Genomic DNA, 50,658 nt, shown 5'->3' with positions numbered 1-50,658 from the left:
GAGCGGTAGTTCAGTCGGTTAGAATACCTGCCTGTCACGCAGGGGGTCGCGGGTTCGAGTCCCGTCCGTTCCGCCACCCTAATTAGGGGCGTAGTTCAATTGGTAGAGCACCGGTCTCCAAAACCGGGTGTTGGGAGTTCGAGTCTCTCCGCCCCTGCCAGAAATCATCCTTAGCGAAAGCTAAGGATTTTTTTTATCTGAAATAACCTCTCCGAAGTAAATCCTTCCACCGGCATCCTTGCCAGCCATTCAGATTAATACACTTCATCCAGCACGTTAATTTTCAATAGATCACGAATCAACGCATTTTTATCGCTATTTTGCAGCCATATAGCATAAAGCGGCCGTGAAAGTGTTGTGCTATCGACAACGGTATGCAGACCGCCTTTTTTACGCGCCCAGCTGACTGGTAGCCAGGTGCAACCATTAAGCATCGCAATCTGTTGCTGTGCCAGTTCAGCTGAACTCGTTGTCAGAATGGGAACTTCGTCAGCACCGATCAAACCTGCCTCATGCTGTTGAAAATCTGGCCCCCACTCTAATCGCAGATAGTTTAGATCTCCCTTTAGTTTAGAAGGGGCACTGGTATAAAGCGCTAAAGTGAAATACCCCAACAACTGACTGCTAAATTCGTCCATTTTGGGTGCTTCAGTAGTAATAAGAAGATCAAGCTGGCGTTCATGCAGCTGTTTTACCAGAGACTGCCGTTGGGCAATTCGCGCTTCGAACTGTAAACCTGTATGGGCATCCTGATTTTGATACAAGCGTCCCAGCCACTGATTAAGCATACATTCCCACAGCGAGGCGCTGGCACCGATAGAAAACTCGTTATGTCGTGAGGTATGCGCCACCTCCTTACGGGCGGCCTGCCAGGTGCTCATGAGCGTTTCTGCGTAAGGCAGTAGTTTTTCACCGGCAGCGGTTAAACGGATATTGTTTCTGTGGCGGGTGAAAAGGTTCACACCCAGTTGATTTTCCAGTTGTCTGATTCGAAAGCTCACTGCTGACTGGGTCAGATAGAGCGATTCAGCTGCTCGACCAAAGTGACGCGTTCGGCTAACTTCCAGGAAAGTTTTTAACAATTCCGTATCCACAGTGCTCTCCGCAAAATTATTTGTCGTTATGATTTAAATGTTTTGTTTTACACTCTGTCAAGCGTAACTAATACTCCGCGCCATAACTAGCTCGGTCAAAGAATTAGGAGCGTGCAGGATGGCGGAAAGCTTTACGACGACTAATCGATATTTCGACAATAAACATTATCCACGTGGATTCTCTCGTCATGGTGATTTCACCATCAAAGAGGCACAACTGCTTGAACGTCATGGTTATGCCTTCAATGAGCTGGATCTCGGCAAACGCGAGCCGGTTACCGAGGAAGAGAAACTCTTCGTAGCAGTATGCCGTGGCGAACGTGAGCCAGTGACAGAAGCAGAACGCGTGTGGTCCAAGTATATGACGCGTATCAAGCGTCCAAAACGTTTTCACACTCTTTCCGGTGGTAAACCGCAGGTTGAAGGTGCTGAAGACTACACCGATTCCGACGATTAATAAAAAGGGCGAAATGCCCTTTTTTTATGTCAGTAGTTTTTGTAAATGAATAAGCAAGCGATCGATAGCTCGATAGCTAACTGCCTCCTGTAAATGCTGGCGTGTGATGACGTCAGACTGATCAATATCAGCAATAGTTCTCGATACCTTCAGTAATCGTTGCCAGGCACGAATCGATAACCCCAGATGGATCAGCGTTTCTTCCAGCCACAACGCATCTTCGCTCTCAAGCTTGCAGAATTGCCGTATTTCCGGACTATCCAGCCAGGCATTCAGTTTATTCTGCCGCTTTAATTGGCGCTCTCTGGCGGCCATTACGCGTTGTTTAACGGTGGCGCTGCTTTCTCCCTGCACTACCGCTTTACTCAAAATTCCGGGGGGCGGTAATGGGATCTCCAGTGAGAGGTCGAATCGGTCAAGAAAGGGACCAGAGAGTCGGTTGAGATAACGCAGAGTTTGTTCTGGTGTGCAGCGGTTATGGTTTCCCTGATAATGTCCGGTAGGGCTAGGATTCATCGCCCCAACAAGCTGGAAACGGGCCGGGTAGGTTATTTTGGCCCGCGTGCGTGAAAGATGGATCTGCCCGGATTCAATCGGCTCTCGCAAGGCATCCAGTGTACGCCGTTCAAATTCAGGTAGCTCATCAAGAAAAAGCACGCCGTTATGCGCCAGCGAAATTTCACCTGGCCCTGGAATTGCACCACCGCCCACCATCGCAGTTAACGACGCACTGTGATGAGGTGAGCGGAACGGGCGCTGCCGCCATTGTTTTTGTACTGATTCAGCATTTACCAGACTTAATATCGCAGCGCTCTCCAGTGCCTCTTCATTGCTTAAATCTGGCAAAAGGCCATTAATACGGCTGGCGAGCATTGTTTTACCTGTTCCCGGCGGTCCAATCAGTAAAAGGTTGTGCCCGCCAGCGGCGGTAATTTCCAGTCCTCGCTTTCCTTGCTCCTGACCGACAACATCACTGAGATCATGTTGTAGCGCCCGGGATACTGCATTAGTTGGTTTCGGGCGTTCGAGAGCGTGCTTACCTTCCAGAAACGCGCAGACAGCCTGCAGATGATCGGCTATCAGGCATCCTTCACCGTTAATTAGCCCCACTTCATCTTCGTTATCTTTCGCGACGATAATTTTTCTGCCCGACTTAATAGCTTCAGTTGCACTGGAGATTGCGCCGGGAACGCCACGCAGAGCGCCTGTAAGCGCCAGTTCTCCGACTAATTCATATTCATCTAACTTATTGGCTGTAAGCTGTTCTGAGGCCGTCAGTAACGCAATAGCGATAGGCAAATCATATCGTCCCCCTTCTTTTGGCAGATCGGCTGGAGCAAGGTTGATGGTGATTTTTTTCGCCGGATATTCATATCCGCTATTGATAATGGCGCTGCGCACGCGATCGCGAGCTTCTTTTACCGTTGTTTCTGGTAAGCCCACCATCGTTAAGCCGGGTAGACCTTTACTGATATGTACCTCAACAGTGATTGGGGGCGCATTTACTCCCAGGGCTGCGCGGGTATGAACAATTGACAGTGACATAAGCCCTCCTTGAGTCGCCATTATGTGCATAAGATATCGCTGCTGTAGCCCGCTAATTCGTGAATTTTAGTGGCTGATTCCTGTTTATTTGTGCAAGTGAAGTTGAGTTGTTCTGGCGGTGGAACGATGCTCGCAAAAATGCAGTGGACAAAGGATTAACTACGAGGAAGGGAACAACATTCATACTGAAATTGAATTTTTTTCACTCACTGTTTTCTTTTTAAAAAACAACAATTTCTATTGAAATTATTAAAGGCATCATAAAAATCGGCCAAAAAATATCTTGTGCTATTCGCAAAATCTATGGTAACTCTTTAGGCATTCCTTCGAACAAGATGCAAGAAAAGACAAAATGACAGCCCTTCTACGAGTGATTAGCCTGGTCGTGATTAGCGTGGTGGTGATTATTATCCCACCGTGCGGGGCTGCACTTGGACGAGGAAAGGCTTAGAGATCAAGCCTTAACGAACTAAGACCCCCGCACCGAAAGGTCCGGGGGTTTTTTTTGACCTTAAAAACATAACCGAGGAGCAGACAATGAATAACAGCACAAAATTCTGTTTCTCAAGATTCAGGACGGGGAACTAACTATGAATGGCGCACAGTGGGTGGTACATGCGTTGCGGGCACAAGGTGTGAATACCGTTTTCGGTTATCCGGGTGGCGCAATTATGCCGGTTTACGATGCATTGTATGACGGCGGCGTGGAGCACTTGCTGTGCCGACATGAGCAGGGCGCGGCAATGGCGGCTATCGGTTATGCCCGTGCTACCGGCAAAACTGGCGTATGTATCGCCACGTCTGGTCCGGGCGCAACCAACCTGATAACCGGGCTTGCGGACGCGCTGTTAGATTCCATCCCTGTTGTTGCCATCACCGGTCAGGTGTCCGCTCCCTTCATCGGCACCGATGCATTTCAGGAAGTTGATGTCCTGGGATTGTCATTAGCCTGTACCAAACACAGTTTCCTCGTACAGTCTCTGGAAGAGTTGCCGCGCATCATGGCTGAAGCATTCGAAGTTGCCAGCTCAGGTCGTCCCGGTCCGGTTTTGGTCGATATCCCAAAAGATATCCAGTTAGCCAGCGGCGATCTGGAACCCTGGTTCACCACCGTTGAAAACGAAGTGACTTTCCCACATGCCGAAGTCGAGCAAGCGCGCCAGATGTTGGCAAAAGCGCAAAAACCGATGCTGTACGTTGGCGGTGGCGTGGGTATGGCGCAGGCAGTTCCTGCATTACGAGAATTTCTCTCTGCCACAAAAATGCCTGCCACCTGCACGCTGAAAGGACTTGGCGCAGTTGATGCGGATTATCCGTACTATCTGGGCATGCTGGGGATGCACGGCACCAAAGCGGCGAACTTTGCGGTGCAGGAATGTGACTTGTTGATCGCCGTGGGTGCACGTTTTGATGACCGGGTAACTGGCAAACTGAACACCTTCGCACCACACGCCAGTGTTATCCATATGGATATCGACCCGGCAGAAATGAACAAGCTGCGTCAGGCGCATGTGGCATTGCAGGGTGATTTAAATGCTCTGTTACCGGCATTACGACAGCCGTTGAATATCAATGACTGGCAGCAACACTGCGCGCAGCTGCGTGATGAACATGCATGGCGTTACAACCATCCCGGTGATGCTATCTACGCGCCGTTGTTGTTAAAACAACTGTCGGATCGTAAACCTGAAGATTGTGTAGTAACCACAGATGTAGGGCAGCACCAGATGTGGGCCGCGCAGCACATCGTCCACACTCGCCCGGAAAATTTCATCACTTCAAGCGGATTAGGCACCATGGGGTTTGGTTTACCGGCAGCGGTTGGTGCGCAAGTTGCGCGACCGAACGATACCGTCGTCTGTATCTCCGGTGACGGCTCTTTCATGATGAATGTGCAAGAGCTGGGCACCGTAAAACGCAAGCAGTTACCGTTGAAAATCGTCTTACTCGATAACCAACGGTTAGGGATGGTTCGACAATGGCAGCAACTGTTTTTCCAGGAACGATATAGCGAAACCACCCTTACCGATAATCCCGATTTCCTCATGTTAGCCAGCGCCTTCGGCATCCCTGGCCAACACATCACCCGTAAAGACCAGGTTGAAGCGGCACTCGACACCATGCTGAACAGTGATGGGCCATACCTGCTTCATGTCTCAATCGACGAACTTGAGAACGTCTGGCCGCTGGTGCCGCCTGGCGCCAGTAATTCAGAAATGTTGGAGAAATTATCATGATGCAACATCAGGTCAATGTATCGGCTCGCTTCAATCCGGAAACCTTAGAACGTGTTTTACGCGTGGTGCGTCATCGTGGTTTCCACGTCTGCTCAATGAATATGGCCGCCGCCAGCGATGCACAAAATATAAATATCGAATTGACCGTTGCCAGCCCACGGTCGGTCGACTTACTGTTTAGTCAGTTAAATAAACTGGTGGACGTCGCACACGTTGCCATCTGCCAGAGCACAACCACATCACAACAAATCCGCGCCTGAGCGCAAAAGGAATATAAAAATGACCACGAAGAAAGCTGATTACATTTGGTTCAATGGGGAAATGGTTCGCTGGGAAGACGCGAAGGTGCATGTGATGTCGCACGCGCTGCACTATGGTACCTCAGTTTTTGAAGGTATCCGTTGCTATGATTCGCACAAAGGACCAGTTGTATTCCGCCATCGTGAGCATATGCAGCGTCTGCATGACTCCGCCAAAATCTATCGCTTCCCGGTTTCGCAGAGCATTGATGAGCTGATGGAAGCGTGTCGTGACGTGATCCGCAAAAACAATCTCACCAGCGCCTATATCCGTCCGCTGATCTTCGTCGGTGATGTTGGCATGGGCGTAAACCCGCCAGCGGGATACTCAACCGACGTGATTATCGCCGCTTTCCCGTGGGGAGCGTATCTGGGTGCAGAAGCGCTGGAGCAGGGGATCGATGCAATGGTTTCCTCCTGGAACCGCGCAGCGCCAAACACCATCCCAACCGCGGCAAAAGCCGGTGGTAACTACCTCTCTTCTCTGCTGGTGGGTAGCGAAGCGCGCCGCCACGGTTATCAGGAAGGTATCGCGCTGGACGTGAATGGTTATATCTCTGAAGGTGCGGGCGAAAACCTGTTTGAAGTGAAAGACGGTGTGCTGTTTACCCCACCGTTCACCTCATCCGCGCTGCCGGGGATTACCCGTGACGCCATCATCAAACTGGCGAAAGAACTGGGAATTGAAGTGCGTGAGCAGGTGCTGTCGCGCGAATCACTGTACCTGGCGGATGAAGTGTTTATGTCTGGTACAGCGGCTGAAATCACGCCAGTGCGCAGTGTAGATGGTATCCAGGTAGGCGAAGGCCGTTGTGGCCCGGTTACCAAACGCATCCAGCAAGCCTTCTTCGGCCTCTTCACCGGCGAAACCGAAGATAAATGGGGCTGGTTAGATCAAGTTAATCAATAAATACAAAAAATGGGACGGCACGCACCGTCCCATTTACGAGACAGACACTGGGAGTAAATAAAGTATGCCTAAGTACCGTTCCGCCACCACCACTCATGGTCGTAATATGGCGGGTGCTCGTGCGCTGTGGCGCGCCACCGGAATGACCGACGCCGATTTCGGTAAGCCGATTATCGCGGTTGTGAACTCGTTCACCCAATTTGTACCGGGTCACGTTCATCTGCGCGATCTCGGTAAACTGGTCGCCGAACAAATTGAAGCGGCTGGCGGCGTTGCCAAAGAGTTCAATACCATTGCGGTGGATGATGGGATCGCTATGGGCCACGGGGGGATGCTTTATTCACTGCCATCTCGCGAACTGATCGCTGATTCCGTTGAGTATATGGTCAATGCCCACTGCGCCGACGCCATGGTCTGCATCTCTAACTGCGACAAAATCACCCCGGGGATGCTGATGGCTTCCCTGCGCCTGAATATTCCGGTGATCTTTGTTTCCGGCGGCCCGATGGAGGCCGGGAAAACCAAACTGTCCGATCAGATCATCAAGCTCGATCTGGTTGATGCGATGATCCAGGGCGCAGACCCGAAAGTCTCTGACTCCCAGAGCGATCAGGTTGAACGTTCCGCCTGTCCAACCTGCGGATCGTGTTCCGGGATGTTCACCGCTAACTCGATGAACTGCCTGACCGAAGCTCTGGGCCTGTCGCAGCCGGGCAACGGCTCGCTGCTGGCAACCCACGCTGACCGTAAGCAGTTGTTCCTCAATGCCGGTAAACGCATTGTTGAATTGACCAAACGTTACTACGAACAGGATGATGAAAGCGCACTGCCGCGTAACATCGCCAGTAAGGCGGCGTTTGAAAACGCCATGACGCTGGATATCGCGATGGGCGGATCGACTAACACCGTACTTCACCTGCTGGCGGCGGCACAGGAAGCGGAAATCGACTTCACCATGAGTGATATCGATAAGCTCTCCCGCAAAGTACCGCAGCTGTGTAAAGTCGCGCCGAGCACCCAGAAATACCATATGGAAGATGTTCACCGTGCTGGTGGTGTTATCGGTATTCTCGGCGAACTGGATCGCGCGGGGTTACTGAACCGTGATGTGAAAAACGTACTTGGCCTGACGTTGCCGCAAACACTGGAACAATACGACATCGTCGTGACCCAGGATGATGCGGTAAAAAATATGTTCCGCGCTGGCCCGGCGGGCATTCGTACTACACAGGCATTCTCGCAGGATTGCCGCTGGGATACGCTGGACGACGATCGCTCCAATGGCTGTATCCGCTCGCTGGAAAACGCCTACAGCAAAGACGGCGGTCTGGCGGTGCTCTACGGTAATTTCGCAGAAAACGGCTGCATCGTTAAAACCGCAGGCGTCGATGACAGCATCCTCAAATTCACCGGCCCGGCGAAAGTATACGAAAGCCAGGACGACGCGGTAGAAGCGATTCTCGGCGGTAAAGTTGTCGCCGGAGATGTGGTAGTAATTCGCTATGAAGGCCCGAAAGGCGGTCCGGGGATGCAGGAAATGCTCTACCCAACCAGTTTCCTGAAATCAATGGGTCTCGGCAAAGCCTGTGCGCTGATCACCGATGGACGCTTCTCCGGCGGCACCTCTGGTCTTTCCATCGGCCACGTCTCGCCGGAAGCGGCAAGCGGCGGCAGCATTGGCCTGATTGAAGACGGCGACCTGATCGCCATCGACATACCGAACCGTGGCATTCAGTTACAGGTAAGCGATGCCGAACTGGCGGCCCGTCGTGAAGCGCAGGAAGCCCGTGGCGACAAAGCCTGGACGCCGAAAAACCGTGAACGTCAGGTTTCCTTTGCCCTGCGCGCCTACGCCAGCCTGGCAACCAGCGCCGACAAAGGCGCGGTGCGCGATAAATCGAAACTGGGGGGTTAATGATGGCAGACTCACAACCCCTGTCTGGTGCTCCGGAAGGCGCCGAATATTTAAGAGCGGTGCTACGTGCACCGGTTTACGAGGCGGCGCAGGTCACGCCGCTACAAAAAATGGAAAAGCTCTCGTCGCGTCTTGATAACGTGATTCTGGTGAAGCGCGAAGATCGCCAGCCGGTACACAGCTTTAAGCTGCGCGGTGCATACGCCATGATGGCGAGCCTGACGGAAGAACAAAAAGCGCATGGCGTGATCACTGCCTCGGCGGGTAATCACGCGCAGGGCGTCGCGTTTTCTTCCGCACGGTTAGGCGTGAAGGCGCTGATCGTCATGCCAACCGCCACCGCCGATATCAAAGTTGATGCGGTACGCGGCTTTGGCGGCGAAGTGTTGCTTCATGGCGCGAACTTTGACGAAGCAAAAGCGAAAGCGATCGAACTGTCACAGCAGCAGGGCTTCACCTGGGTGCCGCCGTTCGACCACCCGATGGTGATCGCCGGGCAAGGCACGCTGGCGCTGGAACTGCTCCAGCAGGATGCCCATCTTGACCGCGTGTTTGTGCCGGTCGGCGGCGGCGGTCTGGCGGCGGGTGTGGCGGTGCTGATCAAACAACTGATGCCGCAAATCAAAGTGATCGCCGTTGAAGCGGAAGACTCCGCCTGCCTGAAAGCGGCGCTGGATGCGGGTCATCCGGTTGATCTGCCGCGCGTGGGGCTATTTGCTGAAGGCGTAGCGGTAAAACGCATTGGCGACGAAACATTCCGTTTATGCCAGGAGTATCTCGACGACATCATCACCGTCGATAGTGATGCGATCTGTGCGGCGATGAAGGATTTATTCGAAGATGTGCGCGCAGTGGCGGAACCTTCCGGCGCGCTGGCGCTGGCGGGAATGAAAAAATACATCGCCCAGAACAATATTCGCGGCGAACGACTGGCGCATGTGCTTTCGGGGGCGAATGTCAATTTCCACGGCCTGCGCTACGTCTCGGAACGCTGCGAACTGGGCGAACAACGTGAAGCATTGCTGGCGGTGACCATTCCGGAAGAAAAAGGCAGCTTCCTGAAGTTCTGCCAGTTGCTTGGCGGGCGTTCGGTCACCGAGTTCAACTACCGCTTTGCCGATGCGAAAAACGCCTGCATTTTTGTCGGCGTGCGCTTAAGTCGAGGGCTCGAAGAGCGTAAAGAAATTTTGCAGATGCTCAACGATGGCGGCTACAGCGTGGTTGATCTCTCCGACGACGAAATGGCGAAACTACACGTGCGCTATATGGTCGGCGGGCGTCCATCGCATCCGTTGCAGGAACGTCTCTACAGCTTCGAATTCCCGGAATCACCGGGTGCGCTGCTGCGCTTCCTCAACACGCTGGGCACGCACTGGAACATTTCGTTGTTCCATTATCGCAGTCATGGTACTGACTACGGACGCGTGTTGGCGGCCTTTGAGCTTGGCGACCACGAACCGGATTTCGAAACCCGGCTGAATGAGCTGGGCTACGATTGCCACGATGAAACCCATAACCCGGCGTTCAGGTTCTTTTTGGCAGGTTAATGGTTCGGTAAAATCTTCCAGAAAGCCTCAATCAGCGGCTCATGCAGCCGCTTTTTTTGTGCACAAACGCCCAGCTCAAACGGCGTTTTCTCATCGCTACGCTCCAGAATCATCACGCGGTTACGCACCGGTTCCGGGCTGTTTTCCAGCACCACTTCCGGCAACAATGCCACGCCGCAGCCGAGCGCCACCATCGAAACCATCGCTTCATGCCCGCCAACCGTGGCGTAAATCATCGGGTTACTGATTTTATTGCGTCGGAACCACAACTCAATGCGGCGGCGCACCGGCCCCTGATCGGCCATGATAAACGGCACTGTAGACCAGTCCGGCTTCTCTACCGAAACCTGATTACGCACCGGGCAAGGCAGCGCGGGCGCGATCAGCACCACCGCAAGGTTCTCCAGCATTGAAAACGCCACCGCACCGGGCAGCGTCTCCGGCTTCCCGGCAATCGCCAGATCCGCTTCCCCCGTTACCACTTTTTCCATTGCGTCCGCCGCATCACCAGTAGTGAGTTTAATCTCCACCGACGGGTGTTCCGCGCGGAACCGATCCAGAATCGGCGGCAGATGGCTGTAGGCAGCGGTTACCGAGCAGAAGATATGTAATTCGCCAGAGAGCGACGGTCCTTGCTGGTCGATGGTGTGGCGCAATTGCTGATACTGCAACAGTGTTTGCTGGGCGAAAACGCGCAGTTCTTCGCCCGCTTCGGTCAGCGTCACCGTACGGTTATCGCGCACAAACAGCGGCTGACCGAGATCTTCTTCCAGGCGCTGAATCTGTCGGGAAAGCGTGGATGGACTAACGTGCATCGCCCGCGCGCTGCGGCCAAAATGGCGGCTTTCCGCCAGATGCAGGAAGGTTTTCAGATCGCGTAAATCCAATGGCGCAGCCCTCAATGTTGACGTTGCAAAAATTGCAATGTGACGTTGTGAATATATCAATTTCCGCAATAAATTTCCTGTCATATAGTGAATTCAATCTCGCAAACGCGAACCGAACAATAAGAAGCACAACATCACGAGGAATCACCATGGCTAACTACTTTAATACACTGAACCTGCGCCAGCAGCTGGCACAGCTGGGCAAATGTCGCTTTATGGGCCGCGACGAATTCGCCGATGGCGCGAGCTACCTTCAGGGTAAAAAAGTGGTCATCGTCGGTTGTGGTGCGCAGGGTCTGAACCAGGGCCTGAACATGCGTGATTCTGGTTTGGATATCTCTTATGCCCTGCGTAAAGAAGCGATCGCTGAGAAGCGCGCATCCTGGCGTAAAGCGACCGAAAACGGTTTTAAAGTGGGTACTTACGAAGAGCTGATCCCGCAGGCAGATCTGGTGGTTAACCTGACGCCAGACAAACAGCACTCCGACGTGGTGCGCACCGTACAGCCACTGATGAAAGACGGCGCGGCGCTGGGTTACTCACATGGTTTCAACATCGTCGAAGTGGGCGAGCAGATCCGTAAAGACATCACCGTAGTAATGGTTGCGCCGAAATGCCCTGGCACTGAAGTGCGTGAAGAGTACAAACGTGGGTTTGGCGTACCGACGCTGATTGCCGTTCACCCGGAAAACGATCCGAAAGGCGAAGGCATGGCGATCGCTAAAGCATGGGCGGCAGCCACCGGTGGTCACCGTGCGGGCGTGCTGGAGTCGTCCTTTGTTGCGGAAGTGAAATCTGACCTGATGGGCGAGCAAACCATTCTGTGCGGTATGTTGCAGGCTGGCTCTCTGCTGTGCTTCGACAAGCTGGTGGAAGAAGGCACCGACCCGGCATATGCAGAAAAACTGATTCAGTTCGGTTGGGAAACCATCACCGAAGCCCTGAAGCAGGGCGGCATCACCCTGATGATGGACCGTCTCTCTAACCCGGCGAAACTGCGTGCTTATGCGCTGTCAGAACAGCTGAAAGAGATTATGGCACCGCTGTTCCAGAAACATATGGATGACATCATCTCCGGCGAATTCTCTTCCGGCATGATGGCTGACTGGGCCAACGACGATAAGAAACTGCTGACCTGGCGTGAAGAGACCGGCAAAACCGCGTTCGAAACTGCGCCGCAGTATGAAGGCAAAATCGGCGAGCAGGAGTACTTCGATAAAGGCGTACTGATGATCGCGATGGTAAAAGCAGGCGTTGAGCTGGCGTTTGAAACCATGGTTGATTCCGGCATCATCGAAGAATCTGCTTACTATGAATCACTGCACGAACTGCCGCTGATTGCCAACACCATCGCCCGTAAGCGTCTGTACGAAATGAACGTGGTTATCTCTGATACCGCCGAGTACGGTAACTATCTGTTCTCTTACGCTTGTGTGCCGTTGCTGAAACCGTTTATGGCAGAGCTGCAACCGGGCGACTTAGGTAAAGCTATTCCGGAAGGTGCGGTAGATAACGCGCAGCTGCGTGATGTAAATGAAGCAATTCGCAGCCATGCAATTGAGCAGGTTGGTAAGAAACTGCGCGGCTATATGACAGATATGAAACGTATTGCAGTTGCGGGTTAAGTGCGATTCAGAGTTCAAGGCCTTCTCCCGGAGAAGGCCTTGCTGTTAGTTACGGTAAAGCACCTTAATGATGTGATACCCGAACTGGGTATGCAGCGGACCGGTTGGCTCCAGTACCGGACAAGAGAAAACCACTTTATCGAACGCCGGAACCATCTGGCCCTGGCGGAATTCACCTAAATCACCGCCGCGTTTCCCTGACGGGCAAATAGAGTGTTTCTTCGCCAGCTTGCCGAAATCGGCGCCGTTCTTAATCTGCTCGAGAAGTTCCAGAGCCAGTTTCTCTTCTTTTACAAGGATATGCAGTGCTGCTGCTGTTTTTGCCATGATCGTGCCTTGAATTAAAAATTGTCAGTCAGGGAGGGGGGGGACATATATGGCAAAAGCCAGGAAAATCCGGGCTTCGCAGGTCCCTCAAGGGGAGAAAACTTAGGGCCTCTATGGGCTACAGAGTCATTATCGGGGATGGTGATTTTATTGTCAATTTATGAGCGATATGGCATTGATTGACTTGATGACTGCCCTCTGTATGTCTGCAACCAACTCATGTGGCAAACATTGATTAAGATACCCCCGATAAGTCCTTGCTCTGTTTAATCGGTTTCGACTGACTTGTTGTACCAGGTCGGCTTTAGCCCAACGTATCTGCTGATCAAAGAATTGCAGGTCATTGATAACATTACTGGCTATTTCAACATGCATTCCACGATTTAACTTGTCATGGTCGCGAGTGGTTGATAATGGAATGACGATACATGCGTTGCCATTAATTTTTCCGTTGAGCACGACAACCAACCTATTTTTTATCATCTCAGGTGGAATGCGGCCATCGTAATACGTCGTGCTGAACTGTCCATTCTGGCTAACAGGATAGTTACCAAAGTTGCATTCCAGTATTTCACCAACCTTAGGGCTGAAATTAATCGCCACGAGTAAACCTCTCCTTAGTAAACTCTGAAAAAGTAATAACACAACGTTACGACCCGATATTTTCTAAGTCTAATGGATTCATGATGCACTCCGGTTTCGGCCTTCCCTCTCTGATTTAAACATCCGCAGCCATCCGGTTAGCGGTTTTCACTCGGTCACATTCAAATGCGATTCTGCTACAATCCTCCCCCCCGTTCGAAGATTGAGCAATACACCTATGCGTCTAAACCCCGGCCAACAACAAGCTGTCGAATTCGTTACCGGCCCCTGCCTGGTGCTGGCGGGCGCGGGTTCCGGTAAAACTCGTGTTATCACCAATAAAATCGCCCATCTGATCCGCGGTTGCGGTTATCAGGCACGGCATATCGCGGCGGTGACCTTTACCAATAAGGCGGCGCGCGAGATGAAAGAGCGTGTCGGGCAGACGCTGGGGCGTAAAGAGGCGCGCGGGCTGATGATCTCCACCTTCCATACATTAGGGCTGGATATCATCAAACGAGAGTATGCGGCGCTTGGGATGAAAGCGAACTTTTCACTGTTTGACGATACCGATCAACTGGCGTTACTCAAAGAACTGACCGAGGGGCTGATTGAAGATGACAAAGTTCTTCTGCAACAGCTGATTTCGACCATCTCTAACTGGAAGAACGATCTCAAAACACCGGCGCAGGCGGCGGCAGAAGCAAAGGGCGAGCGGGATCGTATTTTTGCCCATTGTTATGGGCTGTATGATTCACACCTGAAAGCGTGCAACGTTCTCGACTTCGACGATCTGATTTTATTACCGACGTTGCTGCTGCAACGCAATGAAGAAGTACGCGAGCGCTGGCAGAACAAAATTCGCTATCTGCTGGTGGATGAATATCAGGACACCAACACCAGTCAGTATGAGCTAGTGAAACTGCTGGTGGGCAGCCGCGCGCGCTTTACCGTAGTTGGCGATGACGACCAGTCGATCTACTCCTGGCGCGGCGCACGTCCGCAAAACCTGGTGCTGTTGAGCCAGGATTTTCCGGCGCTGAAGGTGATTAAGCTTGAGCAGAACTACCGCTCTTCCGGACGTATTCTGAAAGCGGCGAACATCCTCATTGCCAATAACCCGCACGTCTTTGAAAAGCGTCTGTTCTCCGAACTGGGCTACGGCACAGAGCTAAAAGTTTTAAGCGCGAATAACGAGGAACATGAGGCCGAGCGCGTCACCGGTGAATTGATCGCCCATCACTTCGTCAATAAAACGCAGTACAAAGATTACGCCATTCTTTATCGTGGTAACCATCAGTCGCGGGTGTTTGAAAAATTCCTGATGCAAAACCGCATCCCGTACAAAATATCTGGCGGTACTTCATTCTTCTCTCGCCCGGAAATCAAGGATTTGCTGGCTTATCTGCGTGTGCTGACTAACCCGGACGATGATAGTGCGTTCCTGCGTATCGTTAACACGCCGAAGAGAGAGATTGGTCCGGCGACGCTGAAAAAGCTGGGCGAGTGGGCGATGACGCGCAATAAAAGTATGTTTACCGCCAGTTTTGATATGGGCCTGAGCCAGACGCTTAGCGGACGTGGTTATGAAGCATTGACCCGCTTCACTCACTGGCTAGCGGAAATCCAGCGCCTGGCGGAGCGGGAACCGATTGCCGCAGTACGCGATCTGATCCACGGCATGGATTATGAATCCTGGCTGTATGAAACATCGCCCAGCCCGAAAGCTGCCGAAATGCGCATGAAGAACGTCAACCAACTGTTTAGCTGGATGACGGAGATGCTGGAAGGCAGTGAACTGGATGAGCCGATGACGCTCACTCAGGTGGTGACGCGCTTTACTCTGCGAGACATGATGGAGCGCGGCGAGAGCGAGGAAGAGCTGGATCAGGTACAACTGATGACTCTGCACGCGTCAAAAGGGCTGGAGTTTCCTTATGTCTACATGGTCGGTATGGAAGAAGGATTTTTGCCTCACCAGAGCAGCATCGATGAAGACAATATTGATGAGGAGCGTCGGCTGGCCTATGTTGGCATCACCCGCGCCCAGAAGGAATTGACCTTTACGCTGTGTAAAGAACGCCGTCAGTACGGCGAACTTGTGCGCCCGGAGCCGAGTCGCTTCCTGCTGGAGCTGCCGCAGGATGATTTGGTATGGGATCAGGAGCGCAAAGTTGTCAGCGCCGAAGAACGAATGCAGAAAGGCCAAAACCATCTGGCAAATCTGAAGGCGATGATGGCAGCAAAACGAGGGAAATAATCAAGGCCGGGTAAGATGCGCGAGCATCGCATCCGGCATATTACTCTTTAATGTACTTCCAACGGCCAGTGAACATAGCTTTGCCACTGGCTTTCCTGATCAATAATCTCTTTACCCAGCGGATGTTGGGTTAGCCAACCTTGCGGAAGCGTCAAGGTCAACAGTTCATGGTTGGCCTTTAATGTCATCTCTGGCACGAGATCGTCACGGCGACGGCTGGCAAAAATGATGGCCAGGCGTAGTAAACGGCAGAGTTGTTCTGCGACGCGTGGCGGTACGGCATTTTGTTGATGCAACGAGGAGAGATCTATTGGGTTCGTCTGGTTGAGTAGTAGCGTCGCCAGTAATTTTTTCTGTGCAGGCGTAAAACCGGGAAGATCCAGATTACGCACCAGATAAGCAGCATGTTGCGGCGCTTGTTTGAAATCAACGCTCAGACCGATTTCATGAAGCTGACAGGCGCTGATGAGCAAATCACGGCTAATCGCTTCAAGATGCCATTCGTTTTCCACCTGATCGAAGAAATTAGCCGCAACTTTGGCTACTCGCTGAGCCTGATCAATATCGATCATAAAGCGGCGTTGAATATTACGCAGCGTACGGCTGCGAATATCCTGCTCGACGGCCAGATGCAACATGCCGTAGACCAGGCCTTCACGCAGTGCACCGCCAGCCAGGGTCATACACTGAATATTCAGTTCGGTAAAAATGGCTATCAGGATCGCCAGACCACTCGGGAACACTAACGCACGTTCCAGCGTCAGTCCGTCGATCTCCAGTTCCTCCAGTCGACCACAATGAATGGCGCGCTGTTTCAGTTGCTGCAACTTTTCCAGGGTAATCCGTTCATCCATCCCCTGTGCCATCATGATTTCTTGTAAGGCCTGCACAGTGCCGGAAGCACCAACGCATACTTTCCAGCCGTGATAGCGCAATTCATCGGCAACCGGACGTAACACTTCGCGTGCCGCTTTTTCTGCGGCATCAAAATTTTCCTGCCCCAGATTACGATCGGCAAAATAGCGTTCCAGCCAGGTGACGCAGCCCATTGACAGGCTGAACAACGAGGTGGTTTGTGCGCCAGTACCGGTTACCAGTTCAGTACTGGCACCGCCGATATCCACCACCAGGCGCTGATCGGCACCGCCAGTGGTGTGAGCAACACCCTGATAAATCAGGCGAGCTTCTTCTTCACCGCTGATTACTTGTACCGGACAACCGAGGATTTCCTGCGCTTTGGCAATAAAATCACCGGCATTGACGGCAAGGCGTAACGTCGCCGTAGCGACAACGCGAATTTGTGAGGGAGGGATATCTTGCAGACGTTCAGCAAACAGGCGCAAACATTGCCAACCGCGCTCCATTGCTTCATTAGACAGGGCATTTTCGCTGTTCAGGCCAGCAGCCAGACGCACTTTGCGTTTAATTCGCGTCAGCGTCTGGATGCTTCCAGCCACCTCGCGCACAACCAGCATATGAAAACTATTCGAACCGAGATCAATGGCTGCATATAATGACGAGGTGGAACCCATACTCTTCATCCTTCATTCTGTCTCTGCGTTGGCTGCGTTCTTTCATCCGAATCACTTACTACAGTAAGCTCATTGGGATTAATTCTCTTGCCATCTTGATACAGTTTGAATGATTTTGAGTATGACATTTTTTATTTAACCTGAACGACGACGATTACGCGGAGCGCCAGTACGACGCGGACCATTACCTGTACGCGGGCGTGTGAGGCGCAGCGGTTTTGGCAGATCGGTCATCAATGCGTCCGGATTGTATTTGCTTACCGGAATTGAGTGACCAATATAGGTCTCAATAGCAGGCAAATTCAATGCATACTCTTCACAGGCCAGGCTGATAGAGTGACCGCTTGCGCCTGCGCGACCTGTACGACCAATACGGTGAACGTAATCTTCACAGTCATCGGGTAAATCGTAGTTAAAGACGTGCGTCACTGCCGGAATATGCAAACCACGCGCGGCAACGTCGGTGGCAACCAGAATATCCAGATCGCCACGGGTAAATTCATCAAGAATACGCAGACGTTTTTTCTGCGCGACATCGCCTGTCAACAAACCGACACGATGACCATCTGCTGCCAGGTGGCCCCAGATCTCTTCACAACGATGTTTGGTGTTGGCGAAAATAATCGCTCGGTCTGGCCATTCTTCTTCAATCAGCGTTTGCAGCAAACGCATTTTTTCTTCGTTAGAAGGGTAGAAAAGCTCTTCTTTTATACGGTGGCCCGTTTTCTGTTCCGGTTCCACTTCAATATATTCGGCATTGTTCATCTGCTCGAATGCCAGTTCGCGTACCCGGTACGAAAGCGTGGCGGAGAACAGCATGTTGAGGCGCTGGTTTGCAGGCGGCATACGGCGGAACAGCCAGCGGATATCTTTAATAAAGCCCAGATCGTACATGCGATCGGCTTCGTCCAGTACCACCACCTGAATGGCACCGAGGTTAATGTGGTTCTGCTTGGCGTAGTCAATTAAACGACCCGTGGTGCCAATCAGTATGTCAACGCCGCTTTCCAGCACTTTCAGCTGTTTGTCGTAGCCATCACCACCGTAAGCCAGACCCAGCTTCAGGCCGGTAGCTTGCGCCAGTGGCTCCGCATCGGCGTGGATCTGCACGGCAAGTTCACGCGTCGGTGCCATAATTAAGGCACGCGGCTGATTCACCTTGCGATCGGCAATCGCGGGATGAGAGAGAAGATAATGAAACGTTGACGTAAGAAACGCCATCGTTTTCCCGGTACCGGTTTGCGCCTGCCCGGCTACGTCACGACCCGCCAGCGTCAGCGGAAGGGCCAGTGCCTGAATGGGCGTACAGTTATGAAACCCTTTTTTTTCAAGGGCTTCTACAACCTTCGGATGCAGGGCGAAGTCGGAAAACTTCTGTTCTGTTAAATGTGTTTTGCTCATAGTGTGGTAGAATATCAGCTTACTATTGCTTTACGAAAGCGTATCCGGTGAAATAAAGTCAACCTTTAGTTGGTTAATGTTACACCAACAACGAAACCAACACGCCAGGCTTATTCCTGTGGAGTTATATATGAGCGATAAAATTATTCACCTGACTGACGACAGTTTTGACACGGATGTACTCAAAGCGGACGGGGCGATCCTCGTTGATTTCTGGGCAGAGTGGTGCGGTCCGTGCAAAATGATCGCCCCGATTCTGGATGAAATCGCTGACGAATATCAGGGCAAACTGACCGTTGCAAAACTGAACATCGATCAAAACCCTGGCACTGCGCCGAAATATGGCATCCGTGGTATCCCGACTCTGCTGCTGTTCAAAAACGGTGAAGTGGCGGCAACCAAAGTGGGCGCACTGTCTAAAGGTCAGTTGAAAGAGTTCCTCGACGCTAACCTGGCGTAAGGGAATTTCATGTTCGGGTGCCCTGTCGCTAAAAACTGGACGCCCGGCGTGAGTCATGCTAACTTAGTGTTGACTTCGTATTAAACATACCTTATTAAGTTTGAATCTTGTAATTTCCAACGCTTCCCGTTTTATCTTAAATGCGAAGTGAACAGATTTCTGGCTCGTCACTCAATCCGTCTTGTCGTTTCAGTTCTGCGTACTCTCCTGTGACCAGGCAGCGAAAAGACATGAGTCGATGACCGTAAACAGGCATGGATGATCCTGCCATACCATTCACAACATTAAGTTCGAGATTTACCCCAAGTTTAAGAACTCACACCACTATGAATCTTACCGAATTAAAGAATACGCCGGTTTCTGAGCTGATCACTCTCGGCGAAAATATGGGGCTGGAAAACCTGGCTCGTATGCGTAAGCAGGACATTATTTTTGCCATCCTGAAGCAGCACGCAAAGAGTGGCGAAGATATCTTTGGTGATGGCGTACTGGAGATATTGCAGGATGGATTTGGTTTCCTCCGTTCCGCAGACAGCTCCTACCTCGCCGGTCCTGATGACATCTACGTTTCTCCTAGCCAAATCCGCCGTTTCAACCTCCGCACTGGTGATACCATCTCTGGTAAGATTCGCCCGCCGAAAGAAGGTGAACGCTATTTTGCGCTGCTGAAAGTTAACGAAGTTAACTTCGACAAACCTGAAAACGCCCGCAACAAAATCCTCTTTGAGAACTTAACCCCGCTGCACGCAAACTCTCGTCTGCGCATGGAACGTGGTAACGGTTCTACTGAAGATTTAACCGCTCGCGTACTGGATCTGGCATCACCTATCGGTCGTGGTCAGCGTGGTCTGATTGTGGCACCGCCGAAAGCCGGTAAAACCATGCTGCTGCAGAACATTGCCCAGAGCATTGCTTACAACCACCCGGATTGTGTGCTGATGGTTCTGCTGATTGACGAACGTCCGGAAGAAGTCACCGAGATGCAGCGTCTGGTAAAAGGTGAAGTTGTTGCTTCCACCTTTGACGAACCCGCATCTCGCCACGTTCAGGTTGCGGAAATGGTGATCGAGAAGGCGAAACGCCTGGTTGAGCACAAGAAAGACGTTATCATTCTGCTCGACTCCATCACTCGTTTGGCGCGTGCTTACAACACCGTTGTTCCGGCGTCAGGTAAAGTACTGACCGGTGGTGTGGATGCCAACGCCCTGCATCGCCCGAAACGCTTCTTCGGTGCGGCGCGTAACGTGGAAGAGGGCGGCAGCCTGACCATCATCGCTACCGCGCTTATCGATACCGGTTCCAAGATGGACGAAGTTATCTACGAAGAGTTTAAAGGTACAGGCAACATGGAACTGCACCTCTCTCGTAAGATCGCTGAAAAACGCGTCTTCCCGGCAATCGACTACAACCGTTCCGGTACCCGTAAAGAAGAGCTGCTCACTACTCAGGAAGAGCTGCAGAAAATGTGGATCCTGCGCAAAATCATTCACCCGATGGGCGAAATCGATGCCATGGAGTTCCTCATTAATAAACTGGCGATGACCAAGACCAATGACGATTTCTTCGAAATGATGAAGCGCTCATAAATTTGTCTTATGCCAAAAACGCCACGTGTTTACGTGGCGTTTTGCTTTTATATCTGTAATCTTATTGCCGCACTGGCAATGTTAGGAAAATTCCTGGGTTTTGCTCGTGTGTTATGCAATTTGCATATCGAATGATTAATTTTTGCACAGGACTGGTGGGTTCGGAACGGACTTTCCCTTCTGAATAAAGGTCTTCGTGGTTATACTTCTGCTAATAATTTTCTCTGAGAGCATGCATTGTGAATTTACTGACAGTGAGTACTGATCTCATCAGTATTTTTTTATTCACGACACTGTTTCTGTTTTTTGCCCGAAAGGTAGCAAAAAAAGTCGGTTTAGTGGATAAACCTAACTTCCGCAAACGTCACCAGGGATTGATACCTCTCGTTGGGGGTATTTCGGTTTACGCAGGGATTTGCTTCACGTTCGGAATTGTCGATTATTATATTCCGCATGCATCTCTCTATCTCGCTTGTGCCGGTGTGCTTGTGTTCATCGGTGCGCTGGATGACCGTTTTGATATCAGCGTAAAAATCCGTGCCACCATACAGGCCGCTGTTGGCATTGTTATGATGGTGTTCGGCAAACTTTATCTCAGTAGCCTGGGTTATATCTTTGGCTCCTGGGAGATGGTGCTCGGACCGTTTGGCTACTTCCTGACGCTATTTGCCGTCTGGGCGGCAATTAATGCTTTCAACATGGTTGATGGCATTGATGGCTTGCTGGGCGGGTTGTCCTGCGTCTCGTTTGCAGCAATCGGTATGATTTTGTGGTTCGACGGGCAAACCAGCCTCGCTATCTGGTGCTTTGCGATGATCGCCGCCATCCTGCCCTATATCATGCTCAACCTTGGTATCCTGGGTCGCCGCTACAAAGTCTTTATGGGTGATGCGGGCAGTACGCTGATTGGTTTTACCGTTATCTGGATCCTGCTCGAAACGACTCAGGGAAAAACGCACCCAATAAGCCCGGTTACTGCATTATGGATTATCGCCATTCCGCTAATGGATATGGTGGCAATTATGTACCGTCGCCTGCGTAAAGGCATGAGCCCATTCTCTCCTGACCGTCAGCATATTCACCATTTGATCATGCGTGCCGGGTTTACTTCCCGCCAGGCGTTTGTGCTGATTACCCTTGCCGCAGCACTGCTCGCCTCAATTGGCGTGCTGGCAGAATACTCTCATTTTGTCCCGGAATGGGTCATGCTGGTGCTCTTTTTGCTAGCATTCTTCCTCTATGGATATTGCATTAAGCGTGCCTGGAAAGTTGCTCGCTTTATTAAGCGCGTAAAACGCAGACTGCGTAGAAATCGTGGTGGCAGCCCCAATTTAACCAAATAAATGAGGATGTGATGACACAACCAATGCCTGGGAAACCGGCCGAAGACGCTGAAAATGAACTGGATATTCGTGGGTTGTTTCGTACCTTGTGGGCTGGGAAGCTGTGGATTATTGGCATGGGGCTGGCGTTTGCGTTAATCGCGCTGGCGTATACTTTTTTTGCTCGTCAGGAGTGGAGCTCGACGGCGATTACCGATCGTCCAACAGTGAATATGCTGGGAGGATACTACTCGCAGCAGCAATTTTTGCGTAACCTGGACGTCCGTTCGAACATGGCTTCTGCCGACCAACCATCGGTCATGGATGAAGCCTATAAAGAGTTTGTTATGCAACTGGCCTCGTGGGATACCCGCCGCGATTTCTGGTTGCAGACAGACTATTACAAACAGCGGATGGTCGGGAACAGCAAAGCCGATGCGGCGTTGCTGGATGAAATGATTAACAACATCGTGTTTATTCCCGGTGACTTCACGCGTGCGGTCAATGATAGCGTTAAGCTGATTGCCGAAACCGCGCCTGACGCTAATAACCTGTTACGTCAGTATGTTGCTTTTGCCAGCCAGCGTGCAGCCAGCCATCTGAATGATGAGCTGAAAGGCGCATGGGCGGCGCGTACCATCCAGATGAAAGCTCAGGTGAAGCGTCAGGAAGAGGTGGCGAAAGCCATCTACGACCGCCGGATGAACAGCATTGAGCAGGCGCTGAAAATTGCTGAGCAGCATAATATTTCGCGCAGTGCGACAGATGTACCTGCCGAGGAACTACCTGATTCAGAAATGTTCCTGCTTGGGCGTCCAATGCTCCAGGCGCGGCTGGAAAATTTACAGGCCGTCGGTCCGGCCTTTGATCTCGACTATGATCAGAATCGGGCCATGTTAAACACCCTGAATGTTGGTCCAACCCTGGATCCGCGTTTTCAGACCTATCGCTATTTGCGTACGCCGGAAGAACCGGTAAAACGCGATAGCCCACGTCGTGCCTTCCTGATGATTATGTGGGGCATTGTCGGGGGGCTGATCGGGGCTGGTGTCGCATTAACCCGCCGTTGCTCGAAATAGCAACACTGCTGCGGTGAGCGCAAAGGCGCTCGCCGCTTATTCGAAGAGAATCGATGTGAAAGTACTGACTGTATTTGGTACGCGCCCGGAAGCCATCAAGATGGCACCGTTGGTGCATGCGTTGGCAAAAGATCCTTTTTTTGAGGCTAAAGTTTGCGTCACTGCGCAGCATCGGGAGATGCTCGATCAGGTGCTGAAACTCTTTTCCATTGTACCTGACTACGATCTCAACATAATGCAGCCAGGACAGGGTCTGACAGAGATAACCTGTCGGATTCTGGAAGGGCTAAAACCTATTCTTGCCGAGTTCAAACCAGACGTCGTGCTGGTTCACGGTGATACGACGACGACGCTGGCAACCAGCCTGGCAGCGTTTTATCAGCGTATTCCTGTTGGTCACGTTGAGGCTGGTCTGCGCACGGGCGATCTCTATTCGCCGTGGCCGGAAGAGGCAAATCGTACATTGACCGGGCATCTGGCGATGTATCACTTCTCTCCAACCGAAACGTCCCGGCAAAACTTGCTGCGTGAAAACGTTGCTGACAGCCGAATCTTCATTACCGGTAATACCGTTATTGATGCACTGTTATGGGTGCGTGACCAGGTGATGAGCAGCGACACGCTGCGTTCAGAGCTGGCGGCAAATTACCCGTTTATCGACCCCGATAAAAAGATGATTCTGGTGACCGGTCACAGACGTGAGAGTTTTGGTCGTGGCTTTGAAGAAATCTGCCATGCGCTGGCAGACATCGCCACCACGCACCAGGACATCCAAATTGTCTATCCGGTGCATCTCAACCCGAACGTCAGAGAGCCGGTCAATCGCATTCTGGGGCACGTGAAAAATGTCATTCTGATCGATCCTCAGGAGTATTTACCGTTTGTCTGGCTGATGAACCACGCCTGGCTGATTTTGACTGACTCAGGCGGCATTCAGGAGGAAGCGCCTTCGCTGGGGAAACCAGTGCTGGTGATGCGTGAAACCACTGAACGTCCGGAAGCAGTGAAGGCGGGTACGGTGCGTCTGGTCGGCACGGATAAGCAGCGAATCGTCGAGGAAGTGACGCGTCTTTTAAAAGACGAAAACGAATATCAAACCATGAGCCGCGCCCATAACCCGTATGGTGATGGTCAGGCATGCTCTCGCATTCTGGAAGCGTTAAAAAATAATCGGATATCACTATGAGTTTTGCGACCATTTCTGTCATTGGACTGGGTTACATTGGACTGCCAACGGCGGCAGCGTTTGCCTCCCGGCAAAAACAGGTGATTGGTGTTGATATCAACCAACACGCGGTTGATACCATCAATCGTGGCGAAATCCATATCGTCGAGCCTGATTTGGCGAGCGTAGTAAAAACTGCCGTAGAAGGCGGTTTTTTACGAGCGAGCACGACGCCGGTTGAAGCGGATGCCTGGCTGATTGCTGTACCCACGCCGTTTAAAGGCGATCATGAGCCTGATATGGCTTACGTTGAATCGGCTGCTCGCTCCATTGCGCCAGTGCTGAAAAAAGGCGCGCTGGTGATCCTTGAGTCCACCTCGCCGGTGGGGTCAACCGAGAAGATGGCAGAATGGTTAGCAGAGATGCGTCCGGACCTGACTTTCCCACAGCAGGTGGGCGAGCAGGCGGACGTCAACATTGCTTACTGCCCGGAACGCGTGTTACCGGGCCAGGTTATGGTCGAGCTGATTAAAAACGATCGCGTGATTGGTGGTATGACGCCGGTTTGTTCGGCCCGTGCCAGCGAACTGTACAAAATTTTCCTCGAAGGTGAGTGTGTCGTCACTAACTCGCGGACGGCGGAAATGTGTAAGCTCACCGAAAACAGCTTCCGCGATGTGAATATCGCTTTTGCTAACGAACTGTCGCTGATTTGCGCCGATCAGGGGATTAACGTCTGGGAACTGATTCGCCTGGCGAATCGCCACCCACGCGTCAATATTCTTCAACCTGGCCCTGGCGTGGGTGGTCACTGCATCGCTGTTGATCCGTGGTTTATCGTGGCACAGAATCCGCAGCAGGCGCGGCTTATCCGTACCGCGCGTGAAGTGAACGATCACAAACCGTTCTGGGTGATTGATCAGGTCAAAGCGGCGGTTGCCGACTGCCTGGCCGCTACCGATAAACGCGCCAGTGAGCTGAAAATTGCCTGCTTTGGTCTGGCGTTTAAACCGAATATTGATGACCTGCGCGAAAGTCCGGCGATGGAAATCGCTGAATTGATCGCTCAGTGGCACAGCGGCGAAACGCTGGTTGTTGAGCCTAACATTCACCAGTTGCCGAACAAACTGAATGGGCTTTGTACTCTGGCGCAGCTTGACGAGGCGCTGGCAACGGCAGATGTGCTGGTGATGTTGGTCGATCATAGTCAGTTCAAAGTTATCAATGGCGACAACGTCCATCAGCAGTATGTCGTCGATGCCAAAGGAGTCTGGCGCTAATGAGAAAGATTCTGATAACAGGCGGTGCCGGGTTTATTGGCTCGGCGCTGGTGCGTTATATCATCAACGAGACGAACGATGCGGTGGTGGTGGTCGATAAGCTGACCTACGCTGGAAACCTGATGTCGTTGGTACCAGTCGCGCAAAGCGATCGCTTTGCCTTTGAGAAAGTTGATATCTGCGATCGGGCAGAGTTGGCGCGCGTTTTCACAGAACATCAGCCAGACTGCGTCATGCATCTGGCAGCTGAAAGCCATGTTGACCGTTCTATTGACGGCCCGGCAGCGTTTATCGAAACCAACATTGTCGGGACTTATACACTGCTTGAAGCGGCGCGGGCTTACTGGAATGCGCTGGCAGAAGACAAAAAATCGGCGTTCCGTTTTCATCATATCTCCACCGACGAAGTATACGGTGACCTGCATTCCACAGATGATTTCTTCACCGAAACCACGCCGTATGCGCCGAGCAGCCCTTATTCTGCTTCAAAAGCCAGCAGCGACCATCTGGTGCGCGCCTGGCTGCGGACCTACGGTCTACCGACGTTGATTACCAACTGCTCTAATAACTACGGTCCTTACCACTTTCCGGAAAAACTGATCCCGCTGATGATCCTCAACGCGCTGGCGGGTAAACCGCTGCCAGTATATGGCAATGGGCAGCAAATCCGTGACTGGTTATATGTTGAAGATCATGCCCGCGCGCTGTATTGCGTGGTGACCACCGGGAAAGTCGGTGAAACCTATAATATTGGTGGTCACAACGAGCGTAAGAATCTCGAGGTTGTGGAAACCATTTGCGAGCTGCTGGAAGAACTGGCCCCGAATAAACCGCACGGTGTGGCGCACTATCGCGATCTGATCACCTTTGTCGCTGACCGTCCAGGGCATGACCTACGCTATGCCATTGATGCTTCGAAAATTGCCCGTGAACTTGGCTGGCTGCCGCAGGAAACCTTTGAAAGTGGAATGCGTAAAACAGTGCAGTGGTATCTGGCTAATGAAAGCTGGTGGAAGCAGGTGCAGGACGGCAGCTATCAGGGTGAGCGTTTAGGTCTGAACGGCTAATTCTCAGCGGAGGCAAACATGAAAGGTATTATCCTGGCGGGCGGTTCCGGCACCCGATTGCATCCGATTACGCGCGGCGTATCGAAGCAACTATTGCCGATTTACGATAAGCCAATGATTTACTATCCGCTGTCGGTGCTGATGCTGGCCGGTATCCGCGAAATTCTCATCATCACCACGCCGGAAGATAAAGGTTATTTCCAGCGCCTGCTGGGCGATGGTAGTGAGTTCGGTATCCAGCTGGAATATGCCGAACAGCCCAGCCCGGACGGTCTTGCGCAGGCATTTATCATCGGTGAAACCTTCCTTAATGGTGAACCATCTTGTCTGGTGCTGGGCGATAACATCTTCTTCGGCCAGGGCTTCAGTCCGAAGCTGCGTCATGTTGCGGCGCGCACGCAAGGGGCGACGGTATTTGGCTATCAGGTAATGGATCCAGAACGCTTTGGCGTCGTGGAGTTTGACGACAATTTCCGCGCTATCTCTCTGGAAGAAAAGCCAAAACAGCCAAAATCAAACTGGGCGGTGACCGGGCTTTATTTCTACGACAGTAAAGTTGTGGAGTACGCAAAGCAGGTGAAACCGTCGGAGCGTGGTGAACTGGAGATTACCTCCATCAACCAGATGTACCTCGATGCAGGCAACCTGACCGTTGAACTGCTCGGGCGCGGATTTGCCTGGCTGGACACCGGCACACACGACAGCCTGATTGAAGCCAGTACCTTTGTACAGACGGTGGAAAAACGCCAGGGCTTTAAGATTGCCTGCCTGGAAGAGATTGCCTGGCGTAACGGCTGGCTCGATGACGAAGGTGTGAAGCGTGCTGCCAGTTCATTAGCGAAAACTGGCTACGGCCAATATCTGCTGGAGTTACTCCGTGCCCGTCCGCGCCAGTATTGAACCACTAGCCTGGGAAAATGCCTTCTTTGGCGTTAACAGCGCTATCGTGCGCATCACTCCTGATGCGCCACTCCTGACGCCAGACGCTTTAGCGCCGTGGTCACGAGTGCAGGCCAAAATTGCTGCATCAAATACTGTTGAGCTGGATGCCTTGCAACAGCTGGGATTCTGCCTGGTTGAAGGTGAAGTTGATTTGGCGCTACCCGTGAACAATGTCAGTGATAGCGGCGCAGAAGTGGCACAAGAGACAGATATTCCCGCATTACGTCAGTTAGCCAGCGCCGCATTTGCGCAAAGCCGTTTTCGTGCGCCATGGTATGCGCCTGACGCCAGCGGTCGCTTTTATGCGCAGTGGATTGAAAATGCCGTGCGCGGCACCTTTGATCATCAATGTCTGATTTTACGTGCGGCGTCCGGCGATATTCGCGGCTATGTCTCTTTACGGGAACTCAATGCGACAGATGCGCGAATTGGCCTGCTGGCTGGACGCGGTGCAGGTGCTGAGCTGATGCAAACAGCGCTAAACTGGGCGTATGCTCGCGGTAAAACAACTTTGCGGGTGGCGACCCAGATGGGCAACACCGCCGCGCTTAAACGATACATACAAAGTGGTGCGAATGTAGAAAGCACCGCGTACTGGTTATACAGGTGATCACATGATTCCATTTAACGCACCGCCGGTGGTGGGAACCGAACTCGACTATATGCAGTCGGCAATGGGTAGCGGCAAACTGTGTGGCGATGGCGGTTTTACCCGTCGCTGCCAGCAGTGGCTGGAGCAACGTTTTGGCAGCGCCAAAGTGTTACTGACACCATCCTGCACCGCTTCGCTTGAGATGGCGGCGCTGCTGCTCGATATCCAGCCTGGCGATGAAGTGATCATGCCGAGCTACACCTTTGTCTCCACCGCCAATGCCTTTGTGCTGCGTGGCGCAAAAATCGTTTTTGTGGATGTTCGCCCGGACACCATGAACATCGACGAAACGTTGATTGAAGCAGCGATCACCGACAAAACGCGCGTTATCGTGCCGGTTCATTACGCGGGTGTGGCCTGCGAAATGGACACCATTATGGCGTTGGCGAAAAAGCATAATCTGTTTGTGGTGGAAGATGCCGCTCAGGGCGTGATGTCCACTTATAAAGGGCGTGCGCTGGGAACCATTGGTCATATTGGCTGCTTTAGCTTCCATGAAACCAAAAACTACACGGCGGGCGGTGAAGGCGGCGCGACGCTGATTAACGATAAAGCGTTAATCGAACGAGCCGAGATCATCCGTGAAAAAGGCACAAACCGCAGCCAGTTCTTCCGTGGTCAGGTCGATAAATATACCTGGCGCGATATTGGCTCCAGCTATTTGATGTCCGATCTGCAAGCTGCGTACCTGTGGGCGCAACTGGAAGCAGCGGATCGTATCAACCAGCAACGTCTGGCGCTGTGGCAAAACTACTACGATGCGTTAGCGCCTCTGGCGAAAGCCGGGCGTATCGAGCTGCCATCGATTCCCGATGGCTGCGTGCAGAACGCGCATATGTTCTACATTAAACTGCGGGATATTGATGACCGGAGCGCGTTGATTAACTTTCTGAAAGAAGCGGAAATCATGGCGGTGTTCCATTACATTCCGCTGCACGGTTGCCCTGCGGGGGAACGCTTTGGTGAGTTCCACGGTGAAGATCGCTACACCACCAAAGAGAGCGAGCGCCTGCTGCGCCTGCCGTTGTTCTACAACCTGTCGCCCGTCAATCAGCGCACGGTAATTGCGACCTTGTTGAACTACTTCTCCTGATATGTCGTTGGCAAAAGCGTCCTTGTGGACGGCGGCCAGTACACTGGTCAAGATTGGTGCCGGGTTACTGGTCGGTAAGTTGCTGGCGGTGTCATTTGGTCCTGCGGGGCTTGGGCTGGCGGCAAATTTCCGCCAGTTGATTACCGTGCTTGGCGTGCTTGCTGGTGCAGGCATCTTTAACGGCGTAACCAAATACGTTGCCCAGTACCATGATAATCCGCAGCAGCTGCGCCGCGTGGTCGGCACTTCATCAGCGATGGTGCTTGGTTTCTCTACGCTGATGGCGCTGGTTTTTGTGCTGGCGGCAGCGCCAATTAGCCAGGGATTGTTTGGTAATACCGACTATGTGGGGCTGGTGCGTTTAGTGGCGCTGGTGCAAATGGGGATCGCCTGGGGCAACCTGTTGCTGGCGCTGATGAAAGGCTTTCGCGATGCTGCAGGTAATGCGTTATCGCTGATTGTCGGCAGCCTGATTGGCGTAATTGCTTATTATGTCAGTTACCGTTTGGGTGGTTATGAAGGGGCGTTGCTGGGGCTGGCGTTGATTCCCGCGTTGGTGGTGATTCCTGCCGTCATCATGTTGATCAAACGTGGTGCCATCCCGTTAAGCTATCTGAAACCCAGCTGGGATAACGGCCTGGCAGGGCAGTTGAGCAAATTTACGCTCATGGCGTTGATTACGTCGGTGACCTTGCCCGTTGCGTACATCATGATGCGTAAACTGTTGGCGGCGCAGTATAGCTGGGATGAAGTGGGTATCTGGCAAGGGGTGAGCAGTATTTCCGATGCCTACCTGCAATTTATTACGGCATCGTTCAGCGTATATTTGCTGCCTACGTTGTCGCGGCTAACGGAAAAGCGCGATATCACCCGGGAAGTGGTTAAATCGCTGAAATTCGTCTTACCGGCAGTGGCGGCGGCGAGTTTTACCGTCTGGTTGCTGCGTGATTTTGCTATCTGGCTGCTGTTGTCGAATAAATTTACCGCTATGCGCGATCTCTTTGCCTGGCAGTTAGTGGGTGATGTGTTAAAAGTGGGCGCTTATGTCTTTGGTTATCTGGTGATCGCCAAAGCGTCACTGCGGTTTTATATTCTGGCGGAAGTCAGCCAGTTCACTTTATTGATGGTATTTGCCCACTGGCTAATCCCTGCGCATGGTGCACTGGGCGCGGCGCAGGCCTATATGGCAACCTATATCGTCTATTTTTCTCTTTGTTGTGGCGTGTTTTTACTCTGGCGTAGGCGGGCATGACTGTACTGATTCACGTACTGGGATCGGATATCCCTCACCATAACCGAACCGTTCTGCGGTTTTTCAACGACGCGCTGGCCACGACGAGCGAGCACGCGCGCGAGTTTATGGTTGTTGGCAAGGACGACGGCTTAAGTGAGAGCTGTCCGGCGCTTTCTGTGCAATTTTTCCCTGGGAAAAAATCGCTGGCGGAAGCGGTCATCGCGAAAGCAAAAGCTAACCGTCAGCAGCGATTTTTTTTCCACGGTCAGTTCAATCCCAAACTGTGGCTGGCTCTGCTGAGTGGTGGCATTAAGCCCAGCCAGTTTTACTGGCATATCTGGGGGGCAGACCTGTATGAGCTTTCCAGTGGCTTGAGATATAAGCTTTTTTATCCGCTGCGCCGTCTGGCGCAAAAGCGAGTCGGCTGTGTATTTGCCACCCGCGGTGATTTGAGTTTTTTTGCCAAAACGCATCCAAAGGTGCGGGGCGAACTGCTGTACTTCCCGACGCGGATGGACCCTTCTCTCAATACGATGGCGAACGATCGCCAACGTGAAGGGAAAATGACCATTCTGGTGGGGAACTCCGGCGACCGCAGCAATGAGCATGTCGCCGCCTTACGCGCCGTTCATCAGCAATTTGGCGATACGGTAAAAGTCGTGGTGCCGATGGGATATCCACCCAATAACGATGCATATATCAATGAAGTTCGTCAGGCGGGGCTGGCGTTATTCAGCGAAGAAAATCTGCAAGTTCTGAGCGAAAAACTGGAATTTGATGCCTATCTGGCGCTACTTCGTCAGTGCGATCTCGGTTACTTTATTTTTGCCCGCCAGCAGGGCATTGGTACGCTGTGCTTACTGATTCAGGCGGGTATTCCTTGTGTGCTTAACCGGGAAAATCCGTTCTGGCAGGATATGACGGAACAGCATTTGCCGGTGCTGTTTACTACCGACGATCTCAACGAGGATATTGTGCGTGAAGCACAGCGCCAGCTGGCGTCGGTGGATAAAAACACCATTGCCTTCTTTAGCCCTAACTATCTACAAGGCTGGCAGCGGGCGTTGGCGATTGCCGCCGGGGAGGTCGCATGAGTCTGCTGCAATTCAGTGGCCTGTTTGTTGTCTGGCTGCTCTGCACGCTGTTTATTGCCACGCTGACCTGGTTTGAGTTTCGCCGTGTGCGCTTTAACTTCAATGTCTTCTTTTCATTGCTGTTTTTGCTCACCTTTTTCTTCGGCTTCCCGCTGACCAGCGTGCTGGTATTTCGCTTTGATGTTGGTGTTGCGCCGCCAGAAATCTTGTTACAGGCGTTGCTTTCTGCGGGCTGCTTCTATGCGGTTTACTACGTCACTTACAAAACCCGCCTACGCAAACGCACTACCGATGTACCGCGCCGCCCATTGTTTACCATGAACCGCGTGGAGACCAATCTCACATGGGTGATTCTGATGGGCATTGCACTGGTGAGCGTCGGCATCTTCTTCATGCACAACGGATTTTTGCTGTTCCGGCTTAACTCCTACAGTCAGATCTTTTCCAGCGAAGTCTCCGGCGTGGCGTTAAAGCGCTTCTTTTACTTTTTCATTCCGGCAATGCTGGTGGTCTACTTTCTGCGCCAGGACAGCAAAGCGTGGCTGTTTTTCCTCGTTAGCACGGTAGCGTTTGGCTTGTTGACTTACATGATTGTCGGCGGCACTCGCGCCAATATTATCATCGCATTTGCTATCTTCCTGTTTATTGGCATTATTCGCGGCTGGATTTCGTTGTGGATGCTGGCGGCGGCGGGCGTGCTGGGGATTGTGGGCATGTTCTGGCTGGCGCTAAAACGCTATGGAATGAATGTGAGCGGCGATGAAGCGTTCTATACGTTTCTCTATCTCACCCGCGATACCTTTTCGCCGTGGGAGAATCTGGCATTGCTGTTGCAGAACTACGACAACATCGACTTCCAGGGCCTGGCTCCCATTGTCCGCGATTTCTATGTCTTTATCCCTTCCTGGCTGTGGCCGGGTCGCCCGAGTATGGTACTGAACTCCGCCAACTACTTTACCTGGGAAGTGCTGAATAACCACTCCGGGCTGGCGATCTCGCCTACGCTTATAGGCTCACTGGTTGTTATGGGCGGCGCGTTGTTCATCCCGCTCGGGGCGATTGTGGTTGGACTGATCATCAAATGGTTCGACTGGCTGTATGAACTGGGCAATCGCGAAACTAATCGCTATAAGGCTGCGATATTGCACAGTTTCTGCTTCGGGGCGATCTTCAATATGATCGTACTGGCGCGTGAAGGGCTGGATTCGTTTGTCTCACGCGTAGTCTTTTTTATCGTGGTCTTCGGCGCATGTCTGATGATCGCAAAACTGTTGTACTGGCTTTTTGAAAGCGCCGGACTCATTCATAAACGTACAAAATCATCGCTCCGGACGCAGGTTGAAGGATAACAATGAATAACAATACCACGGCACCGACCTATACGTTGCGTGGCTTACAGTTAATCGGTTGGCGTGATATGCAGCACGCCCTCGATTATCTGTTTGCTGACGGGCAGCTTAAGCAGGGAACGCTGGTTGCCATTAATGCCGAAAAAATGCTGACCATTGAAGATAACGCCGAGGTCAGGGAGTTAATTAACGCTGCCGAATTTAAATATGCTGATGGCATCAGCGTTGTACGTTCAGTACGTAAAAAGTACCCGCAGGCGCAGGTTTCCCGCGTTGCCGGGGCCGATCTCTGGGAAGAGCTGATGGCGCGCGCAGGCAAAGAAGGGACGCCGGTATTTCTTGTGGGCGGTAAACCTGAAGTGCTGGCGCAAACTGAAGCTAAACTGCGCAATCAGTGGAATGTGAATATCGTTGGCAGTCAGGATGGTTATTTTAAACCCGAGCAGCGTCAGGCGCTGTTTGAACGCATTCATGCCAGCGGAGCGCAAATCGTCACCGTTGCGATGGGATCGCCAAAGCAGGAGATCTTCATGCGCGACTGCCGTCTGGTGCATCCGGATGCGCTGTATATGGGCGTTGGCGGGACTTACGATGTTTTCACCGGTCACGTGAAACGCGCACCGAAAATCTGGCAAACGCTGGGGCTGGAGTGGCTCTACCGCCTGCTTTCGCAGCCGAGCCGCATTAAGCGTCAGCTTCGTTTGCTGCGTTATTTACGCTGGCATTACACCGGCAACCTCTGATTTTCCTCTCTCTGTAAAGCGACGGAGTGGTCACTTCGTCGCCTGCCTGTCTTTTTATTACACAAATCATTCAAATTTTTAATGCTTTATTTGCCATTTCTCCTGAATTACGAAAACATTCGCAACACTCGATGTACCCATAACGATAACCGGTAACACCGGAAAGCATGCAAACACAACACGAGGATTTATGGCAGATAACAAACCAGAGCTACAGCGTGGGCTGGAAGCTCGACATATCGAACTCATTGCCCTGGGGGGCACCATTGGCGTCGGCCTGTTTATGGGGGCCGCCAGTACCCTGAAATGGGCCGGGCCATCCGTATTGTTGGCCTATATCATCGCCGGGCTGTTCGTCTTTTTCATCATGCGTTCAATGGGCGAAATGTTGTTCCTCGAACCGGTTACCGGTTCGTTCGCCGTTTATGCGCATCGTTATATGAGCCCGTTTTTTGGCTATCTCACCGCCTGGTCTTACTGGTTTATGTGGATGGCGGTGGGGATCTCAGAAATCACCGCCATTGGCGTTTATGTCCAGTTCTGGTTCCCGGAGATGGCGCAATGGATACCGGCATTGATCGCGGTGGCGCTGGTGGCACTGGCGAATCTGGCGGCAGTGCGGTTGTACGGCGAAATCGAGTTCTGGTTCGCGATGATCAAAGTCACCACGATTATCGTGATGATTGTCATTGGCCTGGGCGTAATTTTCTTTGGTTTTGGCAATGGCGGGCAGTCGATTGGTTTTAGCAATCTCACAGAGCATGGCGGTTTCTTTGCGGGTGGCTGGAAAGGGTTCCTGACCGCATTGTGTATTGTGGTGGCGTCCTACCAGGGCGTGGAGCTGATTGGCATTACTGCCGGTGAAGCGAAGAATCCGCAGGTGACACTGCGCAGTGCCGTTGGCAAAGTGCTGTGGCGAATCCTGATTTTCTACGTAGGTGCGATTTTCGTTATTGTCACCATCTTCCCGTGGAATGAAATTGGCAGCAACGGCAGCCCGTTCGTACTGACTTTCGCCAAAATCGGCATTACCGCAGCGGCGGGTATTATCAACTTTGTGGTACTGACGGCTGCGCTCTCTGGCTGTAACAGCGGCATGTACAGTTGTGGACGTATGCTCTACGCACTGGCGAAAAACCGTCAGTTACCGGCGGCAATGGCGAAAGTTTCCCGTCAAGGTGTTCCGGTTGCAGGCGTGGCGGTATCAATTGCTATTCTGTTAATTGGCTCATGCCTGAACTACATCATTCCCAATCCACAGCGTGTGTTTGTCTATGTCTACAGTGCCAGCGTGCTTCCGGGGATGGTGCCATGGTTTGTGATTTTGATTAGCCAGTTGCGTTTTCGTCGAGCGCACAAAGCGGCGATTGCCAGCCATCCGTTCCGCTCAATCCTGTTCCCGTGGGCCAACTACGTAACAATGGCATTCCTGATTTGCGTTTTGATCGGCATGTACTTTAATGAAGATACGCGTATGTCGCTGTTTGTCGGCATCATCTTTATGCTGGCGGTGACGGCAATTTATAAAGTTTTTGGGCTTAATCGCCACGGTAAAGCGCATAAACTGGAGGAATAAGCAGCAAAACGCACAAACCGTAACCAAACGCGCAATTTATTTAAAAAGGGACTAGACAGAGGGGTGGGAAGTCCGTATTATCCACCCCCGCAACGGCGCTAAGCGCCCGTAGCTCAGCTGGATAGAGCGCTGCCCTCCGGAGGCAGAGGTCTCAGGTTCGAATCCTGTCGGGCGCGCCATTTAGTCCCGGCGCTTGAGCTGCGGTGGTAGTAATACCGCGTAACAAGATTTGTAGTGGTGGCTATAGCTCAGTTGGTAGAGCCCTGGATTGTGATTCCAGTTGTCGTGGGTTCGAATCCCATTAGCCACCCCATTATTAGAAGTTGTGACAATGCGAAGGTGGCGGAATTGGTAGACGCGCTAGCTTCAGGTGTTAGTGTCCTTACGGACGTGGGGGTTCAAGTCCCCCCCCTCGCACCACGACTTTAAAGAATTGAACTAAAAATTCAAAAAGCAGTATTTCGGCGAGTAGCGCAGCTTGGTAGCGCAACTGGTTTGGGACCAGTGGGTCGGAGGTTCGAATCCTCTCTCGCCGACCAATTTTGAACCCCGCTTCGGCGGGGTTTTTTGTTTTCTGTGCATTTCATCACTCTCCCTTCGCAATAAACGCCCGTAATCACTCATTGCTACACGGTATGATTTCGCCCTTAACGTATTGAAGGATGACTTCAGGCAAGGAGCGACCATGCTGCAACAGGTTCCAACGCGTGCTTTTCATGTGATGGCGAAACCAAGCGGTTCCGATTGTAATCTGAACTGTGACTACTGTTTTTATCTCGAAAAACAATCCCTTTACCGCGAAAAGCCAGTTGCGCATATGGACGATGACACGCTGGAAGCGTATGTCCGTCACTATATCGCCGCCAGCGAACCCCAAAACGAAGTGGCTTTTACCTGGCAGGGCGGCGAACCAACGTTACTCGGGCTGGATTTTTACCGCCGTGCCGTGGCGCTACAGGCGAAATATGGTGCTGGTAGGAAGGTAAGTAACAGCTTTCAGACTAACGGTGTGCTGCTCGATGATGAATGGTGTGCATTTCTGGCAGAAAATCATTTTCTTGTTGGGTTATCGCTGGACGGTCCGGCTGAGATCCACAATCAATATCGCGTGACCAAAGGTGGCAGACCCACGCATAAGCTGGTGATGCGTGCCCTGATGCTCCTGCAAAAACATCATGTCGACTATAACGTGCTGGTCTGTGTCAACCGCACCAGCGCGCAGCAACCGTTACAGGTTTATGATTTTTTGTGCAATGCAGGCGTGGAGTTCATCCAGTTTATTCCGGTGGTGGAGCGCCTGGCTGATGAAACAGCTGCCCGCAATGGACTGAAATTACATGCGCCTGGTGATATTCAGGGGGAACTGACAGAATGGTCGGTGCGCCCCGATGAGTTCGGTGAGTTTCTGGTGGCGATTTTCGACCACTGGATTAAGCGCGACGTCGGTAAGATTTTCGTAATGAATATCGAATGGGCGTTCGCCAATTTTGTTGGCGCACCGGGCGCGGTTTGCCATCATCAGCCGACCTGTGGACGCTCGGTGATTGTTGAGCACAACGGTGACGTTTATGCCTGCGATCACTATGTTTATCCGCAGTATCGACTAGGGAATATGCTTCAGCAGACGATTGCAGAAATGGTAGATTCCCCGCAGCAGCAGGTGTTTGGAGAAGATAAATTTAAGCAGTTACCGGCGCAGTGTCGCAGTTGTAACGTGTTAAAAGCATGTTGGGGAGGCTGCCCGAAACACCGCTTTATGCTCGATGCCAGCGGTAAGCCGGGGCTGAATTATTTGTGTGCCGGGTATCAGCGTTATTTCCGCCATCTACCGCCATATCTTAAAGCCATGGCTGATTTGCTGGCGCACGGTCGCCCGGCCAGCGACATTATGCAGGCGCATTTGATGGTGGTGAATAAGTAAAAAAGCAGCCATTTTGTGGCCGACTGCGGTTGATTGCCGGATGCGATGCTGACGCATCTTATCCGGCTTATAGGACGCTGCAATTTATTGAATTTGCAAGGCTTGTAGTCCGGATAAGGCGTTCACGCCGCATCCGGCAAGGTCAGTGTGGCCCGATGTAGCGATAGCGCCGGCTTAATCAGATTTAATCTGCGCGCGCGGCGGATATTTTTTCAGGATCTCCATATACGCATGCATTTCGGTCTGTAGCGGTACTCCCATCGGAATATGGCGGACGCCGATGGAGTCGCTTTCCTGCGGATCGGTGTACAGGTTAAACACCGACGATCCCGCCGTTTGCATTACTGTGCCGGTGAATCCACCCTGATATCCGCTCTGGGTATAAGCGTAAGGTTGCTGAATCAGGACGTGATACTTGAACTCATCCATACGCACAGCAGAAAGTTTGCCGTTGAGGAAGTAGTGCTCGGCCTTACGGTTAGACTGACCATTTGTTCCCAGGAAGAAAGATGTCTGGTCCACACCATCAATAAAGGTGGTTTTCGGTACTAAATTCGCCACTTTCGCTCCAGGATGTCCTGCCAGATCCAGCGCCGTAGGGAAGAGATCCGCCAGATCGACAATACCGTCAGATTTACGCGGTTGGATCATCCCTTTCCAGTAAACGAAGGTTGGCACACGAACGCCGCCTTCCCATGTAGAACCTTTCGCACCGCGGAACGGCGTGCGACCGTGCGGCGGAACTTCAGCTTCCGGACCGTTATCGGAGGTAAAGACGATCAGCGTGTTATCCAACTGACCATTTTTCTCCAGCGCTTTATACAAGTTGGCGAAGATATCGTTCATCTCCACCATGCAGTCGCCATACGAGGTGCGTGCCGGAGAGCTACCCGCATATTTGGCGTTCGGGTAGTTATCGAAGTGACAGCCGCGAGTGCCGTAGTAGAGGAAGAAAGGCTTATCGCTCTTCGCCATCTTGTCGAGGAACTTAACGCCATATTCCATCCAGCGTTGATCCAGGTCTTCCATATATTTCGGCGTAATGTCGGCAATGGCTTCCTGTTCACCGCCGCGCACGGCATGAACGTCATCTTTGCTGAACGGCAGTTTTTGGATGTATTCAGAACGATCCGGGCTCAGGGCGACTTCCGGGTTGACGTGAACATCACGCCATTCGGTATACATATCGGATACCGAGTTAAAGCCGCGGAAATCATCAAAGCCAACGTTCTGCGGCTGCGACTCTTTGTTTTCCCCCATATGCCATTTCCCGATGGCCTGGGTGACGTAGCCCTGATCGTGCAGCAATTGCGGCAGGGTGGTTAACCCTTGCAGACCGCCCGGTTGCCCGTACATTGGCGGCATCAGAATGCCGTGGTGGATGGAGTATTGTCCGGTAAGAATCGTGGCGCGGGTTGGGGAAGAACTCGGTTGAGAATACGCCGAAGTTAAAATCAGCCCCTGGCTGGCAACGGCGTCGATATCTGGTGTAGGGTTACCCACCGCCACGCCACCGCCGTTAAAGCCAACATCCATCCAGCCCACATCATCCAGCAAGAAAACAACCACGTTCGGTTTCTTACCGGTTTTTTTCTCAAGTTCTGCCAGCTTCCGCTGGGTTTCTTTGTCTTGTGCAGGATGCTGCATCACCGGCATCATGTTGTCGGCAATAGTGGTCGCCGGTTTAACCAGATACTGGTTTGGGTGATCGTATCCGGCAAAGCCTTTGCGTGCGGTGGCGGTTGACGGGGTATCTGCTGCGCTGGCCATGAGTGGAAGAGCGGCGGCGACAGCCACAACAAGAAGTTTGGGTGAAAACGAAAATTCCATGCAAAATGCTCCGGTTTCATGTCGTCAAAATGTTGACGTAATTAAGCATTGATAATCGAGATCCCTCTCCCTGACAGGATGATTGCATAAATAATAGTGATGAAAATAAATTATTTATTTATCCAGATAATGAATTGGAAAATCAGGAGAGCGTTTTCAATCCTACCTCTGGCGCAGGTGATATGTAAGGCGGTGATGTTATATCGCGTTGATTATTGATGCTGTTTTTAGTTTTAACGGCAATTAATATATATGTTGTTAATTGAATGACTTTTATTATTCATTATATATATGTGTAGAATCGTGCGCAGGAGAAATATTCACTCAGGAAGTTATTACTCAGGAAGCAAAGAGGATTACAGAATTATCTCATAACAAGTGTTAAGGGATGTTATTTCCCGGTTCTCTGTGGCATAATAAACGAGTAGATGCTCATTCCATCTCTTATGTTCGCCTTAGTGCCTCATAAACTCCGGAATGACGCAGAGCCGTTTACGGTGCTTATCGTCCACTGACAGATGTCGCTTATGCCTCATCAGACACCATGGACACAACGTTGAGTGAAGCACCCACTTGTTGTCATACAGACCTGTTTTAACGCCTGCTCCGTAATAAGAGCAGGCGTTTTTTTATATATCAGAAAGGCCCCGGAGGTGCTTGCCTCCGGGTGAGAAAGAGCTACTGTGGCGGGTTGTTCTGCAACGTCAGCATCAAGCCATCGCGACGCATCGCTGCGGCTTCTTCCGGCTTGTGCAGTCTGTCCAGCGCGTCGGCAAGCCATGCGTAATCGTAGGCGTCCGGACGTTGTTTCAGCGCCGCGCGGAAGGCGAGCGATGCTTCCTGCCATTCGCCGTGCTTCATCAGCGACTGACCCAGTGTGCTCCACAACAACGGGCGATCGCCCACGTTTTTGATCTGTTGGCGCAGCACTTTTTCCAGCTGTTCCGGGTTATTGGTTTTCAGACGCGGGATCGGCAGCAGCAGGCGATCATCATACTGGCGTTTCAGGCCGTCGATGATAATTTGCTGGGCAGTATCATGATCGTCACATTCAATAAGATGTTCCGCCATTGCCACCTGTAACGCCACCTGATGACGCGTTTTCCGGCTTTGGTTTTTCCACCAGTTACGCAAACCTTCGCTACCGTTATCGGCACGCGCCTGATCCATCAGGCCAATCCATGCCTGTTGTTCCAGCATTGCACGATGCTCTTCATCGCCAACGTGGGCTTTTGCCATTGATGGGATGATATCCAGCAGCGAACTCCATGCACCGGTGCGGATATACGCCTGTTCCGCCAGACGTAATACTTCCGGATGGCGTGGCGTAACTTCCAGCAGCTTATCAACGCCGTGACGTGCTGCATGGTTTTCATTACGGGCCAGTTGCAGACGTACACGGGTGATTTCTACCGGAATTGTGTCGTTGCCGGCCAGCTCCGCTGCGCGTTCCAGATGTTGGTTGGCGCGTGCTTCATCACCGCGTTGTTGCGCGGCTTCGGCAGCCAGCAGATAGTTCACCACCGGTTGTTCAGCGTGATCGGCATTTTTCGCCATCAGCTTTTCAACTTGCTGATAATCGCCTTCCGCTAGTTTCAGCAGCGCCTGTTCGGTCTGCTTACGGGCACGGCGACGCTTACGTCCGACAAACCACCCACGGGTGTGTGCGCCTGTGCGGAAGATCCGCCGCAGTAGCCACTCAATGGCAAACAGCACTACCATCGCCAGAATCAAAATGATCGCCAGGCCCGTGACGCTGGTTTCGATATTGTAGTTGTCGGTCTGAATCAATACGTAACCCTGATGACCGGCAATCATCGGGCCAACCACTATCCCCGCAATCAGCAAAACAAAGAGCAACAACACTTTTAGCATGGTTATTCTCCTTGCGGCGCGGCTGCCGGAGTATCAGCTTGCGGTGCAGGTGCAGGTGCAGGTGCAGGTTTAGCTTCCGTTGTCCCTGCTGCCGGTTGTGCCAGCAGGTTACGCACGCGGGTCTGCATCAGTTTTTCCAGCATCGCCTGGCTTTGCAGGGTTTCCGGGAGATCCATCGAGATATTTTGCTGACTTAGCTGATCCACCTCGTCGAGGAACGCTTTGGTGGTGGCATCATCAGTATCGTAATAAGCACGTACCCAGGTGGAGACATTCTCCAGCGCCTGGCGGTAAGTCTCTTCCTGATGACGCGGTACGGCTTGTGCCGCGACCAGCAGGCGGGAGCGAATATTTTCGCGCAGATAGATATCCTGATTCGGTGCTAACAGTGGTACGGCGGTGTCATCACGACGGCGAATCGTAATGAAGTTGTCCATAAAGTTCTGCCAGCTTTTTTGTAGATTGATACGCCATTCGCTGAGGGAACTGGAAAGCTCTTCGCCGTCGGAATCCATCGGTGAACCATCGCTGTCATTATCGGCCAGACGCAGGTTATCTACCTGATTAGAAAGCTGGTTCAGCTTAAGGATGATGCCGTCATAATCCACCTGCGATACCGCAGAAAGGCTGGCGATATCATCGGTAATTGCCCGACGAACGGTAATCAGACTCGGGTCATTCATATCCGCCAGGCTGGCATCTGCACTTTTCAGCAACGCTGCAGCGGTCGTGACGTCCTGATCGCTCCACAGCTTCCTTCCGGCGAGTTTCACCAGGAAATCAGCCTGGGCCAGCAGCCAGGTTTTAGCATCGCTGCCGGAAATAGTCGCGACCTTTTGTTGGACTTCATCCAGCTGTTTTGCCAGCGTTTCTTGCTGACGATTCGCTTGCTCAAGCTGTACAGCTTGTTGCTTGATAATGCCTTCCAGCTCGGCTTTTTGGCTCTCCTGGGCTTTTTGCAGTGCCGTAAGTTGGTTAGCCAGGGCATCGCTGGTGGCAGTCTGATTGACGGCCTGTTGTTTACCCCAGCCATACAAACCGACGCCCGCCGCCAGAGCAATAGCGATAGCCACCGCGCTGAGAATCAATGCGGTGTTGTTCTTGCTCTTTTTTTCTGTTGCGACAGGTTGTGACGTGGTGTCCACGGCCTCCCTGGTCTCTTCAACCACGGCGGAGGTTTTTTCTTGTTCCGTCATTATGGCTTCCTGTTATGAGAGTTATTGTAATGCCCGTAAAAGCGCATCGTTGTCAGCGTTATCGGCGACCTTAATGTCTTGCCAGCCCAGTTCCCGGGCGAGTTTCGCCAAACGCTCACTGACGACCAATAGTCGACAGCGTAGTAACCAGTGCTCACGATACCATTGTGGGATCAGCGACCAGAGTTGCTGTAACATTTCACCGCTGGTAACAACGACTGTCGTTACCTCGCGGGATTGCCAGCGCATCGCTTCTTCTGCACCATCGTAATGGATTGCGCATCGTTGATAACATTCACAAAAAGTGACTTCAGCGCCGCGCGCCGTCAGGGTATCCCCAATCAGCTCACGACCGCCATTGCCACGTAATATCAGCGCACGTTTGCCCGCAATATTTTGTAATTCAGGTAATTGTAGCAAGACTTCGCTGATTTCCCGATCCTGCGGGTAGAGAATCTTCTGTCCGCTTACGGTGTGTAGCGCCAGTGCGGTGGTCCGTCCAATGGCAAAATAAGTGGGTAGGTGGGGCCATTTACGCTCTTGCTGATGCAGCTGTGATTGGGCAAAAGCAACCGCGTGTTGCGAGAGGGCAAACAGCAGATCGCTCTCACCCAGCGCTGCCAGTTGATCGGCAAGTTGTGATAATTGCCGACCCGGGGAAAACTCAATCAGCGGAAAATGCCAGGCCACCTGCCCCAGTGTGCGCAGACGGCTCACTAACTCTTCTCCAGCGGGAGACGGGCGGGTGACCAGGATACTCATGCCGGGGCGTCTCCGTTATAGACTTCAGCAAGGATCTCGCGCGCGCCGTTATTCAGTAGCTCTTCTGCCAGCGAAATCCCCATTTGTTCGGCATCTTGCGGCGCACCGCGGCGTTCACCGCGAATAATCTGCGAACCGTCCGGCGCGCCGACCAACGCACGCAGCCAGATTTCGCCATCAATAAGCTCGGCGTAGCTACCAATTGGCACCTGACATCCGCCTTCGAGACGGGTATTCATGGCGCGTTCGGCGGTAACGCGCAGTGCAGTTTCGTGGTGATTCAGCGCGGCAAGCAGCTCGCGAGTGCGAGTATCATTAAGGCGGCATTCAATACCGACCGCACCTTGTCCTACCGCCGGAAGAGAAATCTCGGGTGGCAACGCGGCGCGAATGCGTGACTCCAGACCTAAACGTTTTAGTCCGGCTACGGCAAGAATGATGGCATCGTATTCGCCGTTATCCAGTTTGCTCAGGCGAGTGCCGACGTTGCCGCGCAGGGAGCGGATAATCAGGTCCGGGCGGCGTTCAGCCAGTTGGCACTGGCGACGTAAACTGGACGTCCCGACGATACTGCCTGCCGGTAACGCATCCAGACTGTCATAGTTATTGGACACAAAGGCATCGCGAGGATCTTCGCGCTCGCAAATGGTGACCAGCCCCAGACCTTGCGGGAATTCAACCGGCACATCTTTCATTGAATGTACGGCGATATCGGCGCGATTTTCGAGGAGCGCGACTTCCAGCTCTTTTACAAATAAGCCTTTTCCGCCTACTTTCGCCAGCGGCGTATCAAGAATCACATCGCCGCGCGTCACCATCGGTACCAGTTCAACGACCAGGCCCGGATGGCTCGCCATCAACTTGTCTTTGACATAGTGTGCCTGCCAGAGTGCAAGTGGGCTTTGGCGTGTGGCAATTCTTAAAACATTGTCTAACATGCTTGTTACCGTCATTATCATCCGTGGTCCATCCTAACATCCTTGCCAGAGCGATGTCAGTGTTGTGGTGAAACGTAGACGCCTGCGCAAACCGTAAAATGAGGTCTGGCAGTGGATCCTGACAGGCGTTTCACGCCGTCGTAATAAGGAATTTACAGAGAATAAACGGTGCTACACTTGTATGTAGCGCATCTTTCTTTACGGTCAATCAGCAAGGTGTTAAATTGATCACGTTTTAGACCATTTTTTCGTCGTGAAACTAAAAAAACCAGGCGCGAAAAGTGGTAACGGTTACCTTTGACATACGAAATATCCCGAATGCCGCGTGTTACCGTTGATGTTGGCGGAATCACAGTCATGACGGGTAGCAAATCAGGCGATACGTCTTGTACCTCTATATTGAGACTCTGAAACAGAGACTGGATGCCATAAATCAATTGCGTGTGGATCGCGCGCTTGCTGCTATGGGGCCTGCATTCCAACAGGTCTACAGTCTACTGCCGACATTGTTGCACTATCACCATCCGCTAATGCCGGGTTACCTTGATGGTAACGTTCCCAAAGGCATTTGCCTTTACACGCCTGATGAAACTCAACGCCACTACCTGAACGAGCTTGAACTGTATCGTGGAATGTCAGTACAGGACCCACCGAAAGGTGAGCTTCCAATTACTGGTGTATACACCATGGGCAGCACCTCGTCCGTAGGGCAAAGTTGTTCCTCTGACCTGGATATCTGGGTCTGTCATCAATCCTGGCTTGATAGTGAAGAGCGCCAGTTACTACAACGTAAATGCAGCCTGCTGGAAAGCTGGGCCGCCTCGCTGGGCGTGGAAGTTAGCTTCTTCCTGATTGATGAAAACCGTTTCCGACATAATGAAAGCGGCAGTCTGGGGGGCGAAGATTGTGGCTCCACCCAGCATATACTGCTGCTTGACGAATTTTATCGTACCGCCGTGCGTCTCGCCGGTAAGCGTATTCTGTGGAATATGGTGCCGTGCGACGAAGAAGAGCATTACGACGATTACGTGATGACGCTTTACGCGCAGGGCGTGCTCACGCCTAATGAATGGCTGGATCTCGGCGGCTTAAGCTCACTTTCTGCCGAAGAGTACTTTGGTGCCAGCCTTTGGCAGCTCTATAAGAGTATCGATTCTCCCTACAAAGCGGTGCTGAAAACACTGCTGCTGGAAGCCTATTCCTGGGAATACCCAAACCCACGTCTGCTGGCGAAAGATATCAAACAGCGTTTGCACGACGGCGAGATTGTATCGTTTGGTCTCGATCCGTACTGCATGATGCTGGAGCGTGTTACTGAATACCTGACGGCGATTGAAGATTTCACCCGTCTGGATTTAGTGCGTCGCTGCTTCTATTTAAAAGTGTGCGAAAAACTCAGCCGTGAACGCGCCTGTGTAGGCTGGCGTCGTGAAGTGCTAACCCAGTTAGTGAAAGAGTGGGAATGGGACGATGGTCGTCTGGCAATGCTCGATAACCGCGCTAACTGGAAGATTGATCAGGTGCGTGAGGCGCACAACGAGCTGCTCGATGCAATGATGCAGAGCTACCGTAATCTGATCCGCTTTGCGCGTCGCAATAACCTTAGCGTCTCCGCCAGCCCACAGGATATCGGTGTTCTGACGCGTAAACTGTACGCCGCGTTTGAAGCATTGCCAGGTAAAGTGACGCTGGTAAACCCGCAGATTTCGCCCGATCTCTCGGAACCGAATCTGACCTTTATTTATGTGCCGCCGGGCCGGGCTAACCGTTCAGGTTGGTATCTGTATAACCGCGCGCCAAATATTGAGTCGATCATCAGCCATCAGCCGCTGGAATATAACCGTTACCTGAATAAACTGGTGGCGTGGGCATGGTTTAACGGCCTGCTGACCTCGCGCACCCGCTTGTATATTAAAGGCAACGGCATTGTCGATTTGCCTAAGTTGCAGGAGATGGTCGCCGATGTGTCGCACCATTTCCCGCTGCGCCTGCCTGCACCGACGCCAAAAGCGCTCTACAGCCCGTGTGAAATTCGCCATCTGGCGATTATCGTTAACCTGGAATATGACCCGACAGCTGCGTTCCGCAATCAGGTGGTGCATTTTGATTTCCGTAAGCTGGACGTCTTCAGCTTTGGCGAAAACCAAAATTGCCTGGTAGGTAGCGTTGACCTGCTGTACCGCAACTCGTGGAACGAAGTGCGTACGCTGCACTTCAACGGCGAGCAGTCGATGATCGAAGCCCTGAAAACTATTCTCGGCAAAATGCATCAGGACGCCGCACCGCCAGATAGCGTGGAAGTCTTCTGCTACAGCCAGCATCTGCGCGGCTTAATCCGTACTCGCGTGCAGCAACTGGTTTCTGAGTGCATTGAACTGCGTCTTTCCAGCACCCGCCAGGAAACCGGGCGCTTCAAGGCGCTGCGCGTTTCTGGTCAAACCTGGGGGTTGTTCTTCGAACGCCTGAATGTATCGGTACAGAAACTGGAAAATGCCATCGAGTTTTATGGCGCTATTTCGCATAACAAACTGCACGGCCTGTCAGTGCAGGTTGAAACCAATCACGTCAAATTACCGGCGGTGGTGGACGGCTTTGCCAGCGAAGGGATCATCCAGTTCTTCTTCGAAGAAACGCAAGACGAGAATGGCTTTAATATCTACATTCTCGACGAAAGCAACCGGGTTGAGGTGTATCACCACTGCGAAGGCAGCAAAGAGGAGCTGGTGCGTGACGTCAGTCGCTTCTACTCGTCATCGCACGACCGTTTTACCTACGGCTCAAGCTTCATCAACTTCAACCTGCCGCAGTTCTATCAAATTGTGACGGTTGATGGTCGTGAACAGGTGATTCCGTTCCGCACCAAATCTATCGGCAACATGCCGCCTGCCAATCAGGATCACGACACGCCGCTATTACAGCAGTATTTTTCGTGATGAGCGTGCCGGAAAGCGAGGCTTATCCGGCATGCAATCTTAGCGGAAACTGACTGTTTCACCCGCTTGCTGCGTTGCCGCCTGTTCCAGCAAATCCCAGAAGGTTTCGCCGCTACGGTCGCAAATCCATTCGTCGCCTTTCAGATCAAAATGGTAGCCGCCCTGTTTGGTTGCCAGCCAAACCTGGTGCAGCGGTTCCTGACGGTTGATAATGATTTTGCTGCCATTTTCAAAGGTAATGGTCAGCACACCGCCGTTGATTTCGCAGTCGATATCGCTGTCGCCATCCCAGTCATCCAGACGTTCTTCAATGGTCAGCCACAGGGTATCGGCCAGGCGATGAAATTCACTGTCGTTCATTGTTGTATCCTGTTTTTAAGTGATGGCGGCAGTATAGCGGCATGGGGTCAGGGCTTCAAAGTTTGCCCGTCTGCTGCTGCGTTCCGGCACGATTCCTCCGTCACCGGAATAATAATGTCGCTATTATGAATTTCACGGACATTCTTTTCTCTGACGTATGTTTTCGCTGGGCAGGGGGAGGGTGTAATCCTTACCTCTGTATCGGTCCATGTATAAACATTGCGATCGTCATAAGCAAAGCGATCGTTTTTAGTTAGCGGGCTGTTAGTTGGAATAATTTGCACGCTCTTGCGTGACCGTAATTGGTGGATAAAGTAAGCATGCTGTTTGCCGCGATTAAATGAGTGATCAATGACCAGGTCTGGCGAATCCAGCGGGATTATTTCAAGCTGGTCTTCACCAAAAGTCGATAATTTTGTTACATACAGCCGATCTTTATACTGCGCAATATTGTCAGTAATCAGATGAAATTGTTCAGGTTCAATACCTGGTAGGTCTATCCACTGGCTCCACTGACGGTCGGGCGTGAGCTGTTTACGCCAGCGAACGCGACTTTCCCCTACTTCAAAAGAGACGTCATCATCTACGGGTATTGCCTTGCCTGATAATTGACCAAAGGGATAACGATGCAGACCCTTATTGTCGCGAAAAACCAGCAGTGAATGAGGTATCCAGCGAATTATCTCAAATGAGTCTGCATTCGCCGTAAGGTGAACGCCATTTAAATAAATATTCTGCCCACTGCGGATAAGCAGATCATTGGAATACAAATTTCTGTTTACACTCATAAGACGTGGATTAATACCCCACCATCTTTTTTCTAATACAGTAACATTACTGCTGCTCCCCTGACGTCGACCGGACAAGTAGAGATTTTTACTATCCACCAGCGTGGTAGAGTTACCTTCGATAGCTTTTAGTGTCGCCAGATCAACACGTGACGCGCCGCTATTACTTTCGGTGCGCTGTCCGTCAAAATAGAGGCTATATTTATCGACCGCGAAGCGGCCCATAGCTTGAAAGCTGGCAATATCGACAGTGGGTGTTCCCGGTGGATTGCTAACGATTTTGCCACGCCAGAGAATAACGTGGCCGTCTGTCACCCAGTGGTATTCCTCATTTTTTATGCTTATTTCATCGGTGGGTATATAGCCTTCCACTAACTCCCGCTTCCCGGATATATTTGTCACAAGGCGCAAATCGGCTCTGTTCATCTTCGGAAATTGGGCAATAATTTTCTCATCCTCCCCATAACCTTTACCGTAAGACATAACACCGTGATCATTGTAATAGTCGAACCCTATGGCCTGTACAGCAGGTGTCAGAAATGTGTGCCCCAACAGGATGAGTGCAACTGTGATTATTTGACCTTTCATTTTGTCGCCTCATTGCGCGGGGCAGGAATAAATTCGCCGTCATCGGTAATTTTTCCGTCCAGATATCCCGTTTTGTAATTTACGCCATAGCCATATCCCGAATGTTGTTCCTTCCAGATTAAGCGAACTTGTTTCGGATCCGCGGTGCGGTATCGCCAGAGCTGCGCGCCATCAAAGCTGTAAACGTAGCGGTTATCGCGGGCATACCATCTGCGCAAAAAGGGATGGTCATCAAGATGGGCTTCGCGTTCATCCGGAGAGTGGTTATCCAGTAAGATCAGCGGTCCGTCAGATTCAAACACGTGTAAACCGGAATGGTTTGGCCACCCTTCGGCACGCGTAAGTAAATAGCCATGGCGTTTCCCGGCGTTGAAACGTTTGTTGATAATAAGATTGGGATCATCAAGTTTTACGATCTCCAGCTTGCGGTCACCAGACTCTGTTTCGATGATGGTATAAAGCGAATCCTGATACTGGGCGACAGCATCACTGATGGGGTGGAACTGTTCAGGATCGAGCCCCGGTACTTCTTCCTGTTTACAAGCAGGCCCTTTACGCCAGAACACTTTCTTTTCCAGCAGAGAAAAATCCAGACAGTGCTTTGTTAAATCTTCATCCCACGCCAGATTTTCCTTGTCGAGGACTTTACGCTGTAGCCCGTTTTTATCACGCCAGGTCAAGAGTGAGCCGGGCATCCAGCGCACGACGGAAAAGGTGTCCGGGTCGGCATCAAGCTGTTCGCCGTTGATCAGGATTTTGGTCCGTGTACGAGCCAGGGTATCCCAGGGGCCAAATGGCATAGCCACACAGGGATTAAACGCGGTAGAAAACTTTCCTCGCTGATCCCATGACTTTTGTGCCAGCACACGGAAACTATCGGGATCTGCGAGGCGATGCCCATTGATATACAAGAAATTAGCGTCACGTAATATCAGCCCCAGTAAGTCAGGATCCCAGGGAGGCCGGAATTCCACCTGATGCAGTGTTTTGATATCTAAGCTATTTCCCCCGCCATTGTTATCGGTGCGCTTGCCTTCAAAATAGAGACTGTGTTTATCCGCGGCAAAATCTCCCCATGCCTTGAATGAGGCGATATCGACGGGTGGTGCGTCGTGAGGATTTTGCACTACTTCACCCGCGTAGAGGATATAGCGACCATCGCTATGCCAGGAGTAATGGGGATACCAGGCTTGTGCGCCCTCATAGAGGTTGTCAGTTGTTAGATCAGTCAGAGGTGGTTCTTTATTCCATTCATCTTGTGTTGTTGCGTCTATTAATAAATTAGGTAAACGACGCAAACTCTTGTAATTCACGTCAGGTAGAGAAAGATTTGTTTCTTTATAAGGGCGCAGGTACACCACGCCTTTTCCCTGTTTCTGGTAAATATTATGTTCAGGCGCGGAAAGCCGACATCCCCATGCCGGGGATAAGAATAACGAACAAGACAACAAACAAACCACATTGCGATAGTGCATAAAGCCATCCTGGCGCGAGGTGCCGATCACGAAACTACCAGCAAAACATAAATCCCCACGTGTAAGCGTTATACTCGCAGCATTTACTCACTTTTCAGACTTCATAAAGAGTCGCTAAACGCTTGCTTTTACGTCTTCTCCTGCGATGATAGAAAGCAGAAAGCGATGAACTTTACAGGCAATCCATAATGAAAAACGTGTTTAAGGCACTCACTGTATTACTTACTCTCTTCAGCCTGACGGGCTGCGGTCTGAAAGGTCCGCTCTATTTCCCGCCTGCAGATAAAAACGCACCGCCACCGACCAAACCGGTAGAGACGCAAACGCAATCCACGGTGCCGGATAAAAACGACCGCGCCACTGGCGATGGCCCATCCCAGGTGAATTACTAAAGGTCAGTTTCTGTACCCGCGTGATTGGAGTAAATGATGCAGTTCTCGAAAATGCATGGCCTTGGCAACGATTTTATGGTCGTCGACGCGGTAACGCAGAATGTCTTTTTTTCACCGGAACTGATTCGTCGCCTGGCGGATCGGCACCTGGGGGTAGGGTTTGACCAACTGCTGGTGGTTGAGCCACCGTATGATCCGGAACTGGATTTCCACTATCGCATTTTCAATGCTGATGGCAGTGAAGTGGCGCAGTGTGGCAACGGCGCACGCTGCTTTGCCCGTTTTGTGCGCCTGAAAGGGCTGACCAATAAGCGCGATATCCGCGTCAGCACCGCCAACG

Annotated in this window: 45 protein-coding genes and 5 tRNA genes (1 of these 50 cut by a window edge); 35 read left to right on the top strand and 15 right to left on the bottom strand. The window is 51.9% G+C overall.

What is annotated here, in order from left to right; genetic code table 11:
* Nucleotides 1–84: 84 nt before the first annotated feature.
* Nucleotides 85–160: transfer RNA gene (locus tag ATB02_RS17495), tRNA-Trp, on the top strand.
* A 94-nt stretch (nt 161–254) separates the two neighbouring features.
* On the opposite strand, the gene hdfR is transcribed toward ATB02_RS17495, so the two are convergent.
* Nucleotides 255–1,094: an HTH-type transcriptional regulator HdfR gene (gene hdfR, locus ATB02_RS17490; RefSeq protein WP_000379245.1), complete on the bottom strand. Its 840-nt coding sequence runs from the start codon at nt 1,092–1,094 to the stop codon at nt 255–257.
* 118 nt (nt 1,095–1,212) lie between these two features.
* Between hdfR and maoP the strand changes: the two genes are divergently transcribed.
* Nucleotides 1,213–1,551: a macrodomain Ori organization protein MaoP gene (maoP, locus tag ATB02_RS17485; RefSeq protein ID WP_000841001.1), complete on the top strand. Its 339-nt coding sequence runs from the start codon at nt 1,213–1,215 to the stop codon at nt 1,549–1,551.
* Between the two features lie 24 nt (nt 1,552–1,575).
* On the opposite strand, the gene ATB02_RS17480 is transcribed toward maoP, so the two are convergent.
* Nucleotides 1,576–3,096 (bottom strand): YifB family Mg chelatase-like AAA ATPase, encoded by a 1,521-nt coding sequence (locus tag ATB02_RS17480; RefSeq protein ID WP_105271973.1) that lies wholly within the window; start codon nt 3,094–3,096, stop codon nt 1,576–1,578.
* A 352-nt stretch (nt 3,097–3,448) separates the two neighbouring features.
* Here ATB02_RS17480 and ilvL point away from each other — a divergent pair, with 352 nt between their 5' ends.
* The 7 genes from ilvL (at nt 3,449) to ilvA (ending at nt 10,004) form a co-directional block, all read left to right on the top strand.
* Complete coding sequence (gene ilvL, locus ATB02_RS17470) at nt 3,449–3,547, top strand: ilv operon leader peptide (RefSeq protein ID WP_001311244.1); 99 nt, start codon at nt 3,449–3,451, stop codon at nt 3,545–3,547.
* A gap of 86 nt (nt 3,548–3,633) precedes the next feature.
* The gene (gene ilvX, locus ATB02_RS17465; RefSeq protein ID WP_001387183.1) at nt 3,634–3,684 is read left to right on the top strand and encodes a peptide IlvX; all 51 of its coding nucleotides are present in this window, start codon (nt 3,634–3,636) and stop codon (nt 3,682–3,684) included.
* A gap of 2 nt (nt 3,685–3,686) precedes the next feature.
* Nucleotides 3,687–5,333 carry an acetolactate synthase 2 catalytic subunit gene (ilvG, locus tag ATB02_RS17460; protein WP_105271972.1) on the top strand — a complete coding sequence of 549 codons (1,647 nt, stop codon included), beginning with the start codon at nt 3,687–3,689 and terminating at the stop codon, nt 5,331–5,333.
* Nucleotides 5,330–5,593, top strand: a complete 264-nt coding sequence (gene ilvM, locus ATB02_RS17455) for an acetolactate synthase 2 small subunit (RefSeq protein ID WP_000983255.1) — start codon at nt 5,330–5,332, stop codon at nt 5,591–5,593. The genes ilvG and ilvM overlap by 4 nt, the downstream gene beginning before the upstream one ends.
* Nucleotides 5,594–5,612: 19 nt before the next feature.
* A complete protein-coding gene (ilvE, locus tag ATB02_RS17450) occupies nt 5,613–6,542 on the top strand; it encodes a branched-chain-amino-acid transaminase (RefSeq protein ID WP_000208520.1) in 930 nt (309 codons plus the stop codon).
* Between the two features lie 64 nt (nt 6,543–6,606).
* Complete coding sequence (ilvD, locus tag ATB02_RS17445; protein ID WP_105271971.1) at nt 6,607–8,457, top strand: dihydroxy-acid dehydratase; 1,851 nt, start codon at nt 6,607–6,609, stop codon at nt 8,455–8,457.
* 2 nt (nt 8,458–8,459) lie between these two features.
* Entirely contained in the window at nt 8,460–10,004 is a 1,545-nt protein-coding gene (gene ilvA / locus ATB02_RS17440; RefSeq protein WP_072274154.1) for a threonine ammonia-lyase, biosynthetic, read from the top strand.
* On the opposite strand, the gene ilvY is transcribed toward ilvA, so the two are convergent.
* Nucleotides 10,001–10,891: an HTH-type transcriptional activator IlvY gene (ilvY, locus tag ATB02_RS17435; RefSeq protein WP_000365790.1), complete on the bottom strand. Its 891-nt coding sequence runs from the start codon at nt 10,889–10,891 to the stop codon at nt 10,001–10,003. The two genes, ilvA and ilvY, sit on opposite strands and share 4 nt — an antisense overlap.
* Before the next feature lie 149 nt (nt 10,892–11,040).
* On the opposite strand from ilvY, the gene ilvC reads away from it, so the two are divergent.
* Complete coding sequence (gene ilvC / locus ATB02_RS17430; protein WP_000024951.1) at nt 11,041–12,516, top strand: ketol-acid reductoisomerase; 1,476 nt, start codon at nt 11,041–11,043, stop codon at nt 12,514–12,516.
* A gap of 45 nt (nt 12,517–12,561) precedes the next feature.
* On the opposite strand, the gene ppiC is transcribed toward ilvC, so the two are convergent.
* A complete protein-coding gene (gene ppiC, locus ATB02_RS17425; RefSeq protein ID WP_001140258.1) occupies nt 12,562–12,843 on the bottom strand; it encodes a peptidylprolyl isomerase PpiC in 282 nt (93 codons plus the stop codon).
* 153 nt (nt 12,844–12,996) lie between these two features.
* The gene (locus ATB02_RS17420; RefSeq protein ID WP_105271970.1) at nt 12,997–13,446 is read right to left on the bottom strand and encodes a type II toxin-antitoxin system PemK/MazF family toxin; all 450 of its coding nucleotides are present in this window, start codon (nt 13,444–13,446) and stop codon (nt 12,997–12,999) included.
* A 217-nt stretch (nt 13,447–13,663) separates the two neighbouring features.
* Between ATB02_RS17420 and rep the strand changes: the two genes are divergently transcribed.
* A complete protein-coding gene (gene rep, locus ATB02_RS17415; RefSeq protein ID WP_105271969.1) occupies nt 13,664–15,685 on the top strand; it encodes a DNA helicase Rep in 2,022 nt (673 codons plus the stop codon).
* 47 nt (nt 15,686–15,732) lie between these two features.
* Here the strand turns inward: rep and gppA are convergent, their stop codons facing one another.
* Nucleotides 15,733–17,217, bottom strand: coding sequence for a guanosine-5'-triphosphate,3'-diphosphate diphosphatase (gene gppA, locus ATB02_RS17410; RefSeq protein WP_001355380.1), 1,485 nt, complete (start codon nt 17,215–17,217; stop codon nt 15,733–15,735).
* Between the two features lie 135 nt (nt 17,218–17,352).
* Entirely contained in the window at nt 17,353–18,618 is a 1,266-nt protein-coding gene (rhlB, locus tag ATB02_RS17400; RefSeq protein WP_000047508.1) for an ATP-dependent RNA helicase RhlB, read from the bottom strand.
* Between the two features lie 130 nt (nt 18,619–18,748).
* On the opposite strand from rhlB, the gene trxA reads away from it, so the two are divergent.
* From trxA to ATB02_RS17295, 21 genes are all read left to right on the top strand, one after another.
* Complete coding sequence (gene trxA, locus ATB02_RS17395) at nt 18,749–19,078, top strand: thioredoxin TrxA (protein WP_001280776.1); 330 nt, start codon at nt 18,749–18,751, stop codon at nt 19,076–19,078.
* A gap of 140 nt (nt 19,079–19,218) precedes the next feature.
* Nucleotides 19,219–19,320, top strand: coding sequence for a rho operon leader peptide RhoL (gene rhoL / locus ATB02_RS17390; RefSeq protein WP_001295255.1), 102 nt, complete (start codon nt 19,219–19,221; stop codon nt 19,318–19,320).
* Nucleotides 19,321–19,404: 84 nt separating this feature from the next.
* Complete coding sequence (gene rho / locus ATB02_RS17385; protein WP_001054527.1) at nt 19,405–20,664, top strand: transcription termination factor Rho; 1,260 nt, start codon at nt 19,405–19,407, stop codon at nt 20,662–20,664.
* Nucleotides 20,665–20,903: 239 nt separating this feature from the next.
* The gene (gene wecA, locus ATB02_RS17380; RefSeq protein WP_001050960.1) at nt 20,904–22,007 is read left to right on the top strand and encodes a UDP-N-acetylglucosamine--undecaprenyl-phosphate N-acetylglucosaminephosphotransferase; all 1,104 of its coding nucleotides are present in this window, start codon (nt 20,904–20,906) and stop codon (nt 22,005–22,007) included.
* A gap of 11 nt (nt 22,008–22,018) precedes the next feature.
* Nucleotides 22,019–23,065, top strand: a complete 1,047-nt coding sequence (gene wzzE, locus ATB02_RS17375) for an ECA polysaccharide chain length modulation protein (protein ID WP_001355381.1) — start codon at nt 22,019–22,021, stop codon at nt 23,063–23,065.
* A gap of 55 nt (nt 23,066–23,120) precedes the next feature.
* On the top strand, nt 23,121–24,251 hold the full coding sequence (gene wecB, locus ATB02_RS17370; RefSeq protein WP_001364316.1) for a non-hydrolyzing UDP-N-acetylglucosamine 2-epimerase: 1,131 nt from the start codon (nt 23,121–23,123) through the stop codon (nt 24,249–24,251).
* Complete coding sequence (gene wecC, locus ATB02_RS17365) at nt 24,248–25,510, top strand: UDP-N-acetyl-D-mannosamine dehydrogenase (RefSeq protein WP_000006603.1); 1,263 nt, start codon at nt 24,248–24,250, stop codon at nt 25,508–25,510. The genes wecB and wecC overlap by 4 nt, the downstream gene beginning before the upstream one ends.
* On the top strand, nt 25,510–26,577 hold the full coding sequence (gene rffG / locus ATB02_RS17360; RefSeq protein WP_105271967.1) for a dTDP-glucose 4,6-dehydratase: 1,068 nt from the start codon (nt 25,510–25,512) through the stop codon (nt 26,575–26,577). The genes wecC and rffG overlap by 1 nt, the downstream gene beginning before the upstream one ends.
* An 18-nt stretch (nt 26,578–26,595) precedes the next feature.
* A complete protein-coding gene (gene rfbA, locus ATB02_RS17355) occupies nt 26,596–27,477 on the top strand; it encodes a glucose-1-phosphate thymidylyltransferase RfbA (RefSeq protein WP_105271966.1) in 882 nt (293 codons plus the stop codon).
* Entirely contained in the window at nt 27,455–28,129 is a 675-nt protein-coding gene (gene rffC / locus ATB02_RS17350; protein ID WP_105271965.1) for a dTDP-4-amino-4,6-dideoxy-D-galactose acyltransferase, read from the top strand. Before rfbA ends, rffC begins: the two co-directional genes overlap by 23 nt.
* A 4-nt stretch (nt 28,130–28,133) precedes the next feature.
* Nucleotides 28,134–29,264 carry a dTDP-4-amino-4,6-dideoxygalactose transaminase gene (gene rffA / locus ATB02_RS17345; RefSeq protein ID WP_000612044.1) on the top strand — a complete coding sequence of 377 codons (1,131 nt, stop codon included), beginning with the start codon at nt 28,134–28,136 and terminating at the stop codon, nt 29,262–29,264.
* A gap of 1 nt (nt 29,265) precedes the next feature.
* Nucleotides 29,266–30,516, top strand: a complete 1,251-nt coding sequence (wzxE, locus tag ATB02_RS17340) for a lipid III flippase WzxE (protein ID WP_032185551.1) — start codon at nt 29,266–29,268, stop codon at nt 30,514–30,516.
* Entirely contained in the window at nt 30,513–31,592 is a 1,080-nt protein-coding gene (gene rffT, locus ATB02_RS17335; protein ID WP_105271964.1) for a TDP-N-acetylfucosamine:lipid II N-acetylfucosaminyltransferase, read from the top strand. Before wzxE ends, rffT begins: the two co-directional genes overlap by 4 nt.
* Nucleotides 31,589–32,941, top strand: coding sequence for an ECA oligosaccharide polymerase (wzyE, locus tag ATB02_RS17330; protein ID WP_000055118.1), 1,353 nt, complete (start codon nt 31,589–31,591; stop codon nt 32,939–32,941). The genes rffT and wzyE overlap by 4 nt, the downstream gene beginning before the upstream one ends.
* Nucleotides 32,942–32,943: 2 nt before the next feature.
* The gene (gene wecG / locus ATB02_RS17325; RefSeq protein WP_001064038.1) at nt 32,944–33,684 is read left to right on the top strand and encodes a lipopolysaccharide N-acetylmannosaminouronosyltransferase; all 741 of its coding nucleotides are present in this window, start codon (nt 32,944–32,946) and stop codon (nt 33,682–33,684) included.
* A 190-nt stretch (nt 33,685–33,874) separates the two neighbouring features.
* Complete coding sequence (gene thrP, locus ATB02_RS17320) at nt 33,875–35,260, top strand: bifunctional threonine/serine APC transporter ThrP (protein WP_000774737.1); 1,386 nt, start codon at nt 33,875–33,877, stop codon at nt 35,258–35,260.
* Nucleotides 35,261–35,362: 102 nt separating this feature from the next.
* Nucleotides 35,363–35,439: transfer RNA gene (locus ATB02_RS17315), tRNA-Arg, on the top strand.
* A gap of 58 nt (nt 35,440–35,497) precedes the next feature.
* A tRNA-His gene (locus ATB02_RS17310) sits at nt 35,498–35,573 on the top strand.
* A gap of 20 nt (nt 35,574–35,593) precedes the next feature.
* Nucleotides 35,594–35,680: transfer RNA gene (locus ATB02_RS17305), tRNA-Leu, on the top strand.
* A gap of 42 nt (nt 35,681–35,722) precedes the next feature.
* Nucleotides 35,723–35,799 (top strand) — tRNA-Pro (locus ATB02_RS17300).
* A 146-nt stretch (nt 35,800–35,945) separates the two neighbouring features.
* Complete coding sequence (locus ATB02_RS17295; RefSeq protein ID WP_105271963.1) at nt 35,946–37,181, top strand: anaerobic sulfatase maturase; 1,236 nt, start codon at nt 35,946–35,948, stop codon at nt 37,179–37,181.
* Between the two features lie 174 nt (nt 37,182–37,355).
* Here ATB02_RS17295 and aslA read toward each other — a convergent pair whose 3' ends face one another.
* The 5 genes from aslA to hemC all read right to left on the bottom strand — a co-directional run bounded on the left by aslA (nt 37,356) and on the right by hemC (nt 43,782).
* Complete coding sequence (aslA, locus tag ATB02_RS17290; RefSeq protein ID WP_105271962.1) at nt 37,356–39,011, bottom strand: arylsulfatase AslA; 1,656 nt, start codon at nt 39,009–39,011, stop codon at nt 37,356–37,358.
* Between the two features lie 678 nt (nt 39,012–39,689).
* Nucleotides 39,690–40,886: a protoheme IX biogenesis protein HemY gene (gene hemY / locus ATB02_RS17285; protein ID WP_000921791.1), complete on the bottom strand. Its 1,197-nt coding sequence runs from the start codon at nt 40,884–40,886 to the stop codon at nt 39,690–39,692.
* 2 nt (nt 40,887–40,888) lie between these two features.
* A complete protein-coding gene (gene hemX / locus ATB02_RS17280; protein ID WP_105271961.1) occupies nt 40,889–42,082 on the bottom strand; it encodes a uroporphyrinogen-III C-methyltransferase in 1,194 nt (397 codons plus the stop codon).
* 21 nt (nt 42,083–42,103) lie between these two features.
* Nucleotides 42,104–42,844 carry a uroporphyrinogen-III synthase gene (hemD, locus tag ATB02_RS17275; protein ID WP_105271960.1) on the bottom strand — a complete coding sequence of 247 codons (741 nt, stop codon included), beginning with the start codon at nt 42,842–42,844 and terminating at the stop codon, nt 42,104–42,106.
* Nucleotides 42,841–43,782, bottom strand: a complete 942-nt coding sequence (hemC, locus tag ATB02_RS17270) for a hydroxymethylbilane synthase (RefSeq protein WP_001355383.1) — start codon at nt 43,780–43,782, stop codon at nt 42,841–42,843. Before hemC ends, hemD begins: the two co-directional genes overlap by 4 nt.
* Nucleotides 43,783–44,168: 386 nt before the next feature.
* On the opposite strand from hemC, the gene cyaA reads away from it, so the two are divergent.
* Nucleotides 44,169–46,715, top strand: a complete 2,547-nt coding sequence (gene cyaA / locus ATB02_RS17260) for a class I adenylate cyclase (RefSeq protein WP_105271959.1) — start codon at nt 44,169–44,171, stop codon at nt 46,713–46,715.
* Between the two features lie 39 nt (nt 46,716–46,754).
* Here cyaA and cyaY read toward each other — a convergent pair whose 3' ends face one another.
* The 3 genes from cyaY to ATB02_RS17245 are packed head-to-tail and all read right to left on the bottom strand — an operon-like array spanning nt 46,755 to nt 49,926.
* The gene (gene cyaY / locus ATB02_RS17255) at nt 46,755–47,075 is read right to left on the bottom strand and encodes an iron donor protein CyaY (protein WP_000999963.1); all 321 of its coding nucleotides are present in this window, start codon (nt 47,073–47,075) and stop codon (nt 46,755–46,757) included.
* Nucleotides 47,076–47,122: 47 nt separating this feature from the next.
* Nucleotides 47,123–48,451, bottom strand: coding sequence for a DKNYY family protein (locus ATB02_RS17250; protein ID WP_105271958.1), 1,329 nt, complete (start codon nt 48,449–48,451; stop codon nt 47,123–47,125).
* Nucleotides 48,448–49,926, bottom strand: a complete 1,479-nt coding sequence (locus tag ATB02_RS17245) for a DKNYY family protein (protein WP_105271957.1) — start codon at nt 49,924–49,926, stop codon at nt 48,448–48,450. The genes ATB02_RS17250 and ATB02_RS17245 overlap by 4 nt, the downstream gene beginning before the upstream one ends.
* A 188-nt stretch (nt 49,927–50,114) precedes the next feature.
* Here ATB02_RS17245 and lptM point away from each other — a divergent pair, with 188 nt between their 5' ends.
* Together lptM and dapF are read left to right on the top strand one after the other, a co-directional pair.
* Complete coding sequence (lptM, locus tag ATB02_RS17240; protein ID WP_000799889.1) at nt 50,115–50,318, top strand: LPS translocon maturation chaperone LptM; 204 nt, start codon at nt 50,115–50,117, stop codon at nt 50,316–50,318.
* A gap of 36 nt (nt 50,319–50,354) precedes the next feature.
* Nucleotides 50,355–50,658, top strand: partial view of a diaminopimelate epimerase gene (dapF, locus tag ATB02_RS17235; RefSeq protein ID WP_001160654.1) — the 5' portion only. It continues 521 nt past the right edge of the window; the window shows 304 of its 825 coding nt (coding positions 1–304); it begins with the start codon at nt 50,355–50,357; the stop codon falls past the right edge of the window.

The sequence above is a fragment of the Escherichia sp. MOD1-EC5189 genome (genome assembly GCF_002966045.1).
Classification (GTDB): domain Bacteria; phylum Pseudomonadota; class Gammaproteobacteria; order Enterobacterales; family Enterobacteriaceae; genus Escherichia; species Escherichia coli_F.
Note: the sequence above shows the minus strand (reverse complement) of the source record. Positions and strands in the feature narration are given on the sequence as shown.

Bases quoted from the DNA above. Each gene is read 5' to 3' on its own strand.
- maoP (WP_000841001.1), top strand. From the start codon at position 1,213: ATGGCGGAAAGCTTTACGACGACTAATCGATATTTCGACAATAAACAT.
- ATB02_RS17480 (WP_105271973.1), bottom strand. From the start codon at position 3,096: ATGTCACTGTCAATTGTTCATACCCGCGCAGCCCTGGGAGTAAATGCG.
- ilvL (WP_001311244.1), top strand. From the start codon at position 3,449: ATGACAGCCCTTCTACGAGTGATTAGCCTGGTCGTGATTAGCGTGGTG.
- ilvG (WP_105271972.1), top strand. From the start codon at position 3,687: ATGAATGGCGCACAGTGGGTGGTACATGCGTTGCGGGCACAAGGTGTG.
- ilvM (WP_000983255.1), top strand. From the start codon at position 5,330: ATGATGCAACATCAGGTCAATGTATCGGCTCGCTTCAATCCGGAAACC.
- ilvE (WP_000208520.1), top strand. From the start codon at position 5,613: ATGACCACGAAGAAAGCTGATTACATTTGGTTCAATGGGGAAATGGTT.
- ilvD (WP_105271971.1), top strand. From the start codon at position 6,607: ATGCCTAAGTACCGTTCCGCCACCACCACTCATGGTCGTAATATGGCG.
- ilvA (WP_072274154.1), top strand. From the start codon at position 8,460: ATGGCAGACTCACAACCCCTGTCTGGTGCTCCGGAAGGCGCCGAATAT.
- ilvC (WP_000024951.1), top strand. From the start codon at position 11,041: ATGGCTAACTACTTTAATACACTGAACCTGCGCCAGCAGCTGGCACAG.
- ppiC (WP_001140258.1), bottom strand. From the start codon at position 12,843: ATGGCAAAAACAGCAGCAGCACTGCATATCCTTGTAAAAGAAGAGAAA.
- rep (WP_105271969.1), top strand. From the start codon at position 13,664: ATGCGTCTAAACCCCGGCCAACAACAAGCTGTCGAATTCGTTACCGGC.
- gppA (WP_001355380.1), bottom strand. From the start codon at position 17,217: ATGGGTTCCACCTCGTCATTATATGCAGCCATTGATCTCGGTTCGAAT.
- rhlB (WP_000047508.1), bottom strand. From the start codon at position 18,618: ATGAGCAAAACACATTTAACAGAACAGAAGTTTTCCGACTTCGCCCTG.
- trxA (WP_001280776.1), top strand. From the start codon at position 18,749: ATGAGCGATAAAATTATTCACCTGACTGACGACAGTTTTGACACGGAT.
- rhoL (WP_001295255.1), top strand. From the start codon at position 19,219: ATGCGAAGTGAACAGATTTCTGGCTCGTCACTCAATCCGTCTTGTCGT.
- rho (WP_001054527.1), top strand. From the start codon at position 19,405: ATGAATCTTACCGAATTAAAGAATACGCCGGTTTCTGAGCTGATCACT.
- wzzE (WP_001355381.1), top strand. From the start codon at position 22,019: ATGACACAACCAATGCCTGGGAAACCGGCCGAAGACGCTGAAAATGAA.
- wecC (WP_000006603.1), top strand. From the start codon at position 24,248: ATGAGTTTTGCGACCATTTCTGTCATTGGACTGGGTTACATTGGACTG.
- rffG (WP_105271967.1), top strand. From the start codon at position 25,510: ATGAGAAAGATTCTGATAACAGGCGGTGCCGGGTTTATTGGCTCGGCG.
- rfbA (WP_105271966.1), top strand. From the start codon at position 26,596: ATGAAAGGTATTATCCTGGCGGGCGGTTCCGGCACCCGATTGCATCCG.
- rffA (WP_000612044.1), top strand. From the start codon at position 28,134: ATGATTCCATTTAACGCACCGCCGGTGGTGGGAACCGAACTCGACTAT.
- wzxE (WP_032185551.1), top strand. From the start codon at position 29,266: ATGTCGTTGGCAAAAGCGTCCTTGTGGACGGCGGCCAGTACACTGGTC.
- rffT (WP_105271964.1), top strand. From the start codon at position 30,513: ATGACTGTACTGATTCACGTACTGGGATCGGATATCCCTCACCATAAC.
- wzyE (WP_000055118.1), top strand. From the start codon at position 31,589: ATGAGTCTGCTGCAATTCAGTGGCCTGTTTGTTGTCTGGCTGCTCTGC.
- wecG (WP_001064038.1), top strand. From the start codon at position 32,944: ATGAATAACAATACCACGGCACCGACCTATACGTTGCGTGGCTTACAG.
- thrP (WP_000774737.1), top strand. From the start codon at position 33,875: ATGGCAGATAACAAACCAGAGCTACAGCGTGGGCTGGAAGCTCGACAT.
- ATB02_RS17295 (WP_105271963.1), top strand. From the start codon at position 35,946: ATGCTGCAACAGGTTCCAACGCGTGCTTTTCATGTGATGGCGAAACCA.
- aslA (WP_105271962.1), bottom strand. From the start codon at position 39,011: ATGGAATTTTCGTTTTCACCCAAACTTCTTGTTGTGGCTGTCGCCGCC.
- hemY (WP_000921791.1), bottom strand. From the start codon at position 40,886: ATGCTAAAAGTGTTGTTGCTCTTTGTTTTGCTGATTGCGGGGATAGTG.
- hemX (WP_105271961.1), bottom strand. From the start codon at position 42,082: ATGACGGAACAAGAAAAAACCTCCGCCGTGGTTGAAGAGACCAGGGAG.
- hemD (WP_105271960.1), bottom strand. From the start codon at position 42,844: ATGAGTATCCTGGTCACCCGCCCGTCTCCCGCTGGAGAAGAGTTAGTG.
- hemC (WP_001355383.1), bottom strand. From the start codon at position 43,782: ATGTTAGACAATGTTTTAAGAATTGCCACACGCCAAAGCCCACTTGCA.
- cyaY (WP_000999963.1), bottom strand. From the start codon at position 47,075: ATGAACGACAGTGAATTTCATCGCCTGGCCGATACCCTGTGGCTGACC.
- ATB02_RS17250 (WP_105271958.1), bottom strand. From the start codon at position 48,451: ATGAAAGGTCAAATAATCACAGTTGCACTCATCCTGTTGGGGCACACA.
- ATB02_RS17245 (WP_105271957.1), bottom strand. From the start codon at position 49,926: ATGCACTATCGCAATGTGGTTTGTTTGTTGTCTTGTTCGTTATTCTTA.
- lptM (WP_000799889.1), top strand. From the start codon at position 50,115: ATGAAAAACGTGTTTAAGGCACTCACTGTATTACTTACTCTCTTCAGC.